Origin of the sequence: Allobosea robiniae, from assembly GCF_900102525.1 — a bacterium.
In the GTDB taxonomy this organism is placed as follows: Bacteria; Pseudomonadota; Alphaproteobacteria; order Rhizobiales; family Beijerinckiaceae; genus Allobosea; species Allobosea robiniae.
Genome location: NZ_FNBZ01000003.1, coordinates 112,405 through 168,204 on the forward strand (window position 1 = coordinate 112,405; position 55,800 = coordinate 168,204).

Genomic DNA, 55,800 nt, shown 5'->3' on the forward strand with positions numbered 1-55,800 from the left:
CAGGAAGCGCCGGAACGGCAGGCCGCTGGCGAAGAGCAGGGCCATGCCGAGGCCGACGGCGAGCTCCAAATGCACGGCCACGACGACGAGGACGACGGTGTTCCAGAGTGCACTATGGAAAGCGGGATCGGTCAGGACGCGCCAGTAGTTCTGCAGGCCGACGAAGCTCGGCGCCTGGCCGAAGCTCGACGTGTTCAGGCTCAGCCAGACGACATAGAGCGACGGCAGCACGATCACGCTCAGGATGAGCAGATGCACCGGCGCAAGCAGCGGCAATAGTCGTGCCGTTCGTTGAAGCTGCACTTTTTCCTCCAGGACTTCTTCTGCTCCGGGCTCTGTCGGCCCGGTGGCCCGGACGCTCGGCGTCCGTAGGCTGTCTTCGTCAGTGCACTGCCTTGGGTGAGGCGGCCGCTCCTTCCAGGTTCGGATGCGGATCGGGATCGTGGCTGTTGCCGCGCTCTGGCCCGGCGGCGAGATCGCGCACGGAATCGCGGGCCTGCAGGCCGGCTTGCAGCACGGAATGTGTGGGCGGCGCCTGGTCTCCGGCCATGCGGGCGCGCAGGCGGTTCCAGGCGGCTTCCGCGATCTCGGCGATCGGCTGGCGGATCGCGGTCAGGCCGGTCTTGCGGGCGCTCATCCAGGGGTAGTCGTCGAAGCCGACGACCGAGACGGGGTCGGGAATGTCGATCCGCATCCGGGCCAGTGCCGAGAGCGTGCTCAGCGTCGTGACGTTGGTCAATGCGATGACGGCGCTCGGCTGCGGGTGCCGTTCAAGCCAGTGCAGGAAGGCTGCGGCGCCGCGATCGGCGTTCGAGCCGAGTTCGATCACCGTCGGCTCCCGGCCCAGCATGGTCCGGATGAGATCGCAGGCGCCGCGGACGCGCTCACGGATCGGCGAGATGGCGAGGCTGGAGGCGGCGACCAGGATATCGCGGTGGCCCTTGGCAAGGAGGTGCCGAGCGGCGATCTCGCCGGCCTCGCGATTGTCGATCGCCACGGTGTCGACGACCGAGCCCTCGGGCGGCACGCGGTCGGCGAAGACGATCGGCAGACGGCCGATCTCGTGGCGCAGCGCCTCGGGAAGCGCATCGGAGCAGGGCACGGCGATCAGTCCGGATGGACGCCAGGCGAGCAAGGTGCGCAGCCGCGACTGCTCCAGCCCGAGATCGTCGCGGGAGCTGGCGACGAGGATATCGTAGCCGTCCTTCTGCGCGAGCACCTCGAGCTGCGAGACCAGCGAGGTGAAGAAGACGTCGTCGAGATCGGGCACGAGGACGCCGACGACACGGGCCTGGCCCGAGCGCAGTTGCGAGGCCGCCCGGTCGACCTGATAGGCCAGCTCGTCGGCGGCCTTGAGCACGCGCGCCCGCAAATCGGCATTCACCGGCTTGTTGCCGCTGAACACGTTCGAAACCGTCGCGATCGACACGCCCGCGCGGGCGGCGACATCCCGGATCGTGACGCGCGGATTGTCCATCGAGAAGCCTGTTAAACGTTTTACAGAAAAACGTTTAACAGGCAGGTTGCGTCGAGGCAAGGCGATTCACGAGCCTTGATGTTTGAGGCTTTCAGGTGCCATCCGCTGCCTGGGAGTGGCCGATGGAGCCGGGGGGCATCTTATCCGGTACGCGTCCAGCGCAGGAAGGCGGATAGCCGCAGCAGGCCGTTGACGATCAGAGCATAGACCACGCGCGTGTCTCCATCTCAGGAGCCCACGACATCGCGTGGTGCTTTTAGCGTTGTTGACGCGGCGCAAGCTGCTCCGACAAATCCCGCGATCGGATCGCTCCGATGGCTTCGAGCATCCCGGGGTTTTCGGGTCTGGTCAATCGCAGGGTGTTCCAAGTTTTCGCAGGCTCGGGGAAGGAATTCACTGCGTCCCGCGGCCTCCGCCGCATCCTCCATCTTCAGGGATATCGAGGTCGATCTTGACCGTCGGCATCTCCCCGGCATCGCGAGGCCGGTGCTGCGTTCGCCCTGATCTTGTCGCGCCGGCAGCTGGCCGTTTTCGGAGAGTTCGCGGCGTCGCGCGGTTTCGAGCGCATTGCCATTGCAGGCGCTATGGACCCCCAGCGTCTCGACGAGACTGGTGCGGGCGCGCCTGCGGGGATAGGGAAGACCGATGAACGTCCCGTCCGCCAACCCGCCCCTGATCGCCGCCGCCGACAAGGGCGACATGGCCGCCGTCGAGCGCCTCCTCGGCGAGGGTGCCAGGGTGGACGTCATGGACGCGACCGGCCGGACCGCGCTGATGGCGGCGACCCAGAAGAACGACCTGCCGCTGGCGCGGCGCCTGATCGCGGCCGGCAGCGATGTCAATGCCCGCGACATCACCATGCTCTCGCCCTATCTCTGCGCCGGGGCGAACGGCTTCAACGAGATCCTGAAGCTGACCATCGCCTCGGGCGCCGATCCGCATAGCGTCAATCGCTTCGGCGGCACGCCGCTGCTGCCGTCGAGCGAGAAGGGCTTTCTGCGCACGGTCCGGGTCTGCCTGACCGCCGGCATCCCGGTGGACCGCGCCAATGATCTCGGCTGGTCGGCGCTGCTGGAAACCGTGATCCTCGGTGATGGCGGCCGGCTCTATGGCGACGTGGTCGAAGCGCTGGTCGGGGCGGGCGCCGACCCGCATCTCAGGGATCGCGACGGCAAGTCCTCGCTGGAGCATGCGCAGGCCCTCGGTCAGGAGCGCGTACTGGCGATCTTCAGGGGCGAGGGCGCCGCGGCCGGCCCGGGCGCGGCCATGATCCGGCAGGCGAAACAGGCGGAGAAGGCGGAGCACTACGAGGAGGCGCTGGCCATTATCGCAGCCGCGCTGGCGCAGCATCCTGCCGATGCCGATCTCACCTATTACAAGGGCTATTATCTCTATGAGCTCGGGCGCCACGAAGAGGCGATCCGCACCTTCGAGACGGTGCTGGCCTCGAGCCCTGACGAGGTCGAGTTCCATTTCTACATCGCCTATGCCTATCGGGCGATGAAGCAGCCGGAAGCCGCGCTGGCGGCCTTCGATGCGGGCGTGGCGAAGAAGCCCGAAACCCCGTTCCTGCGCTATCACAAGTCGAATTACCTGCGGGAACTCGGTCGCCACGAGGCCGCCGTCGCCGTGATGGACGAGCTGCTCGCGCGCGATCCCGGCCGCTACGATTTCGCCTTTCACAAGGGCAACAGCCTGCGCTCGCTCGGTCGGCACGAGGAGGCGATCGCGGCGATCGAGATCGCGATCGCCTCCGATCCCGGCAATCCGCTTTATCGCCGGCACAAGGCGCAGTCGCTCAAGCTGCTCGGGCGCGAGGCTTGAGGCCCCGCGCCGTCGCTTGTGACCCGGATCGATTCGTCAGGCGATCGGCTGGGTCAGCTCGCCGTGGCGGGCGACGATCTTGCCGCGCTTGACGACCGTGCGGTCGGCCGGGCGCTCGACGATCGCTTCGCAGATGGTCTCGCCGGGCAGGATCACGAAATCGGCGGTGCAGCCGACCTCAAGACCGTAGTTCTCGATGCCCATCACCTTGGCGCCCTGATAGGTGCAGACGTCGAGCGCCAGCTCCATCTCCTCGTCACGGCGGAAATTGTTGCGCAGGCCGACCAGCGTCGCGCGCTCCAGCATGTCGCCCATGCCATAGGGGTTCCAGCTGTCGCGCACGCCGTCCGAGCCGCCGGCGATGACGATTCCAGCCTTGAGGCAGGCCATGACCGCGGGGGCCGGTGAACTCGCGGGCGCGGTGGTGACCAGCGCGATGCGCTCCTTCGCGAGATCGTCGATCAGCCGGCGGACATGGTCGATATCGGGCATGCCCAGGCAGAAGGCATGGCTGATCGCAACCTTGCCCTGCATGCCCATTGCGCGCACCCGCTCGAGGATCAGGTCCATCGAGAAGGCGCCCATCTCGCCGCGCTCGTGCAGATGGATGTCGAGCGGGCGGCCGTATTTCTCGGCGAGGCCGAAAATCGCATCGAGATGGCCCTTCGGATCGCGGTCGACCGCGCAGGGATCGAGACCGCCGACGATTTCGGCGCCGAGCGCCATCGCCCGGTCGACCAGTTCGAGCGTACCGGGCCGGATCAGCAGGCCGGACTGCGCGAAGGCGACGATCTCGACGTCGATCACATCCTTGAGCCGCTCGCGCATGGCCATGACGCCCTCGATGCCGGCGATGCCGGTCTCGGTGTCGATGTCGACATGGCTGCGGATATGGGTGGTGCCCAGCTTGACCATCTGGGCGACGAGCCGGCCGGACTGGCGGTCGGCGTCGATGCCGAATTCGCGGCGGTTGCGGCGCTCGGTCTCGATCTTGTCGATCAGGGCGGGGCCGGCGGTGTGTTTGTGCCAGCCCATGCCCCAGAAGCTCTTGTCGAGATGGGTATGCGCCTCGACCAGGCCGGGAATCATCAGGCGGTCGCCGGCATCGAAACTCGTGTCGCCTCCGGTCGCGCCGGCGCCGATCGCGGCGATGCGCCCGTCACGGACCAGCACATCCGTCGACGCGCCGCCGGCCGGGCGGACATTCCGGATCAAGAGGGTATCAGTCACGAGGCGTCTCCTTCTTCCAGACCGGCCTGTGCCGGTTTCTCAACGTCGATGACGGCTTTGGCCTGTCGGATCATAGGGCCTGCATGCCGCAGCCGTCGGGATAAATGTGCCGCGCCGGTGTCGCCCAGCGGGAGCGGCCCTGAAGCGGGCGGCGACAGGGCGTTCAGATACGGCGGCGCGGGATCGCCGTCGCATAGGTGTTGAGCGAGAGCAGGTGACGGTCGGCGCGCTGGAGCGCGGCGAGCGCCGCCGTGCGGTCCTTGTTGGCGAGCAGGCCGCAGAGCACCTCGGAGATCGCGAGCGCCGGCGCCAGCGTATGGAAGAAGCTCTGGCTCTCGGTCGAGCAGAGAATCGCCAGATCGGCGATACCGACCAGCGGCGAAACCTCGCTATCGGTGATCGCGATGACGCCGAGGCCCTTCTCCCGCGCGAGCTGCGCCAGTTCGAGGCTGTGCAGAGCATAAGGGTTGATCGAGATGGCGAGCAGGACGTCTTCCGCCCCGGCCCGGATCAGCCCGTCGCCGACCGTATCGGCCGGGCCGTCGAGATGGACAGTCTTCTCGCCGAGCAGCGTCATCACGTAATGGAAGTGCCAGGCCACCGAATGGCATGAACGCAGGCCGAGCACGTAGATCCGGCGGGCCTGTGCGAGGCGATCGGCGGCAGAGGCGAGGCGCTCCAGCGAGGCCGGCTCCGTCAGGCGCGCGATCTGGGCGGCGAGGCCCTGCAGCATGCGGCGCGACAATTGCGCGGCCGCCATGTCCTGCTCGCTGTCGTCGTTCTGCATCGCGCGCGCCGCGAAGCCGTCGACGCGGAAGCGGATCGCCTCGGCATGATGGGCGCGGATATCGTCATAGCCGGCCAGCCCGAGGAACTTGGCGAGCCGCGTCATCGTCGAGGGCTGCACGCCGGCATTGCGCGCGAGTTCGCGCATCGAGACCAGCGCCACCTCCTGCGGGTGTTCGATAATGTAGCGCGCCGCCTGCCGCAATTGCGGGGACATGCCCTCGAAGAGGCTGACGATGCGCTCGCGCAAGGGATCGGCCTGCAACATTTGAATCGCGCCCTTCTCTGTCCGATCGCGACCATTCCCGCGCAGCGGATGGATTTCAAACGGTTTCTCGGCTTTCCCTCAGGCTTGAGGGCGTTGCAACAGAGCGTTTCGCTGAAACAGTTTAAGACTCAATCGTATCTTATTTGTATCATATAAAACAAATGTTGCATTCTTTCATTGGGCATGTCATGAGGCTGCGCGCCGCGGCGCTCTGTCCGCGCCAGTCCGGGAATGCCGAGATGACCAGGATTCTCCATCGTTCGATCGGCGGCCGCCTGCCGCAAGCCGCCGCGGGGCAGGGCATCTTCATCACCGACAACGATGGTCGCAGCTATATCGACGGCTCGGGTGGCGCAGCCGTTTCCTGCCTCGGCCACGGCCATCCCGAGGTCATGGCCGCGATGCGCGCGCAGATGGACCGGATCGCCTACGCGCACACCTCCTTCTTCACCACCGATGTCGCCGAGGAGCTGGCCGAGCGGCTGGTCGCGCTGGCGCCGGAGGGGCTCGACTACGTCTATCTCGTCTCCGGCGGCTCGGAGGCCGTCGAGGCCGCGATGAAGATGGCGCGGCAGTATTTCGTCGAGATCGGCCAGCCGCAGCGCCGCCATTTCATCGCGCGCCGGCAGAGCTATCACGGCAACACGCTGGGAGCGCTGGCGGCCGGTGGCAATGCCTGGCGGCGGGCGCAGTTCCAGCCGATCCTGCCCGAGACCCACCATGTCTCGCCCTGCTACGCCTATCGCGACCAGAGGGACGGCGAGACGCCGGAAGCCTATGCCGCCCGGTTGGCAGACGAGCTGGAGGCCAAGATCCTGGAGCTCGGCGCGGACGAGGTCATCGCCTTCATCGCCGAGCCAGTGGTCGGCGCGACGCTTGGCGCCGTCGGCCCGGTCGCGGATTACTTCACCCGCATCCGCAGCATCTGCGACAAATACGGCGTGCTGCTGATCCTCGACGAGGTGATGTGCGGCATGGGCCGCACCGGCACGATGTTCGCCTGTGAGCAGGAGGGCATCTCGCCCGACCTCGTCACCATCGCCAAGGGGCTCGGCGGCGGCTACCAGCCGATCGGTGCGGTGCTGCTCTCCGACAAGGTCTATCGTTCTTTCGCCGAAGGCTCCGGCCTGTTCCAGCATGGCCACACCTATATCTGCCATCCGATGGCGGCGGCGGCGGCCAACAAGGTCGTCGAGCTGATCTCGCAGCCGGAGATGCTGGCGAATGTCCGCATGATGGGCGAGCGCCTGCAGGCCGGGCTCGACGCGCGGCTCGGCCAGCATGCCCATGTCGGCGATATCCGTGGGCGCGGCCTGTTCCGCGGCATCGAGATCGTTGCCGACAAGGAGACGAAGACGCCCTTCGACCCGGCGCTGAAGATGCATGCCCGGATCAAGAAGGAGGCGATGGCGCGCGGCCTGCTCTGCTACCCGATGGGCGGCACGATCGACGGCCGGATCGGCGACCATGTCCTGCTGGCGCCGCCCTACATCATCCGTCCGGAAGAGATCGACCAGATCGTCGAGCGCATCGGTGGCGCGATCGACGCGGCGGTCAGGAGCTGACGGTCGCCATGGCAGCACGCATCGCCTTCGCCGGCTTCAATCTCGAATCGGTCACGGCCGTTCCGCAGATCGTGGGGCTGGCGGAGTTCGAGCGCGTCTGCGTGCGCGGCCGAGAGCTGACGGAGCGGTTCCGCGGCACCAATACGGTGCCCGGCGGCTGCCTGAAAATCTGCGAGGCGGAGGGCGCGGAGTTCGTGCCGCTGTTCCACACGCTGCTCGGTGCGCTCGGGCCGACGGCGGACGCGGCGGTCGCGCATTACACCAGTGAGATCATCTCCGGGCTCGCCCGCAGCGCGCCGGTCGACGGCGTCATCCTGTTCCTGCACGGCGCCTGCTGGGCGGCGGGTTACGCCGATGTCGAGCGCCATGTCATCGACGCTGTGCGCGCAGCTTTCCCGGCGCTGCCGATCGCGGTCGCGCTCGACTATCACGGCAATATCGATCGCGAGACCTTGCGCGGCGCCGAGATCGCCGTCGCCTATCGCCACTCCCCGCATATCGACATGGGCGAGACCGGCGAGCGCGCGGCGCGTGCGTTGCTCAGGCTATTGCGCGAGGGGCGCCGGCCCGGCCTCGCGGTGGCGCGGCCCGATGTCGTCATTCCCTCGATCATGTCGGCGACGGCGCTGGAACCGCTGGCCTCGATCATCGCCGAGGCGCGCGCTGCCGAGCAGGCCGGCGATTGCGACATCTCGGTCATGGCCGGTTTCTCCTATGCCGACAGCGCCAACACGGGCATGTCGGTGATCTGCCTCGATTGGGACGGGCAGGACGCGGCAGAAGCCAAGGCACAGGCCTTTTCGGATCGGTTGCGCGCGGCGCGGAAAGCCATCGCCAATGCGATTCCGATCCTGAGCGTCGAAGACGCTCTGGCCAATATCGAGTGCCAGCCGGCGAAGGGCCGGCCGATCGTGTTGCTCGAACATGCCGACCGGATGAACGACTCGACCCATCTGCTGCGAGCGCTGCTGACGCGCGATGTCGAGCGGGTCAACGTGCCCTTCCTGCTCGATCCCGAGACTGCGGTGCAGGCGCATGCCGCAGGCGAGGGGGCCGAGATTACGGTCAAACTCGCCGGCAAGACCGCGCCGGAGACCGGCGGGCCGGTCGAGGCGGTGGCGCGGGTGCTCTGGTCGGGGCCGAAATCCTTCAACGTCTCCGGGCGCTACCAGCGCGGCAGCTTCGTCGATCTCGGACTGACGGCGCTCATCCAGATTGGTGCGATCCGGGTCTCCGTGGTCTCGCATTTCGCCTTCGCGGTCGATGGCGATCCGTTCTTCATCTTCGGCGAGAAGCCGGAGGATTACGACGTCATCCTGCTGCGCTCGAAGACGCATTTTCGCGACTATTACGAGCCGATGGCCGACCGGATTCTCGTGGTCGACACGCCCGATCTCGGCCCCGCCGATGTGCGGCTTATCCCATACCGCCAGCTCGATACGGCCAGGGCCTATCCGTGGAGCGAGGCTCCCGCCTGACGACGCCCACCAACCCAAGCAACCAAAAACAAGGGGATGACAATGAGTTTTCGGTTCAAGACTTTCGGGGCTGCCGCGCTGCTCGCGGGCTCCCTCTCTGCCATGCCGGCCCTGGCCGAGACGACGCTCAATGTCGTCATGCAGGCGCCGCTCAGGACGCTCGACCCGATCCTGAGCACCGCCCAGATCGTGCGCACCCATGGCTTCATGGTGTTCGACACGCTGCTCGGCATGGACGCCAAATACAATCCGCAGCCGCAGATGGCCGACTACGCCGTCTCGGCCGACAAGCTGACCTATACGCTGACGCTGCGCGACGGGCTGAAATGGCATGACGGCACGCCGGTCACGGCCGCCGATTGCGTGGCCTCGCTGAAGCGCTGGGGCGAGAATGACGGCGCCGCCCGCACCATGATGGCGCATGTCGCCTCGATCGAGGCGACCTCCGACAAGGTGCTGGTGATCAAGCTGGCGAAGCCCTTCGGGCAGGTGCTGGATCTGCTGGCCAAGCCTTCGCCGGTGCCGCCCTTCATGATGCCGAAGCGCCTCGCCGAGACGCCGGCGGGCAAGCAGGTCACCGAGATGATCGGCTCCGGCCCGTTCCGCTTCGTCGCGGAGCAGTACCGGCCGGGCGACCAGGCCGTCTACGTCAAGAACAAGGACTACAAGCCGCGCTCCGAGCCGATGAGCTGGACCGCCGGCGGCAAGGTGATCAATGTCGACAAGGTCGTGTGGAAGGCGATGCCGGACATGCAGACCTCGATCAATGCGCTGCAATCCGGCGATGTCGACCTGATCGAGCAGGTGACGATCGACCTGCTGCCGCTGCTCAAGGCCAATGACGAGATCAAGACCGGCGCGATCAACGCGCTGGGCAGCCAGGTCACCGGTCGCTTCAACCATCGCCTGCCGCCCTTCGACAATCCGAAGGTCCGCCAGGCCGCGATGTACGCGCTGGATCAGGACCAATTGATGCAGACTGCGGTCGGCGACAGCCAGTATTACAAGCTCTGCGCCTCGGTCTATGGCTGCGACGTGCCGCTCGCCTCCGATGCCGGCGCGGAATATCTCAAGGGCAGCGCCAAGGAGCGCATGGCCAAGGCCAAGGAACTGCTCAAGGCCTCCGGCTATGACGGCACCCCGGTGCTGATGATGCAGCCGACCGACCTGACGATCCTCTCGACCCAGCCGATCGTCGCGGCCGAGCGGCTGCGCGAGGCCGGCTTCAAGGTCGATGTCGCTTCGATGGACTGGGCCACGCTGCAGTCGCGCAAGAACGGCTGGCAGCCGGTGGCGCAGGGCGGCTGGAACTTCTTCTTCACCTATTGGGGTGTGTCCGGCATCTGGAACCCGACCGTGCATGCGCTGCTCGACGGCTCGGGCTCGGATACCGCCTGGGCGGGCTGGCCGAAAAGCGCCCGTGTCGAGGAATTGCGCACCGCCTATAACGCCGCAACGTCCCTTGATGAGCAGAAGAAGATCGCCCGGGAGATCCAGCAGATCGCCTTCGACGAGGGCTTCTACTTCAATGCCGGCGAGTTCCAGTCCGTCGCGGCCTGGAATGCCAAGCTGAAGAATCTCCAGCCCGGCCCGATCACCCTGTTCTGGGGCGTCACCAAGTAACGCCGAAGCGCCGGGCGGCGGCGATCCGCCGCCCGGCCTGACCGGCCCGGTTTCCGGCATCGTCCATCGGGCGGATGCCCAGGCGCGTGGAGAGCTTCATGGCTTCCTATTTCCTGCGCAGGCTCATGATGGCGATCCCCGTCATGTTCTTCGTGGCGCTGTTCGTCTTCCTGCTGCTGCGCTTGACGCCGGGCGATCCGGCCCAGGCCATCGCCGGCGACCAGGCGACGCCCGCCCAGCTTGCGGCCATCCGCGAGAATCTCGGTCTCGACAAGCCGATCGCCGGCCAGTTCGTCGCGTGGATCGCCAATATGACGCAAGGCGATTTCGGCTCCTCGCTGATCTCGCAGCGCCCGGTGCTGGAGATGATCGGCCAGCGCATCGGCCCGACGCTGGCGCTCGCGATCATGGCGATGATCTTCACGGTGGTGATCTCGCTGCCGCTCGGCGTGCTCGCCGCCTGGCGTCATGGCGGCATGGTCGACCGCTTCGTGATGGCGCTCTCGGTCGTCGGCTTTTCCGTGCCGATCTTCGTGATCGGCTACGTGCTGATCGCGGTCTTCGCGGTCAACCTGAAATGGTTCCCGGTGCAGGGCTACAAGGCGCTGGCCGATGGCTTCGGCCCGTTCTTCCACCGCATCCTGATGCCAGGGCTGGCGCTTTCCTTCTTCTATATCGCGCTGGTCTCGCGGATGACGCGCGCCTCGATGCTGGAGGTGCTGCGCGAGGACTATGTCCGCACCGCCCGCGCCAAGGGGCTGGGCGAGCGGATCGTGCTGTTCCGCCACGCGCTGCGCAACGCCGCGATCCCGATCCTGACCGTGGTCGGCACCGGCTTCGCCATGATGGTCTCCGGCGTCGTCGTCACCGAGACCGTGTTCAACATCCCCGGTCTCGGGCGGCTCGTGGTCGATGGCGTGCTCGCCCGCGACTATCCGCTGATCCAGGCGATCATCCTGCTGACGGCCGGCACCTATGTGCTGATCAACCTGCTGATTGACCTCTCCTATGCCCTGACCGACCCGAGGATCCGCTACCAATGAGCGCTTCGTCGAATCCCGCGCAGGGCGCGCTGCCGCGCCGCCGCCTGCTCGACAATCCGCCGCACTGGACCACGGCGCTCGCCGTCATCGTCCTCGTCGCCGTGATCGTGATGGCGGTGTTCGCGCCGCTGCTCGCAAATTTCGAGCCTACCAGGCTCAACGCCGCGATGCGGCTGAAGCCGGCCTCGGACATCTATTGGCTGGGCACGGACTCGTTCGGCCGCGACCTCTATTCGCGCGTGGTCTATGGCGCGCGGGTCTCGCTGCTGGTCGGCGCCGGCGTCGCGATCGGCGCCATCGTGATCGGGCTGCCGCTCGGCCTGATCGCCGGCTGGTATCGCAGCATCGACGGCGTGCTGATGCGGATGATGGACGGGCTGATGGCCATTCCCGGCATCCTGCTCGCGATCGCCATCGTCGCGCTGGTCCGCGGCGGGCTTCTCACCGTGATCATCGCGATCATGATCCCGGCAATCCCGCAGGTGGTGCGCCTCGTCCGGGCGCGGGTCATCGCGGCGCGCGAGGAGACCTATGTCGACGCCGCCGTGCTGCTTGGCACCCGCCCGGGCAAGCTGATCCGCAAGCATCTGCTGCCCACCACGATCGCGCCGCTGATCGTGCAGGGCACCTATATGTACGCCTCCGCCATCCTGACCGAGGCGGCGCTCTCCTTCCTCGGTGTCGGCATCGGCACGGAGGTTCCGAGCTGGGGCAACATCATGGCCGAGGGGCGGCTCTATTTCGCGATCAATCCCTGGCTGGTGTTCTGGCCGGCGATCGTGCTGTCGCTCTGCATTCTTTCGATCAACCTGCTCGGCGACGCGCTGCGCGACCGGCTCGATCCGAAGATGCAGGGGAGGGCTCCGTGATGGCGACCGCCGCGACCCAGCCCGTCCTCTCAGTCCGCGACCTCAAGGTCGCGACGCGGGGGCGCCAGCCCAGCGATATCCTGAAGGGCATCAGCTTCGACATCCATCCCGGCGAGACGCTTTGCCTCGTCGGTGAATCCGGCTCCGGCAAGTCCGTGACCTCGCTGGTCGCGATGGACCTGCTGCCGCGCGACGAATTGCGCGCGACCGCCGGGACTGTCCGGCTCAACGGCGAAGATATTATCACCGCGACGCCGGCCCGGACCAAGGCGCTGCGCGGCGCCGAGATGGCGATGATCTTCCAGGAGCCGATGACGGCGCTGAACCCGGTTCTGACGATTGGGCTGCAGATGGACGAGGTCTACTGGGCGCACACGAAGATGCGTCCAAAGGAGCGTCGCGAGGCCGCAATCGCTGCCTTCGAGGCGGTGCATCTGCCCGATCCCCAGCGGATCTATGACAGCTATCCTCATCAACTCTCCGGCGGGCAGCGCCAGCGCGTGATGATCGCGATGGCGCTCGCCTTGAAGCCGAAACTGCTGATCGCCGACGAGCCGACGACGGCGCTCGACGTCACCACACAGAAGCAGATCCTCAGCCTGATCCGCGAATTGCAGGAGGAGCAGAACACCGCCGTCCTGTTCATCACCCATGACATGGGCGTGGTCGTCGACATCGCCGACCGGGTCTGCGTGATGCGCCGCGGCGAGATCGTCGAGACCGGCCCGGTCGAGCAGGTGCTGAGCCAGCCGCGCGAGGACTACACGCGTGATCTGCTGCAATCCGTGCCGTCATTGACGCCGCGCGCGCCGCGCGCTTCGTCTGGCGGTGAAACGGTGCTGGAGATCAACAATCTCGAGAAGACCTTCAGCTTCGGCTCGCTGCTGGGGAAGCTGATGGGGCGCGAGAGCCGCAGCGTGCGGGCGGTGAAGGATGTCAGCTTCGGCCTCGCACGCGGGCGCACGCTCGGCATCGTCGGGGAGAGCGGCTCCGGCAAGTCCACCGTGGCGCGCTGCCTGATGCGGCTGGAGCATCCGACCGGCGGCGAGATCCGCGTCAACGGGCAGGACATCGCCAACCTGCAAGGCCAGCAGGCGCTGGCCCCGGCGCGCCGGCGCGTGCAGATGGTGTTCCAGGACCCGAACCGCTCGCTCAACCCGCGCCTGCGCATCGGCGAGAGCCTGATCGAGGGACCGCTCAATCTCGGCGAGAACCGCGAGACCGCCCTGAAGCGTGCGGGCGAATTGATGGAGGTGGTCGGCCTGCCCAGCACCAGCCTCGAACGCTTCCCGCACCAGTTCTCCGGCGGCCAGCGCCAGCGCATCGCCATCGCGCGCGCCCTGATGATGGAGCCCGAGGTCATTGTCGCGGACGAGGCCGTCTCGGCGCTCGACGTCTCCGTGCAGGCGCAGGTGCTGGCGCTGCTGGCCGAGATCCAGGAGCGGCGCAATCTTGCCGTGCTGTTCATCACCCATGATTTGCGTGTGGCCGCGCAGATCTGCGACGAGGTGATGGTGATGCAGCGTGGCAGCGTCGTCGAGATGGGGCCGGCCGCCGAGGTTCTGGGCCAGCCGCGTCACGAGTATACCCGTGCCCTGATCAGCGCCGCACCGGGGCGGGACTGGGATTTCGCGGCCGGGCGCCGCATCGCCGGAGCCACAACATGATTTCCGCCAGCCTCGTCCAGATGGATGTCCAGTCCCTGGCGCCGGCCGAGAATTTCCGGCGCATTCACGACTTCGTTGCAGCGGAGGCGGCAAAGGGCGTCCAGCTCATCCTGTTCCCGGAGCTGGCGAACACGGGCTATGTCGAGCCGCTGGTGCCGGGCGGCGCTGTCGTCAGCGATGTCCCGCATTTCGGGGCTGCGCTCTACGAGGCCTGCGCCGCGCCGGATGGCGACGAGGTCAAGGCGCTCGTTGCGCTCGCCGCGAGGCATCGCGTGCATCTCGTCATCGGGCTCGGCCTGCGCGATGCCTTACGTGCCGGGGTGATGCGCAATGCCTCGCTGCTGATCGGGCCGGAGGGTGTGGTCGGCGACTACACCAAGATCCACCAGTGGCAGAACGAGAAGCTGTTTTTCAGCGGCGGCGACAGCATCGACACCTATCCCGTCTTCGGGACACGGCTCGGCATGCAGGTCTGCTACGATATCCGCTTCCCCGAGATCACCCGCATCCTTGCGCTTCAGGGCGCGAGCATCGTGACCTCGGTCTGGGCCTCCTTCGGGGCGGAGACTGCGCCGGTGACGGACGAGGGCCTCTTTATCCACCGCGCTTACACGCGGGCGACCGAGAACGGGGTCTTCTTCCTGAGCTGCAACCGCAGCGGCAGCCGCGGCGGGCAGCGCTTCTTCGGCCGCTCCTGCGCGGTGGCACCGGATGGCCGCGTGCTCGGCGCGCTCGACCATGATCGCGAGGACGTGCTGCGGGTCGAGATCGACCTCGCCGAGGTCGCGCGCTATCGCAGCTTCACGGGCATCTGGGCCGACCGGGCGCCTGCTCTCTACGCCAAGTATCTCACGCCCTGATCCTCACGAGACCTCCGATGACGATTTCTCCCTGCCCGCCGATCAGCGATGCCGACTGGCCCGAAGCGATCGCCGAGATGAAGACCGGCTTTGCTGGCGCGCTCAATGTCTACCGGACGATGGCGCATCACCCGGCCCTGCTGAAGGCCTGGGGCCCCTTGCGGCAGCACATTGTCAAGGACAGCGCGCTCGGGCCGGTGCGCTCGGAAGTGGTGATCCTGCGCGCGGCGCACCGAATGGGCTCGCCCTATGAATGGGCGCATCATGTCAGCCGGGCGCGGGTGCTGGGAATGAGCGATGCCCGCATCGCCGCTTTGCGCGGGAGCCCTGAAGGCGAGGACGGGCTGATCGTCCGGGCGGTCGATGCGCTCTTCGACGAAAAGCGCCTGTCGCTCTCCCTCGAAGCCGAGCTTGCCGCGGCGGTCGGGCGCGAGGCGGTGTTCGACCTGATCGCGACGGTCGGCTTCTATTCGGTGCTCGGCTACATGCTGATGACCTATGAGACGCCGATCGATGAGGCGATTGCGGCCGAGATGACCGAGAAGCCGCTGGGCACTGTCTAGCCGCCGATTTGGAGAAGTCGCCGGGCATCGTGTAACCCCGCCTGACCGGGCCGATGGCGAGTGCCCGGACGCAAGACGGGAAAGACATGTCCGACGACGATTACATCTATGACGAGGCGACCGGGGAATGGCGCCCGGCCTCGGAAGTGAAGCAGGCGGCCGCTGCTGCCGCCGCTCCGGTGGTGCGCGATGCCGCCGGCAATGTGCTGGCCGACGGCGATTCCGTCGTTCTGGTCAAGGATCTCAAGGTGAAGGGCGCCAACCAGACCCTGAAGCAGGGCACGGTGATCCGTTCGATCCGCCTGACGGAGAATGTCGAGGAAATCGACTGCCGCCACGACACGATCAAAGGCCTCGTGCTGCGGACGGAGTTCGTCCGCAAGCGTTGAGTTTTCGGGCCCGCGCCTACCAGAGGCGCGGCCCCTCCATCGTCGAGACATGGGCGGCGACCACTTTCCAGCCCAGGTCGGGAAAGCGTACCCAGCTCTGGCTCTGCCGGCCGATGACGTCGCGCCCGCGCACCTTGAACTCCAGGTTCACCGTGGCAATGTCGCGGCCCAGCGTCAGGATCTCCAACCGAATCCGTTTCTCCTTGATGCCCGGCCCCGGCGGACGGGCGACGCGATGGCCGTGGATCTCCTGGAAGCCATAGCCGTTCTCGTGCAGCGCGTAGCGGATCGTGTAGGGGCTGTTCCAGAAGGCGGCGTCCAGCACGTCGACATTCTTGTCGATCAGCGCCTGCTCGTAGGCCTCGAACCGGGCGCTGATCTCGGCCACGACTTCAGGGATGTTCGGGGTCAGGTCGGTCATGATGATGCGGCCTCCATGGCCTGTGCGACGGCGATGAGGCTGGCATCCGTGCCGCGCCCGCCGATGATGGACAAGCCGACCGGCGCGCCGTCGACAAGGGCGCCGGGCAGGTTGACTTGCGGATGACCGGTCAGCCCGCCCTGTGCGCAAAGGCTGGTAATGCGGTCGCGCATCGGCCTGAGTGCCGGCATCGGCAGGCCGCGCAAGGGCGCAGGGAAGGGCGTCGTCGGCAGGCACAGGATCGTGCCCGGCGGCAGCAGGTAGCGCAGCCTTGCGCGAGCCTCTTCGCGCATCAGGGCGGCCCAGTTCTGCTCTGATACCGGAACCTGCGAACCGGCGATCAGGCCGGCCGCGACGCTGAAGGCCATGCGCGGATTGTCCCGCTCGATCCAGGGGCGGAAGGTCTGCCAGGCCTCGACCGGCTGCAGGCTGCGCTGTGCCCGCGCCCAGACGGACAGGCCCTGCGGCGCCATGATCTCGTCGCGTGGCGTCGTGTCGAGCACGCCGGCGAGCCGCTGGACCATCGGTTGCAGCGCGGCTGCGACTTCGGGGTCGGCGAAGCCGAAGGCGTCGACGGCGACCAGCAATTTGGTCGGTAGCGGGCCGGGCGCCTCGCCGAGCAGCACCGTGCCGATGCGGGCGAAGGTCGCGGCGTCGCGCGTGAACCAGCCGGCTGTATCCGAGCTCGGCGCCTGCGGCATCAGCCCGGTCAGGTCGAGCCGGCCATGGGTCGGTCGGATACTGTAGAGCCCGCAGAAGCTGCCGGGCACGCGCATCGAACCGCCGGTATCGGTGCCCAAGGCGGTGTCGCAGAGTCCGGCGGCGACGGCCGCGGCCGAGCCGGAAGAGGAGCCGCCCGGCACGCGGTCAGGCGCGGCGGTGTTCAGCGGCGTGCCGTCGAAGGCGTTCTCGCCGAGGATGCCGAGCGAGACCTCGTCGGTGATGGTCTTGCCGACGAGCTCGGCGCCGGCATCGAGCAGGCTCTGCACTGCCCAGGCATGGCGCTCCGGGACGGGATTGGCTTTGGCCCAGTCATGGTTGCCGCCGCCGGTCGGTGTACCCGCGACGTCGAACAGGTCCTTGACGGCGAAGGTCAGTCCGGCGAGCGGCCCGCCTTCCCGGCCGGGGATGCGGATGCGCGGGCCGGGCACGAAGGCGTTGACGCGATCCGCCATCACGGCCTCGGCGATCGTGTTTCGCCCAGGGAGATCGGTCGGGTCGGCATCGGCACGGCTTTTTATCCTTCGTGATGGTCGGCCTATCGTTCGGGTGGCAGCCTAAGCAGGTTTGCCGCCGCTGCAAACGTCAGCGTGCCGGCTTGCCACGCTATCGGTCATCGGGAACCTTTTACGGTCTGCGCCATCCGATGCGGCGAGGAGGACAGATCATGCCATCCATTCCGACGGTCGCGCGCGATGCCGGTTCCGCCTCGGCTGATGATCTCGATCTCGCCCGTCGTGCGAGCACGGGCGATCCTCAGGCCTTCCGCACGATCATGACGACGCATAACCAGGCGCTCTATCGCATCGCGCGGGCGGTGATCCGCAATGACAGCGAGGCCGAGGATGTGGTGCAGGAGGCCTATGTCCGGGCCTTCAGCCACCTCGACAGCTTCCGTGGCGAGGCGACGCTTTCGACCTGGTTGTCGCGCATCACCCTCAACGAGGCGCTGGGCCGCCTGCGCCGGAAGAAGCGGGCCGACAAGGCATTGCGCGCCGAGGACCCGGGTATTCCCGCGCAGATCATCCCCTTTCCCGGCAGCAGCAGCGGCGACGATCCGGAGCGAATGATGGCGCAGCGGCAGATCCTTCAACTGGTCGAGCGCGCGACCGACAACCTTCCCGACGTCTATCGCGGCGTGTTCATGGCGCGAGTGATCGAGGGGCGCAGCGTCGAGGAAACCGCGGAACTCCTCGACATCCGGGCGGAGACGGTCAAGACCCGGCTGCACCGGGCGCGGCTTTTGGTGCGCAAGGAGCTGGAACAGCAGATCGGCCCGGTGCTGCTCGATGCCTTCCCCTTCGCGGGCCGGCGCTGCGAACGCCTGACCGCTGCCGTGATGCAAAGACTTGGTATTCCCACCTGAAATTCTGGGAACGTTTTGGCCGCGCCGGCATCCAATAAGGGTCGATGAAACAAACGGTTCGGGCTCGCTCTTGCGGCCCGGAGAAGGAGGATTCATGTCTGTTCGCACGTATAGCTTCGCGCTTGCTCTCGCATTGCTGGGAGTGGCGACCGCAGCACAGGCCGCCGACAAACCGACCGATCCGCAGATCGCCCATATCGCCTATACGGCCGGAGCGATCGACGTCGCAGCGGCCAAGCAGGCCATCGCGAAATCACGGAACAAGGTGGTGGTGTCCTTCGCCAAGGACATGATGCGTGACCACCAGGCCGTCAACAAGCAGGCACTTGCTCTCGTTGCCAAGCTCAAGGTCAAGCCGGAGGACAATGCGACGAGCCGCGCCCTCTCCGATGCCGCTGGCAAGACCAAGGCATCGCTCGCCAAGTTGCGCGGCAAGGCCTTCGACAAGGCCTATGTCGCCAACGAGGTCGCCTTCCACCAACAGGTGAATGGGGCTTTGCAGACCCTGCTGATCCCGTCGGCGAGCAATGCCGAGCTCAAGGGCCTGCTCGAAACCGGCCTGAAGATATTCCAGGGCCATGAGCAGCATGCGGTGCATGTCGCCGCCGAGCTGCAATAGGGCACCGCCATGAGCGTGGCGCGATATCTGCCGGCGGTCGCGGCCGTGATACTGGCCGCGGCTGCAGTGCCCGCCCGGGCGGAGACCATTCAGGTGATCGTCGACAAGCTGGTCTTCACGCCGGCCGAGGTCAGTGCGAAGGTCGGCGACACCATCGAATGGGTCAACCGGGACATCCTCGCCCATACCGCCACGGTGAAGGGCGGGATGGAGGTGATGATCCCCGCCAGGAAGACCGGCCGGGTGACGCTGCAGAAGGCGGAGGCGATCGACTATTTCTGCCGCTTCCACCCCAACATGAAGGGTCGCATCACCGTCTCGGCCCCGTGACGGGAATGCGGGGTCGGGGCGCGTCTCGGGCGATGGGAGGCCGGGGCGCGCCCTGTTCCTGCGCGATCAGGAACTTTTCCTGAGCCTCGGTCTCGACGGAGGCCGCATCATGCCCGCGGCGGATCTGCGCGATCGCGTCGGCTGCGTCGGCCCCGTTCTCGACCAGCAGCAGCGCGGCGATGGTGCCGGTGCGGCCGAGGCCGGCGCGGCAATGGATTGCCCAACTCTCGCCTTCGCGCAGGCGGCGCGGCAGGTCGAGCTCGCGCCAGCCCGCCATGAAGGCCGCATCCGGCACGCCGTAATCGGGGATGGCGAGATGAGCCCATTCGAGCCCGGCTGCCCGGACAGCGGCGGCGAAGCCGACGATGCCAGCCGGAAATTCCTGTGCTTCGACGAGGCTGAGCAGGCCGGTTGCGCCCAATCCCGCCAGACGCGACAGATCCTCCGCCAGGGCGGTCTGCGATGCGGCGTCATCCGGCGCCCCCTGCCGCCGGCCGGGGCAGGGGCCGAGCAGGAGCGCGCCGGCGAAGCCGGGCAGGTCGAGACGGGAAATAGAAGGCGCCGGGCTGTGCAAGCAAGCCTCCAAATGGCGGAAGGGCCGGGTACTCTACCTGTCGCATCGTCTTTGCACGAGCCGATGGACAGCGTGCGGCTTGTCGCGATGGGATCGGAAACGCCGGGAAGAATCGGGGCGACGTTCAGCGGAGTGGAACAGGGGTCGGTCTATTCCGCGACATCATAAACAATGCGCTTCGAATGCATTGGCCAGCGGCTGTTCGCGCGTGCCATCCTCGCCGGATCAGGGGAGCGTTGCGGCGCTCCGGTTCGACGGAGCCCGACGTGCCAGACGATTACAGCACCCTCTACGAGGCGGTCGAGCCCTATCGGTCCTTGCGCCTGCCGGTCGGTGACGGACATGAACTCCATGTCGATCTCAGCGGCAATCCCGACGGCATCCCCGTGGTGTTCCTGCATGGCGGACCCGGCGGTGGCACCAAGCCGGCGCAGCGCAAGACCTTCGACCCGTCCGCCTTCCGGATCGTGACCTTCGACCAGCGCGGGGCGGGGCGCTCCAGCCCTCTGGCGGAGCTCGCGGGCAATACCACGCAGGCGCTGATCGCCGATCTCGAACGCATCCGGGAGCATCTCGGCATCGAGCGCTGGCTCGTCACCGGCGGTTCCTGGGGCAGCTGCCTCGGCCTCGCCTATGGGCAGGCCCATCCCGAGCGCTGTCTCGGCTTCCGCCTGCATGGCATCTTCATGGCCGAGCGCGCCGAGATCGACTGGTGGTTCCACGGCTCGCGCACGATCTTCCCTGATCATTGGGAGACCTTCGCCAATTTCGTGCCGGAGGCGGAGCGCGGCGACCTGCTCGGCGCCTATTACCGCCGCCTCACCGGGCCTGACCGCGAGCAACAACTCGCTGCTGCGGTCGCCTTGCGCACCTTCTCGGGGAAGACCCAGACCTTCCTGCCCGATGCCGAGCATGTCGCGGCCCTGACCGAGCCGGATGCCGCGCTCGCGCTCGCCCGCATCTTCACGCATTACTGCGTCAACGGCGCCTTCTTCGAACCCGGCCAGTTGCTGCGCGACGTCTCGCGCATCCGGCATCTGCCGGCCGAGATCGTGCAGGGGCGCTACGACATCGTCACGCCGATGTGCACGGCCTGGCGCCTGAAGACAGCCTGGCCCGAGGCCCGCTTCACCATCGTGACCGAAGCCAATCACGCGGCGACGCCGAGCGCGCCGGCCCTGTCTCTGGCGCTGCGCGACGCGACCGACCGCCTGCGCGATTCGATGCTGGCCCTCGCGGCCTGAAGGAACGACCATGTACGAAGCCGCCGGCCAGATCCGCCTGGGCATCGAGCCCTATCTCGAAATCCGCAGTGCCAAGAGCCCGGCCGTCGCGCCGGATGGCGAGCTGCTCGCCTATCTCAGCGACGAGAGCGGCACGCATCAGATCTGGCTTCGGCCGCTCGCCGGCGGGGCGCCCTGGCGCCTGACCGATATGCCGGAGCCCGTCGGCGCGATCGCCTTCAACCCGAAGAGCCGCGACCTGCTCTTCACGATGGATTGCGGCGGCGACGAGCGCCATCAGCTCTGGCTCGTGCCGGGTGCCTCGGGCGTGCCGCAGCCGCTGACCGACGATCCGACCGTGGTGCATGTCTGGGGCTGCTGGGCGCCGGACGGACAGCGCATCGCCTTCGCCTCGAACGCGCGCGACCGCGAGCATATGGATATCTACGTGATGGACATGGCGACGCGGGCGGCGCGGCGCGTGTTCGAGGGTAGCGGCTATCGCGAGGCCGTGGCCTTCTTCCCGGACGGGCGCTCGCTCCTGGTCGCCGATGCGACCCATGCGATGAACGACCAGGATCTGTTCCGGCTCGATCTCGAAAGCGGGGCGCGCGAGGCGCTGCTGCCGCATGAGGGCCGCGCCCGCTATGCCGCGAGCCGGATGAAGAAGGATGGCAGCGGCTTCTTCACCATTACCGACCAGGGGCGCGAGTTTCTCAGCGTCGCCTTCCGCTCGGCGACTGACGGCACGCTGGACTGGATCGTCGATCGCGACGGGCAGGATATCGAGGCGGTGGCGCTGGCGCCGGACCAGAACCGCCTCGCCTATGTCGCGAATGATCGTGGCTGGAACCGCATCTTCGTGCGCGAGATCGCCGGTGGGGTCGAGTTCGAGGTCGAAGGTTTTCCGGCTGGCTCGGTCGGCTCCGTCGCCTGGCTGCCGGATGGTTCGGGGCTCGTCTTCCCGCTTGATGGCTCGACCTCCTCCCCGGATATCTGGCGCTTCGATATCGCCTCGAAGCAGGTGAAGCGCCTGACCGATGCCTCGAAGGCCGGGCTCGATCCCGCGGGCTTCGTCGAGCCGACGCTGGCGAGCACCAAGAGCTTCGACGGGCTCGAAGTGCCGTTCTTCGTCTACCGGCCGCGCGGCAAGGCGCCGGAAGGCGGCTATCCGGCCGTCGTCGTGGTCCATGGCGGGCCGGAGGCGCAATGGACCCCGATCTTCCGGGCCGACCTGCAGTTCTTCCTGAGCCAGGGCATCATGGTGATCGCGCCGAACGTGCGCGGCTCGACCGGCTATGGCCGCAGCTATCATCATCTCGACGACAAACATCTACGCATGGACAGCGTCGCCGACCTCAAGGCGGTCCGGCTCTGGCTGCGCGAGCAATCTGACGTGAACGATGACCGCGTCGCCGTCTATGGCCGCTCCTATGGCGGCTTCATGGTGCTGGCGGCGCTCACCGAGCAGCCCGAACTCTGGAAGGTCGGGATCGAGTTCTACGGCATCGCCAATTTCCTGACGCTGCTGGAGACCACAGGGCCGTGGCGGCGCTATCTGCGCGCGGTCGAATATGGCGATCCGGTCGCGGACCGCGAGAACCTGATCCGCTTCTCGCCGATCCACAAAATCGACCAGATCCGGGTGCCCCTCTTCATGGCGCAAGGGTTCGATGACCCCCGCGTGCCGCCGGGCGAGAGCGAGATGGTCTATTCGGTGCTGCGCGGCCTCGGCCGCCCGGTCGAGTATCTGCGCATCCCGCATGAGGGCCATGGCTTCGCCCGGATCGAAAACCGGCGCACCGTCTTCGGCGGCGTGGCCCGTTTCCTGCGAGAGCATCTTTGAGCGCCCCGGCATCTGAAAGGACGCAAACCATGCAGAACTCCGAGATCATCTGGCAGCTCGTCGATGCGAAGCGGCAGTCCTTCGAGGCGCTGAGCGACCGCGTCTGGGGCATGCCCGAGATCGCCTATACCGAATATGGCTCGGTCGCCGAGCATATCGCCATGCTGAAGGAGCAGGGTTTCCGCATCACCGAGAACGTCGCGGGCATCCCGACCGCCGTGATGGGCGAGGCGGGCGAGGGCGGCCCGGTCATCGCCATCCTCGGCGAATACGACGCGCTGCCCGGCCTGAGCCAGGAGGCCAATATCGCCGAGCCGAAGCCGGTCGAGGCCGGCGGCCACGGCCATGGCTGCGGTCACAATATGCTGGGCTCGGCCGCGCTGCTGGCTGCGACCGCGGTGAAGGACTGGCTGGCCAAAACCGGCCGACCGGGGCGGGTGCGTTATTTCGGCTGCCCGGCGGAAGAGGGCGGCGCGGCCAAGGCCTTCATGGTGCGGGCCGGCGCGTTCGACGATGTCGATGTCGCCATCAGCTGGCACCCGGCCTCGATGACCAAGGTCGACGATGCGCTGTCGCTCGCCAACACGCGGATGGATTTCCAGTTCACCGGTCGCGCCTCGCACGCCGCCGCGGCGCCGCATCTCGGCCGCTCGGCGCTCGATGCGGTGGAACTCATGAATGTCGGCGTCAACTACATGCGCGAGCATGCGCCGTCCGATGCGCGCATCCACTATGCCTATCTCGATGCGGGCGGCATCGCGCCGAACGTCGTCCAGGCTTCGGCCAAGGTGCGCTACGCCATCCGGGCGCGCGACCTCGCCGGGATGCTGGAGCTCAATGAGCGCGTGAAGATGATCGCCGAGGGCGCGGCGCTGATGACCGAGACCACGGTCTCGATCTCGATCATGAGCGCGGTCTCCAACATGCTCGGCAACACGCCGCTGGAAGATGCGATGTTCAAGAACATCGACCGCCTCGGCCCCGTGCCCTTCGATGCCGCCGACAAGGCCTATGCGGCCAAGATCCAGGCGACGCTCGGCCCGGCGGATATCCTCAACGACTATCGCAAGACCGGCATCGCGCCGCGCGAGAACACGCCACTTTGCGATTTCGTCGTGCCGCAGGGCACGCGCGGCGTGCCGATGATCGGCTCGACCGATGTCGCCGATGTCAGCTGGAAGGTGCCGACCATCCAGGCTAGGGTCGCGACCCATGCGATCGGCACACCCGGTCATTCCTGGCAGATCACGGCACAGGGTAAGGCGCCGGCCGCCCACAAGGGCATGGTCCATGCCGCCAAGATCATGGCGGCGACGGCGATCGACGTGATCAGCGACGAGACGCTGTTGGCGCGCGCCAAGAAGGACCATCAGGAACGGGTGACGCAGACGCCTTATGTCTGCCCGATCCCGGCGGAGGTGAAGCCGCCGATCAAGCCGCGGCCGGTGGCCGCCTGAGCCAGAATCGCGTGGGCGGCACCAATGCTGCTTCCGCCGCCGACGCGTCCAATCGAACAACAACCAAAGAGCGGGATCGAGATCATGGCCGACCGAAACGACGAGACCGGAACGAGGCGCTGCCTTGTCGGGCGCAAGCTCCTCTCGGCTGCTGCGGCCGCCGCCCTCTGCGCCGGCGCGGGAGCGGCAGTCGCCGCGACGCCGAAGAACGCGCTCGTGATGGCCTGGAACGTCGACGCGATCAGCACCTTCGATCCCGCCCAGGTCGGCGAGGTCGTCACCAACGAGATCCTGCAGAACACCTGCGATACGCTGGTCGATTTCGACCCGGCCGACGAGCGCAAGGTCGTGCCGGGTTTCGCCGAGCGCTGGGATGTCTCGCCGGACCGCAAGGAGATCACCTTCCACCTGCGCAAGGGCGCGAAGTTCCCCTCCGGCAATCCGGTCACGGCCGAGGATGTCGCCTGGTCGATGCACCGCGTCGTCAAGCTCAATTTCGGCAATGCCGCGACGCTGACCGAGTACGGCTTCACCAAGGACAATGTCGAGCAGACCATCGTCGCGGGTAACGACACGCTCACGCTCAAGCTGGACAAGCCCTATCCGACGACGCTGGTGCTGCAGGCGATCGCCGCCAACCGGGTCTCCATGGTGATGGACAAGAAGACCCTGATGGCGAACCAGCAGGGCACCGATCTCGGCAACAAGTACCTGGCGACGCGCACGGCCTGCGTCGGTCCCTACAAGCTGACACGCTGGAATGCCGGCGAATCGATCGTGCTGGAGGCGAACGAGGGGTATTGGGGCACGGCGCCCGGTCTCAAGCGCATCCTGATCCGCCATGTCGCCGAGCCCGGCACCCAGCGCCTGCTGCTCAGCCAGGGCGATGTCGACGTGGCGCGCGACCTGACGCCGGAAGACTTGAAGGACCTCGAAGGCTCAAAGGACGTCTCGATCATCAAGGTCCTCAGGCCGCAATTGTTCTACTGGGGCTTCAACGTCGCGGACGGTCCGTTCTCCAAGGAGAAGGTGCGCCTCGCGATGCGCTACCTGATCGACTACGAGGGCCTCGGCAAGACGGTGATGACCTATCTCGGCGTGCCGCGCGCCAGCTTCGCCCAGCTCGGCGCGGTCGGTGCCCTCGACGAGAAGGAAGGGCAGCCCTTCAAGCTCGATCTGGACAAGGCCAAGCAGCTCCTGACAGAAGCCGGTTATCCCAACGGCTTCGAGGCGAGCGTGCTCTTCGGCACGCTGCCGCATGCGAACCCGATCGCCCAGAGCGTCCAGCAGAACGCAGCCAAGGTCGGCGTCAAGCTCTCGCTCGAGCGCATGGCCAATGCCCAGCTCTTCAGCAAGGTGCGCGGCCGCGAGTACCAGTCGGCGATGCTGGCCTGGCAGACCGGCGTGCCGGACGCGCATGGCAATGCCTCGCGCCTTGTCTTCAACCCGGACAACCGGCTCGAAGCGAAGCAGACCCAGTACCCGAGCTGGCGTTCCGCCTATCAGGACCTTGAACTCAACAAGCAGATCGACGCGGCCCTGCTCGAGCCCGATCCGGCCAAGCGCGATGCGCTCTATGCGACGATCCAGAAAGAGGTGATGGCCAAGGGGCCGATGGCCTTCATGTTCCAGATGAACAGTGTCGCCGGCGTGCGCAAGGACCTGAAGTCGTGGACCTGGAACGGCTTCCGGACCTATTACGAGCGTACGGCCAAGTAAGGCTGTCGCGATGTCCCGGACCGCCGCTGCGGCACCCGGCCTGAGCTCCGATCCGGGACGGACCATTCTTCCGTCCTGGCTCAAGGCCTCCGGTCGAACGCTCGTCTCCTTCGCCGTCACCCTGCTCGGGCTGGCGGCGTTGACCTTCTTCATCGGCCGCCTGTTGCCGCTCGATCCCGTCGTCGCCGTGCTCGGCGACAACGTGACCCAGGAAGCCTATCAGGCGATGTACAAGCAGCTTGGCCTCGACCAGCCGCTCTACATCCAGTTCGGCCGCTATCTCTGGGGCGTGCTGCATCTCGATTTCGGGATGGCTCTGACCACGGGCAAGCCGGTGATGGCGGATATCGCCCGCGTCTTCCCGGCGACGATCGAGCTCGCCAGCGTGGCGATCGTGATCGGCACCAGCCTGGGCATCCCGCTTGGCGTGCTCTCGGCGATGTATCGCGGCTCCCTTGTCGACCAGATCGTCCGGGTCGTCGGCCTGATCGGTTATTCCGCGCCGAATTTCTGGCTCGGCCTGATGGGGCTCGTGCTGTTCTACGCGACGCTGGGTTGGGTCGGTGGTCCCGGCCGCATCGATTTCACTTACGAATTCGACCTCGAACCCGTCACCGGCTTCCTGCTGATCGACAGCCTGCTCGCCGGCAACTGGGAGATGTTCGGCAACGCCGTCTCGCACATCATCCTGCCGGCCTCGATCCTGGCCTTCAGCTCGCTCGCCTATATCAGCCGGATGACCCGCAGCTTCATGATGGAGCAGCTCGGGCAGGAATATGTCGTGACGGCGCGGGTGAAAGGCCTGTCCTGGGCGCGCACGGTCTGGGGTCACGCCTTCCGCAACATCGCCGTGCAGGTGGTGACGGTGGTGGCACTGTCCTACGCCTTTCTGCTCGAAGGCGCGGTCTTGACCGAGACGGTCTTCGCCTGGCCGGGCTTCGGCCGCTACCTGACCAACGCGCTTCTCGCCGGCGACATGAACGCGGTCGTCGGCTGCACGCTGCTCGTCGGCGTCATCTTCGTGACGCTCAACCTGTTATGCGACCTGCTTTACCGGGTCTTCGACCCGCGAACCCGCTGAGGCATGGCCATGGCACCACAACCCATCGACCAGGCCAACGGGCGAGGCCTCCGGGCTTGGCTCGCGGCGCCCGTCCCGGCCTCGCCCTTCCAGGCGCGGATGCAGCAATTGTCGCTGAAATGGTGGCGGCTGCGGGCCAACCCTGCCGCCCTGTTCGGCCTCGCCATCATCGTCCTGATCGCGCTCACGGCGCTGTTCGCCCCGCTGGTCGCGACGCATGACATCTATGCGCAGGACCTGACGCAGCGCCTGCAGCGGCCTTCGGCCGCGCATTGGTTCGGCACCGACGAGCTTGGCCGTGACATCTTCAGCCGGCTGGTCTTCGGCGCGCGGATCACGCTCTACATCGCCATGCTGACGGCGGTGATCGCGGCGCCGCTCGGGCTGATCGTCGGCACCACCTCGGGCTATCTCGGAGGTTGGGTCGACACCGTGTTGATGCGGATCGTCGACATCTTCCTGGCCTTCCCGAGCCTGGTGCTGGCGCTCGCCTTCGTCGCGGCGCTGGGCCCCAGCATCGACCATGCGATCATCGCGATCGCGCTCGCCGCCTGGCCGCCGATCGCGCGGCTGGCGCGGGCCGAGACGCTGTCGATCCGCAAGTCCGACTATATCGCGGCGGTCCGGCTGCAGGGTGCGTCGCCGCTCAGGATCATCCTCGGCCATGTCGTGCCGATGTGCATCCCTTCGGTCGTGGTGCGCATTACCCTCAGCATGGCGTCGATCATCCTGACGGCGGCAGGTCTCGGCTTCCTGGGCCTGGGCGCCCAGCCGCCGAGCCCGGAATGGGGCGCGATGCTGGCGTCCGGTCGCGAGTTCATCCTGACCAATGGCTGGATCGCCGGCATTCCCGGCCTTGCCATCCTGATCACCAGCCTGGCCTTCAACCTGTTCGGCGACGGCCTGCGCGACATCCTGGATCCGCGCCATGGATAAGCCGCTGCTCGAGGTCGAGGACCTCTCCGTCACCTTCAAGGGCGCGCATCGCTCGGTGCAGGCGGTGCGCGGCATCTCTTTCAGCGTCGGCCGCGAGAAGGTCGGCATCGTCGGCGAATCCGGCTCGGGCAAGTCTCTGACCGGCCGCACGATCCTGAAGCTGACGCCGAAGGCTGCGATGATTGCCGCCAAGAAGCTGTCCTTCGACGGGATCGACCTGCTCGCAGCCAGCGAGCGCCAGATGCGGAGCATCCGCGGCAACCGCATCTCGATGATCCTGCAGGACCCGAAATTTTCGCTGAACCCGCTGATGCGGGTCGGCGAGCAGATCACCGAGGCCTACCGCCTGCACCACAAGGTCGGCGGCAAGGAGGCCGAGGCCCGGGCGCTCGCCATGCTGGAGGCCGTGAAGATCCGCGACCCCGCGCGTGTCTTCAGGCTCTATCCGCACGAGGTCTCGGGCGGCATGGGCCAGCGCATCATGATCGCGATGATGCTGATCCCGGAGCCCGACCTGATCATCGCGGACGAGCCGACCTCGGCGCTCGACGTCACCATCCGGCGGCAGGTGCTGAGCATTCTCGACGAGTTGGTGACGCGGCGCGGCGCCGGGCTGATCTTCATCAGCCACGACCTCAATCTCGTAGCGGACTTCTGCGACCGCGTGCTGGTAATGTATGCCGGCCGGATCATGGAGGACATCCCGGCGCGCGAACTGCACAATGCACGGCACCCCTATACACGCGCCTTGCTCGACAGCCTGCCGCGGCTCGACCGGCAGGCCGACATGCTGCAGGTGCCGAGCCGCGACCCGGCCTGGCTCGATGGACCGACGCTGCAGAGCGGGAGCCAGCCATGAGCGCGACGGATCCGACCCTGGCGGCGAACCGCCCGGCTGCGCTCGCGGTCAGCCATCTCTCGGTTGTCTTCGGCCGTGGCGCCTCGGCGCTGAAGGCGGTGGACGACGTCTCCTTCACGCTCGGACATGGCGAGGCCTTCGGCCTGATCGGTGAATCCGGCTGCGGCAAGTCGACCGTGCTGCGCGCTCTCGCCGGACTGAACAGCGAGTATGGCGGCTCGATCAGCTTCCAGGATCGGGAGGTGCCGCATAAGCGCGACAAGGCCTTCTTCCGCCGCGTGCAGATGGTGTTCCAGGACCCATATTCCTCGCTGCATCCGCGCAAGATGGTGCAGAACGTGCTGGCCGAGCCGCTGAAGATCCATGGCTTCGACCGGCCACAGGAGCGGATCGACGATATTCTCACCGCCGTCGGCCTCGGGCCGTCCTTCCGCTACCGCTTCCCGCATGAACTCTCGGGCGGGCAGCGCCAGCGCGTCGCGATCGCGCGTGCGCTGATCATCGAGCCCGAACTGCTGCTGCTGGACGAGCCGACCTCGGCGCTCGACGTCTCCGTGCAGGCCGAAATCCTCAATCTGCTGAAGCAGCTCCGCCGCGACCGCGACCTGACCTATCTGATGGTCAGCCATGATCTCGCGGTGGTGACGCATCTCTGCGAGCGCGTCGCGATGATGAGCGAGGGCCGCATCCTCGAAGAGATGAGCGCCGGGGACGTCCGGGCCGGCCGGGCGCATCAGCCCTATACGCGTGAATTCCTCGAAGCGAGCGTCGGTTATCGCCCGATCGCGTGAGCGACCGGGCTACGGAGGATCAGATGATGGATGAAGCAGTGATGACGGGCGAAGCCTTGCGTGCAGAGCGTTGGCCGGTGAATGGCTGGGAGAGCGTCGCACCGGAGACGGCGGGCTGGTCGCGCGAAGGGCTCGACCGCGCCTGGCGCTTCGCCGACACCATTTCGACGGCGACAGTGATGATCGTGCAGGGCGGGCGCGTGGTGGCGAGCCGCGGCGATCTCGCCCATCGCTACCAGTGCCATTCCGTCCGCAAGAGCTTCCTCAGCGCGCTGATCGGCATCCATGAGGAAGCCGGCCGCATCGACATGTCGCGCACGCTCGCCGATCTCGGCATCGACGACAAGGAAGGCCTCAGCGACCGCGAGAAGTCGGCAACGATCTATGATCTGCTGACGGCGCGTTCCGGCATCTTCCACCCGGCCGGCTACGAATCCCCCTGGATGAAGTCGATCAAGCCGCCGCGCCATTCGCAGCCGCCGGGCACCTTCTGGCTCTACAACAACTGGGATTTCAACGCGCTGGGCACGATCTTCACGGCGCTGACCGGTGCCGGCATCCATGACGATTTCCTGGCGCAGATCGGCCGCCCGCTCGGCATGGAGGATTTCCGCCTCGATGGCGAGCGGCGCGACGGCTGGCTGGAGCCGGACGATTGCTCCGTCCATCCCGCCTATCCGTTCCGGATGTCGACGCGCGACCTCGCCCGCTTCGGCCTGATGTTCCTGCGGCAGGGCCGTTGGCAGGACGCGCAGATCATTCCGGCCAACTGGGTCGCGACCAGCGTGCTGCCGCTCTCCGATGCCGGGCCGCGCGGCGGCTATGGCTATATGTGGTGGACCGAGCGCTCCGGCGCGGGCTTTCCGGGCGTCGTGCTGCCCGCGGGCAGCTACAGCGCGCAGGGCGTCGGCGGGCAGAACTGCCTTGTCATTCCGTCGCTGGACCTCGTCATCGTCCACCGCGTCAACACCGACATCAAAGGCACGGAGGTGAGCCGCTTCGCCTTCGGCCGCCTGCTGCGCCTGATCCTCGAAGCGCGCCGAGCCGGCTGAGGGCACGTCGCGCTGTCGCAGGAACTCGAGGCGGTGGCAGGTTATCGCGCGGCCTCGACCTCGCGCAGGCAGATCCTGAGCCTGTCGAGGATCATCTCGACATCGTCGGCGCCGACCGTCAGCGGCGGGCGGATCTTGAGAATGTTGTCGGCGGGTCCCTCGCGCCCGACCAGGATGCGCATCTCGCGCAGGCGGTTCATGACATGGGCGGCCGCATCGGTCGCGGGCTCCAGCGTTTCGCGATCCGTGACCAGCTCCAGCCCGAGGAAGAGTCCGATGCCGCGGACGTCGCCGACGCAAGGATAGTCATCCATCAGCGTGCGCATGCCAGCGAGAAGCTTGTCGCCCATCGCCTTGGCATTGGCCGAAAGCCCTTCCTCCTCGACGATGTCGAGGACCTCTGCAGCGATGCGGCAGGACAGGTTCGAGCCGCCGAAGGTCGAGAAATACTCCGGGCCTTCCGCGAAGCGCTCGGCGATGGCGCGGGTGGTGATGAGCGCGCCGATCGGGTGGCCGTTGCCGAGTGGCTTGCCGAGGACGACGATATCCGGCCGCACGCCCTGCTGCTCGAAGCCGAAATAGTAATCGCCGAGACGGCCGAGCCCGGTCTGCACCTCGTCGGCGATGCAGATGCCGCCAGCAGCGCGGATGCGCTCGTAGACCGCGGCGAGATAGCCGGGCGGCGGGATGATCTGGCCGCCGACGCTCGGGAAGGTCTCGGCGATGAAGCCGGCGACCTTGCCGCCGCGTTCCGCGATCGCTGCGAGCGCGCCGTCGACCTGCTCAGCGTAGTGCAGCGCGCGGTTGGCATCGTCGCGGCGGAAGCGGCCGCGATAATCATCGGCAACGTCGACGAGCTGCACCCAGGGCTTGCGGCCACCCATGTTCGGCTTGTTGAACTTGTAGGCGGAGATGTCGATCGCGCCGGTGGTGTTGCCGTGATAGCCGTGATCGGGCGTGACGATGTCGTAGCCGCCGCTGGCCGCGCGGGCGAGGCGCAAAGCCAGCTCATTTGCTTCCGAGCCGGAATTGACGAAGAAGCAGACCTCCAACTCCTTGGGCAGCTTGGCAGTCAGGCGCTGGGCCAGCGCCATCGGCGCCGGGTGCAGGTAGCGCGTGTTGGAGTTCATCCGCGCGAGCTGGTCCATCGCCACCTTGCGGATGCGCGGATGGGCGTGGCCCACATGCGGCACGTTGTTATAGGCGTCGAGATAGGGCCGCCCCATCGCGTCGAAGAGATGGTGGCGCCAGCCGCGCAGGAAGGTGACGGGCTTCTTGTAGCTGAGCTTGAGATTGGCGCCGAAGCGGGCCTTGCGCTCGGCCAGTAGCGCGACTTCGTCGATCGCCTGATAGGCGACGGTCTCGTCGGGCAGGTTGAGCAGGGCGGCGGGGTTCGGGCAGATCGCCTGCCAGAGCGCCCAGTCGTCGGGATCGGCGACGCCCGGCCAGTCATGGCCCATGCCGTCCAGCGTCAGCGCGAGCTGGAAATGCAGATGCGGCTCCCAGCCGCCATTCTCCTCCGCCGGTCCAAGTTTTGCGAAGGCCTCGCCGGCTGCGATCTCCTGGCCCTGCTTCAGTTTCGCTGCGCCATCGGCGGCGAGATGGCCGTAGAGGGTGTGGAAGATGTCACCCGCGGGCGTGCGGTGTTCGAGGATGACGACGCCGCCATAGTCGAGATGGCCCTCGCGGTTCTCCGCCAGCGCGACGCGCCCGGCGAGAGGCGCCCGGACCGGCTCGCCGGCGGGGCCGAAGACATCGACCGCCATATGGATGGTGCGGCGGTTGGAGGCGAGCCAGCGACCCTTGCGGAAGGCCTTGTCGGTATAGACTAGGCGCGGCTCGCCATACTGGCCGAGCCACCATTCCTGGGTGATGCCGAGCCCGGTGCCGAGATTGCGGGCCTCATCGGCGCGCAGTTCGAACGGGTTCTGCGGGATTGTCGCCTCGGCGATGCCGAGCGAACCCACCGGCAGGCCGTCGAGTGCACGGCCGAGCACCGGGGCGAAGCTGCCGCGCTGTGCGGCGATCCAGCTCGCAATGCGGCCGGCGGCATCGGTGACGGGCAGGCCGCAGGCATTGCGCAGGCGCGCGCCCATCAAGTCGCCGTCGATGGCGAGGTTTTCCAGAAGCCGCCATGCGGGGGCCTGCGAGATCGTGACATAGGGGTCGTTCGGGCGGCCTTTTGCCTCAATCGTCGAGTTCACGACGCTGACGGCGAGGCGCATCCGGACGAGCGGCCAGATCAGGCCGATCTCCTCGGCACTCAGCGGTGAGACGCCGTGATAGCCCGCGACCAAGGCTGCAAGCGCGGCTTCGGGCGTCTCGTGGTCGAGGATGGCATAGGCCGCGGCGATGGCGATCTCGCAGACGCGCGGGCCATCGGTCATGTCGCCGAAATCGATCAGGCCGCTGATCCGGGCGGGCTCTCCAAGGCGCGGCGAGACGAGGATGTTGAAGTCGTTGAGGTCGTTATGGATGGTCTGGCGCGGCAGCCTGTCGAGCGCGGGCTTCAGCGCCTCGAAACCGGTGACGATCTCTGCCACGAGCTTGCGGCGCGAGCCTTCCAGCACGTCGAGATGCGGCTTGATCCAGCCGGCCTCGGTCAGGTCCCATTTCGCGGCGTCCGGCGCGGCCGTGACCTTGAAATCGCGGAGTGCCAGGTCGAGCCGGGCGGTCAGTGCGCCGAGTTCGGCGAGGACGGCAGGCGGCTGCGGCCCGGCTTCGCCCATCGGAATGCCCTTGAAGGCGCGCTGGACCCAGACCATGCGCTGATGGCCCTGAGCGTCCGCGACCTCCTGCCAGAAGCGCTTGCCTTCGGCGGGGAGCAGGCGCGGCAGCGGCAGCGTCGGATCGGCGGCAAGCGCGTGACTGATCGCGGCGCATTGCTGGTCGACAAGGGCGGGCTCGCCCTGCGGGCGCATCGCCTTGACGATGACGTCGCCTTCGCTGGTCCGGCCGCGGAAGTTGAGGTCGTATTCGCCGCCGAGCTGGCGCAGCCCGCCATCGATGCCGAACTGCTCGGCCACCCCACGCAACCAGACGTGTTCCATCATCTCTCCCCCGCCGCGGAGCTGCCATGGCTCCGCGCTCGTTTCCTCACGCCCGGTCGAATCGACCGGTGCCGTCTTCCATAGCCAGAAAGGCGGCCGGTTTGATCCCGCAAAGTTTGCGGGACGGCGGCTGCCGGGTTGCGTGGGGCGAGGGTGACGATCAGCCTTGGATCGGCTTGTTGGACAGCCAGCGCTGCTTCGCCCGCTCGATCGCCTCGCGGACGGTATCGGGAGCCGTGCCGCCATAGCTGCGGCGGCTGCGGACCGAATGCTCGGGCGCCAGCACTGCGAAAACCGCTTCGCCGATGCGGGGATCGACCGAGCGCATGGCGTCGAGATCGAGCGCCTGCAAGGTGCAGCCCTTCGCCTCGGCCAGCGCGACGATGCGGGCGGTGATGTGATGGGCGTCGCGGAACGGGATGCCGGCCTCGCGCACCAGCCAGTCGGCGAGATCGGTCGCAGTCGGGAAGCCGCGGTCGAGGAAGGCGCGCATGCCCTCGGGGCGCACCGTGAGGTCGCGGACCATGCCGGTGGTGGCGGCGACGCAGAGCTCGACCGTTTCCAGCGCGTCGAACATCGGCTCCTTATCCTCCTGCATGTCCTTCATGAAGGTCATCGGCAGGCCCTTCACCATCACCAGCATGGCGGTGAGCGAGCCGACGACGCGGCCGGTCTTGCCGCGTACCAGCTCGGCCGCGTCGGGGTTGCGCTTCTGCGGCATGATCGAGGAGCCGGTGGTGAAGGCATCCGACAGCGCGATGAAGCGGAAGCCGTCGCTGCACCAGAGCGTGATCTCCTCGTTGAGGCGCGAGAGATGCACGGCCAGCATCGAGCAGCAGAACAGGAGTTCGCAGATATGGTCGCGGGCACCGACCGAATCCATCGAGTTCTCGGTCGGCCGGGCGAAGCCGAGCTCCGCCGCCGTGAACTGCCGGTCGATCGGGAAGGCGGTGCCGGCGAGCGCGGCGGCGCCGAGCGGCGAGACATTGGTGCGCTGGCGGGCGCCGGCCAGGCGCTCGCGGTCGCGCCCGAACATCTCGACATAGGCCATCAGGTGATGGCCGAAGGTCACGGGTTGGGCGACCTGCATATGGGTGAAGCCCGGCATGATCGTCTCGGCGTGCTCGCTCGCGCGCTCGATCAGCGCCTGCTGCAAGTCACGGATGGTGCCGTCGAGAGCATCGATCGCGTCACGCATCCAGAGGCGGACATCGGTGACGGCCTGGTCGTTGCGGCTGCGGGCGGTGTGCAGGCGCCCGGCGGGCTCGCCGATGATCTCCTTGAGGCGCGATTCCACGTTCATGTGGATGTCCTCGAGGTCGATGCTGAATTGCAGCTCGCCGCGGTCGATCTCGCCGCGGATCTGGTCGAGCCCGGCCTGGATGCGCTCGTTGTCGGCGCCAGCGATGATGCCCTGGCGGGCGAGCATCGCGGCATGGGTCTTGGACGCTGCGATATCCTGCCGGTAAAGACGGTAGTCGAAGCCGATCGAGGGATTGATCTTGCGCATCACATCGGCCGGCGCGGTGGTGAAGCGCCCGCCCCACATCTTGTTGGCACCGGGGTTCTGGTCGGACATGATGGGCTCTCCGGGAGCGGCTGCGACGTAATCGCCAAGGGATAGCAATCGTAATTTGGACTGTAAATTCCAAAATCGACCTTGACGTCCAAATCATGCCCATCATACTCGCGGGAGATGCGGTGGGTCGGCCGTCGCGGGATGGGCAGCATGAAGATCGAAGAATTCAGCCTGGAGCGCATCCAGTCGCTCTACGAGAACACCGTAGAGTTCAATCTCTCGGATAGCGGCGTCCATCCCTATTCGCTGAATGAGCTGCTCAGCGCGGAGCAGCGCGCCAAGCTGATGGAGGTCGAACTCGGCTATGGCTGGACCAATGGCGCTGTCGAGTTGCGCGAGGACATTGCAAAACTCTATCGCAACCGGACCTCGGACGAGGTGATCGTCACCAACGGCTCGGCCGAAGCCAATTTCCTGATGGTGATGTCGCTGATCGAGCCGGGCGACGAGATCGTCGTCTTCGTGCCGAACTACCTGCAGATCTGGGGCTGGGCGCGGGCGATCGGCGCGACCGTCAAGGAAGTGAAGCTGCGCGAGGAATTGGGCTGGACGCCTGATCTCGACGAGGTTCGCCGGGCGATCACGCCGCGCACCAAGCTGATGACGATTTGCAACCCGAACAACCCGACCGGCAGCCTGCTCTCGCGCGAGACGATGGACGCGCTGGTCGAGATCGCCCGGGCGCAGGGCTGCTATCTCCATGCCGATGAGGTCTACAAGGGCGCCGAACTCGAAACCGACGAGCCGCCCAGCTTCGCCGATCTCTACGAGAAGGCGATCATCACCAGCGGCCTCTCCAAGGCGATGGCGCTGCCCGGCCTGCGCATCGGCTGGCTGGTCGGCCCGGCCAAGGACATCTACACCGCCTGGCAGAACAAGGATTACACCTCGATCACGACGAGCGCGCTGAGCGAGCATATCGCCCGCATCGTCATCCAGCCGGCCAAGCGCGCCGAGATCCTGCAGCGGAGCAAGACCATCCTGCGGGAGAACCTCGCGCTGCTGACGAACTGGGTGAAGGCGAATGAGGAGTTCTTCTCCTTCGTGCCGCCCAAGGCCGGCGGCATGGCCTTCATCAGATACAGCCACTCGATGAACTCGACCGAGCTCGTCCACCGCTTGCGCGAGGATCGCGGCATCATGCTGCTGCCAGGCGATGTCTATGGGATGGACGGCTATATCCGCATCGGCATCGGCGCTCCGGGCGATCACCTCTCGGCGGGGCTGGAGCGCCTGAGCGACTATCTCAAGTCGCAGCCGCGCTAGAGGCTCTCGCATGACGCCGGAACTCGCTCCCTACCTGCCGGTCTGCGATGCGGTGGCGCTGCTGTTCCGGCCGCATGCCGAGGTCGTGTTGCACGATCTCGGCTCGCAGAGCGTCGTGCATATCGCCGGCAATTTCTCCCAGCGCGTGCTCGGCGAGCCGTCCCTGCTCGACGAGATCGGCTTCGACCCCAACGAGACGATCATCGGCCCCTATGAGAAGGTGAACTGGGACGGTCGGCGGCTGAAATCGATCAGCATCGTGCTCTCAGTCGGGGCCAAGGCCATCGGCGTGCTCTGCATCAATGTCGATGTCTCGCAGTTCCATGCGCTGATGCAGACGCTGTCCGCTCTGGCGACCGTGCCGGCCGGGAGCGAGAAGCCGCAGGCGCTGTTCAAGGAAGACTGGCACGAACGGATCAACGAGTTCGTGCAGCAATGGACGCAAAGCCGTGGCCTCGCGGTGACCAGCCTCAGCCGGGCAGAGAAGCGCGAGCTGGTGGCGGACCTTGCCGCCAACGGCGCCTTCGGCGGGCGCAATGCGGCCTCCTATATCTCGCGCATCCTCGGGCTCGCCCGCGCGACCGTCTACAACTACCTCAACCAGGCCAACGAGACCCCGGATGCTTGACCTGTCGCGTGCGGAGATCGAAGCCGCCGTCGATCTCGACCGGGCCTTCATCGCGCTGGAGGAGGGGTTCAAGGCGGCGGCAGCGGGACAGGTGCAGATGCCGCCGGTCGGCTATCTCGGCTTTCCCGCGCATAATGGCGATTGCCATATCAAGTTCGGCCATATCGCAGGTGATCCGATCTTCGTCGTGAAGATCGCGACCGGGTTTTACGACAATCCGGCCAAGGGACTGCCGACGACAAGCGGGATGATGATCGCGCTCTCGTCCGAGACCGGCGCGGTCGTCGCGATGCTGCGCGACGAGGGCTGGCTCACCGATCTCAGGACCGCTCTGGCCGGCGCCATCGCCACGCGGGCCGGGATGCGAGCCGATGCGCGCCGGATCGGGATCGTCGGCGCCGGTACCCAGGCGCGTTTCCAGATTCGCGCCGCCGCGCATCTTCTGCGCGAGCGTGAGCCGGTTTTTGCGGTCTGGGCGCGCTCGCCGGAGAAGCTGGAGGCACTGCGGCGAGACCTCGAAGGCGAGGGCATCACCGTCGAGCCGATGACGGAGCTGGAAGCGCTCTGCGCGCAGTCCGATGCGCTGATCACGGTGACGCCGGCTGCGACGCCGATCATCCGCGACGACTGGATCAGGCCGGGCACGCATATCACCGCGCTCGGTGCCGATGCGCCGGGCAAGCAGGAGCTGGATACGGCGCTGGTCGCGCTCGCCGATGTCAGGATCGCGGATTCGCTGGAGCAGAGCCTCGACCATGGCGAATTCGTCGCCGCTGCCAAGGTCGGGCTGATCGATGCGGGTGACTGCGTCGAGCTCGGGGCCGTGCTGGCCGGGGACGTGCCGGCGCGGCGCTCCGTCGACGACATCACCATCGCCGACCTGACAGGGATCGCGGTGCAGGATATCGCGATCGCGCGGGTGGTGCTGGACGGGATCGGGCGACAGGGCGACGCGTAGCGTCGCCCTTCGGGGCGTGCTTCAGCCCTTGTGCCGCGCCAGGAAGCGATCCATCCGCGCCAGGCCGTCGCGCAGCACTTCGGTCGGGACGCCGATGCCGATGCGGATGTGGTTCTCGATGCCGAACCAGCTTCCGGCGACGACGAAGACGCTCTCCTCCTCGCGCAGCTTCTGCGAGAAGACCTCGGAGGGCATGTCGAGCGGATAGCGCAGGAAGGCCATGCCGCCGGCCTGCGGGCGCCGCCATGACCAGTCGTTATGCTGCGCCATCCATTGCGCGACGAGATCGGCATTGCTGCGCAGCAAATCGCGGCCGCGTGCGAGCAGGCGGCCGCGCGTCTCAGGGCGCATCACCTCTTCCGCGAGAATCTGGCTCAGGATGCCGCTGCCGATCGTGGTGTAGTCCTGCCGTTCGGCGGCAGCGGCCACGACCTCGGCGGGAGCGACGATCCAGCCGAGGCGCAGGCCGGGGCAGGCGAAGGATTTCGACAGGCTGGAGGTGACGGCGACCTTGGGATAGCTGCCCCAGAGCGTCTGCGTCTCGGCGCCGTCGATCTCGCCGCCGCGATAGATCTCGTCGACCATCAGCCATGCATCGTTGCGCCGGGCAGCCTCAATGAGGGCGGCCCGGCTTGCGGCCGAGAGCACGCTGCCGGTGGGATTGGCCGGGTTGGTCACGGCGATCGCCTTGGCGCCCGCGGCGACTTTGGCGAGATGGGCGGGATCGATCTGCCAGTCGGTATCGCCCGACAATTCGAGCCGGCGGATGTCGAAGCCGAGCGCGCGGCCGAGCCCGTCGATCTGCATGAAGTTCGGCAGGGCGAAGACCAGCGCGTCGCCGGGCTCGAACAGCGCCATCAGCGCGATCATCGTCGCCTCCGAGGACCCGTTGGTGACAAGGATGTTGCCGGCGGTGGCGCCGGGATACCAGGAGGCAATGTTGTTACGCAGGTCCGGCCGGCCATCGGTCCAGCCATAGCCGAGCGGCTGCTTCAGCAGATCGCGCGCGGCCTGTTCGCCCAGGATGTCCTCGATCGACCAGGGATGGACGCCGCTCTCGGTCAGGTTGATCTCGACGTCGTTCTCGAAGAGCGTCTGGTTCCGCTCCATCTGGAAAATGTCGAACTTCACGCGAGCCTCCCGCCTTGCGGCCTGTCGCCTGCCGCCGGGGCGGCTGGGCTTTCACGGCATCTGTGAAGGCGGGCGAGAGGCAGGTCAAGGTAAATTTAGACAATCTGTCCAATTTGGACTGATTGTTTACGCGACCGAAGGAGCCGGCTCCGTAGCGCACTCGCCACGAGGACATTCCAAAGCGAAGAGGGCGGCCAACCCGACTCCGGATCTTAGCCCTGCCTTGCCGGGAACCGCTGCCGTCCTATATCCGTTGCCCAGCCATGTTTGAATCGCCCATGCCTAGCTCGAATTTCCGCTTTCCCGGTGTCCTGAACTCCCAGGAATTGCTCGTCGCAGAAGCCGTCCAGGCCAGGGCCTGGGCCGCGATCGGGCATGACAGCAGGCTCGATGCCGAGCTGGAAAGCGAGGCCCGCGACCGGCTCGGTCGGATCATCCTGCGATTGATGTCGAACGCATCCGACTCGGTTTCGGATCTCACCTCGGCCGCCGTCACCGAATTCAAGGCGACGCGCCCGACGATACGCGTTGAGCTATCCGGGCCGCAGGGCGGCTAGCGCGCGTAGATTTTCACGGAAACAAGCCGTCATCCCGGGTTTGACCCGGGATCCATCGAAGGGCGCCGCGCTCTACGATGGATCCCGGATCTCAGCTTCGCTGCATCCGGGATGACGCGCGTGTTACCTCTACTCCACCCGCTTAATGCGCGGCCATGTCGAGCGGGGGCTCGACATCATCCGTGATCGGGTTGGCGAAAGGGTTCTTCGCGCGGAAGGCTGCGAACTCGTCCTTCGCTGCCTGGAGCAGCGCAGGGTCGTTCAGCACGTCCGAGGCGACGCCGGCCATCGCCTTGGCGGCGAGCGCCAGGCCTTTATGCGCAGCCGGTGCCAGGCCCTGCGCGACGAGTTGCCAGGAATGGCCGGGCGTGCCGATTGCGTAGCAGGCGGTGCGGCACTGCACCGTCGGGACGACCCAGCTCACCGTGCCGACGTCGGTCGAGCCGACGGAGGTGTCGTTGCCGGCGCCGAGCGGATAGATCTCGTCGCTCAGCGCCTCGCCGTCCTTCGGCTTCAGGTCGAAGCGGCCATAGGCGGCGGCGATGTCCTGCGGGCTCAGCGTCTTCTGGAATTTGGCAGCGAAGGCATGGTCGGCGGCGTCGAAGCCGGGGCCGCCCAGCGCCAGCAGATTGGCCTGCATCGTCTCTTCCAGCGGGCGGTTGCCGACGAGATTGGCATCGCCCGAGAGCTGCTTGATCGCGACGGTGGTCTCGCTCATCAGGGCGGCGCCCTCGGCGATCTTCTTCACGCGGGCGACGAGTTCCCACATCTCGGAGAGCGTCGCGGCGCGGATGAGTTGGCGGGTCGTCGCCGTGGCCTGCACGACGTTGGGGGCGATGCCGCCGGCATTGATGATCGCGTAATGCACGCGCGCCGTCGAAGGCATGTGCTCGCGCATGTAGTTGACGCCGATATGCATCAATTCGACCGCATCGAGCGCCGAGCGGCCGAGATGCGGTGCGGCGGCGGCATGTGAGGCACGGCCCGAGAAGGTGAACTCGATCTCGACGCAGGCGAGCGAGAAGGCGCGGTTGACGCCGTTGAACGAGGCCGGGTGCCAGCACAGCGCGATATCGACATCGTCGAAGGCGCCGGCGCGGACCATGAAGCCTTTGGCCGAGCCGCCTTCTTCCGCCGGGCAGCCGTAATAGCGCACGCGGCCCTTGAGGCCGTTGGCGGCGAGATAATCCTTCACCGCGGCGGCGGCGAGCAGCGAGGCTGAGCCCAGCATGTTGTGACCGCAGCCATGACCGTTGCCGCCTTTCTCGACCGGAGTCTCGGTCGCGTTGCCGGCCTCCTGGCTCAGGCCCGGCAAGGCATCGAACTCGCCCATGATCGCGATGACCGGGCCGCCTTCGCCGGCTTCGCCGACGACCGCGGTCGGCAGGCCTGCGACGCCGGTCGTCACGCGGAAGCCCTCGCTCTCCAGCATGGCCCCGTGCTCGGCGGCCGAGCGGACCTCCTGATAGTTCAGCTCCGGCATGTGCCAGATCCGGTCGGAGAGCCCGAAATAAGCCGGGGCCTTGTCGTCGATCCGACGCCAGACATCCTTGCTGTTGCTCATGGGAAGGCTCCTTCTGCGCGGGCCGTCCGGCCCGATTCCGTGCCAGTTTCTGGCATGGTGAGCAGACGGCTCACAAGCGGCCTGGCGGCGGGGTTCACCTGCGTTGGGGGCAGGGTCGTGCGGATGCCGGGGGCCCGAGGAGCCGGCGCGGGTGGACGAAGTCGGTTGTCCCGAAAAGATTGTGCAGGGGCGAATACTTGCAGATTGAAATCATTCAATTGTGATCCTTCTTTCAAATTTGAAGCTCTGGTCCGCTTATTCGCCGGTTAGTTCGTTTTCGTGCTTTCTCTCGGAAGAGGTTTCTGCGATAGGGCGAGCGACATCTTCATATGACAGTGCTGACATGAAACATCATTCACTCAGGATCGCCTCGGTCGCTGCGGTTCTCGCGGTCGGTTCCTTCGCCTCGTCTGCCCTGTGGGCGCAGGAAGAACCGGCGGAGCGGCCAGCCGCTGCTGCCCCGCAAAGGCCTGCGCCGCGTCCGGCCTCCAAGCCGGCCCCCAAGCCCGCCGCGAAGCCGGCCCAACCTGTCGCGCAAGCTCCGGCCGCCCCGAGCGTCAGCCAGCCGGCCGCTGGCGCAGCGACGCTGCCGAACGGCGCCAGCGCGATCAACGAGACCTATGGCGACTGGACCGTCGACTGCCGGATCGCCAACGGGCAGCGGCTCTGCGTGCTCCTGCAATCGCAGGGCAACAGTCAGACCGGCCAGCGCGTCTTCGCCATCGAATTGCGCGCACCGAAGGACGGTCGCGCCGAGGGCACGATCCTGTTCCCGTTCGGGATGAAGCTGGAGAACGGCGCGGTGCTGCGGCTCGACGACAAGGACCTCGGCCAGGGCCTGCGCTTCTCGACCTGCCTGGCGCAGGGCTGCCTGCTGCCGATCTCGTTCCCGACTGTCGCGACCGACGCGATGAAGGCCGGCAAGGCGCTGACGGTCGCGGCGCTGAACCTCTCGAACAACGAGCCGGTCTCGTTCAATGTCTCGCTGGGCGGCTTCGGCGCGGCACTGGATCGCATCGCGCAGATCGACAAGTAGCCGGCAATCGGACCGGGCGCATGATTGGTGATTTCCGGCGCCTTGCTACGGCGCCGTAGCGGAAATCACCAAATCTGCCCGTGGCGACACAGAAATTTGGCTCGTTCTGCCAGTGCTTCCGTGCATGATCGGTTGCACTGGGGAGTTCGAGCCGAAATCCATGACAATCACCGATCCGCGCCTGCCTTTTCTCGCCGAGCTGGAAAAGAAGATCCTCTGGCTGGCCTCGTGGACGATCCATAACGCCAATCACATCCGCCAGAACGAAGACGGGATGAAGGTCGGCGGGCACCAGGCCTCGTCGGCTTCGCTCGCCACGATCATGACGGCGCTCTACATGGCCGCGCTGAAGCCGCAGGACCGGGTGGCGGTGAAACCGCATGCCTCGCCGATCTTCCACGCCATCAATTATCTGATGGGCCTGCAGACACGCGAGAAGCTTGAAAACTTCCGCGGCTACAAGGGCGCGCAGAGCTATCCTTCGCGGACCAAGGATATCGACGACGTCGATTTCTCGACCGGCTCGGTGGGCTTGGGCGTCGCGCAGACGCTGTTCTCCTCGCTGACGCAGGATTACGTGAAGGCGCATGGCTGGGCGAAGGACCGGCCGGAAGGCCGCATGGTCTCGCTGATCGGCGATGCCGAGCTCGACGAGGGCAACATCTTCGAGGCCCTGATGGAGGGCTGGAAGCACGGCCTGCGCAATACCTGGTGGATCATCGACTATAACCGCCAGTCGCTCGATGCGGTGATCCGCGAGGGGCTCTACGACCGTTTCGAGACGATGTTCCGCAATTTCGGCTGGGACGTGGTCACGCTGAAATACGGCTCGCTCCAGCAGGCAGCGTTCAAGGAAAAGGGCGGCGAGCGGCTGAAGGCCTGGATCGATTCCTGCCCGAACCAGCTCTACTCGGCGCTGACCTTCCAGGGCGGGGCGGCCTGGCGGAAGCGCCTGATGGACGATCTCGGCGACCAGGGGCCGGTGACCCGGCTGATCGAGACGCGCTCCGATGCCGAGCTCTCGAAGCTGATGTGCAATCTCGGCGGCCACGACCTGCCGTCGATCCTCGAAGCCTTCGAGGCGATCGATCACGACCGGCCGGTCTGCTTCCTCGCCTATACCGTGAAGGGTTTCGGGTTGCCGATCGCCGGGCACAAGGACAACCATGCCGGGTTGATGACCAAGGAGCAGCTCGACGGTTTCCGCAAGGCGAACGATGTCCGCCCCGGCCATGAATGGGACCTGTTCGAGGGCCTTGGCCTGCCCGAGAGCGAGATGCGAGCCTTCCTCGACACCGTGCCGTTCTTCTCGCAGGGACGGCGGCGCCTGTCCGCCGCCAAGCTGCCCGTCCCGGCGACGCTGCCCGCCGGCATCCAGCCGGTGATGTCCACCCAGATGGGCTTCGGCAAGGTGCTCGACGAAATCGCCAAGGCCGGCGGGCCGCTGGCCGACCGGATCGTGACCACTGCGCCGGACGTCACCGTCTCGACCAATCTCGGGCCCTGGGTCAATCGGCGCGGGCTTTTCGCCAAGGCGTCGATGGCCGACACCTTCAAGGACGAGCGCATCCCCTCGATGCAGAAATGGGAATTCTCGCCGAAGGGCCAGCATGTCGAGCTCGGCATTGCCGAGATGAACCTCTTCATCAACCTCTCGGCGCTCGGGCTGTCGCATTCGATCTTCGGCGAACGTCTGATCCCGATCGGCACGCTCTACGATCCCTTCATCTCGCGCGGGCTCGATGCGCTGAACTATGCCTGCTACCAGGATGCGCGCTTCATGGTGGTGGCGACGCCGTCGGGCGTGACGCTGGCGCCGGAGGGCGGCGCGCATCAGTCGATCGCGACGCCGCTGATCGGCATGAGCCAGGACGGCTTATGCGCCTTCGAGCCGGCCTTCGTCGACGAGCTTGCCGTGATGATGCGCTGGTCCTTCGACTACATGCAGCGCGACGGCGAGGGGGACCCCGACGAGCGCACCTGGCTGCGCGACGAGACCGGCGGTTCGGTCTATCTCCGGCTCTCGACCCGGCAGGTCGAGCAGCCGAGCCGCGCGATGACGCCGGAGCTGGAGCGCGCCATCATCGACGGCGCCTATTGGCTGAGGAAGCCGGGGCCGAACGCTTCCGTCGTGATCGCCTATACCGGCGCCGTCGCGCCCGAGGCGATCGAGGCGGTCGGACTGCTCTCCGAGGACCGGCGCGATGTCGGTTTGCTCGCTATCACCTCGGCGGACCGGCTCAATGCCGGTTGGCAGGCGGCGGAGCGGGCGCGCCAGCGCGGCAACCATGCGGCGACGAGCCATGTCGAGCGGCTGCTCGGCGATCTCCAGCGCGATTGCGGCATCGTCTCGGTGCTGGATGGGCATCCGGCGACGCTGGCCTGGCTCGGCAGCGTCCATGGCCACAAGCAGAAGGCGCTCGGCGTCGAGCATTTCGGCCAGACCGGCACGGTGGCCGATCTCTACCGCCATTTCGGCATCGACGCGAACGCGATCGTTCATGCGGCCAATGCGGCGGCGCCCGGCCGGCCGGTGCGCTATCTCAAGGTGTTGCCGGAGTAGGGCGCGGCTGAATGAATGTGTCATCCCGCGCGTGCACGGGATGACTGATGCCGTTCAAAAAAAACGCGTATCAGAAACGCGGCGTCGCGAATGTATTCGCGAACGGGTTGGAGCCCGCGCCGACGCGGCCAGGCAGGGTGCCCTCGCCGTAGAGGTCGCCGGTGTTCACATAGATCGGCGAGGCCGACATGTGCTGGCTGGCATAGCGGTTCATCGAGCCGACCGGCACGACGTTGCCCGTGTCGAGATAGCTGCGCTTCTGCACGGTGACGCGCAGCGGGCCGCGGCGGTTCTGCGCTTCGGCGATGCTCGCCATCACGGTGGAGGCCGTGACAGCGACGGCGAGGAGGGCGGCAACGCGCTTGAACGACATCATGACGGCAATCTCCGGGAGTGGGCTGATCCACTCGATGTAAGCATCGCAAATCCGGCGCAAAGACTAGCACCGCGTCGTTAACAACTTTGTTAGCGGGAACGGCGGGGCTTTTTGGCGCGACGCGGGCGAGGTTCAGCCGCGGGCTTTGCCGTTTCCCCGGTCGTGGTCTTCATCCGCAAGGCCGGCAGCGTGCCGTTCGGATCGAGCCAGGAAAGCTTTCGCCCGGTCGCCGACAGCCGCTGGGGCGCGCAACCCGCCTGGCGCTGAAGCTCGCTGCGGGCGAAGGCCGCGCGCAGTTCGGGCTCGGCGCCGGCATTGGCGAGGTCGAGGCGGTCGATCAGGCAGGCCAGCTGGCGGCGGTCGCTGGGCCTGGAACCGGCGCACCACCAGCCGCTCATCGTGAAGGGAGCCTCGGATCCGACCGTTCGGAAGGCGAGGCAGGTGCGGCTCTCGGTGCCGTCGCCGAGAACGACATCTGCGGTTTCGAGCGCGCCAAAGCGGGTCTCGATCGTGGCAGGCGCACTGCTGCGCTCGACGGCGAGGCTGCGGAGCGCCGCGGCGTGAACGAGCGCGATCGTGAAGGAGCCGGAGCTGGCGGCGATGCCGTCTCCCGTCTTCAGGCGCAGCGAGAGATGCGATCCGGCCCCGGCGAAGCTGCCGAAGCTCAGCAGGTCCTCGCGCTGGCCACCGTCGCGGCTGCGGCGCGCTTCGATCGCGGGCGCCTCTCGCCCGAGTTCAGGGGCTTCGAGATTGAAGATCGCGATCGGGCGGGAGATCGCGAGCCAGTCGGCTTCCGTTGCTGCGTGCAGCGGTTTGCTACCGAGAGCTGCATTCCGGGTCGTGGCGGCTGCCACCGGCGAGGTCAGGCTGGCGAGCTGGGGAGGGCCCTCGCCGTTTGCCGAGAGGCCTGTGACGAGCGCGGCCGTCAGGCTGATGCCGCCGAGTGCCGCCGCGATGCGCCAGGCGAGAGCGCCCGGCAGGCCGAAGCCGCGGCGCGGCGCGAGGCGGCTGCCCATGCGGCAGACGGCACGGAAACCGGCTTCGATGCGATCGGCAGACGTAATGAGAAGCGGGACGAGGTCGACCTTCGCAGCCCATGCCCATGCAGCGCGAAACAGCGCGCCGGCGCGGGACAACCCCGGCCGGAGCTGCCGCAGCAGGGGCTGAAGCCGTGACATCAATTCGTCCGAACGCAAATGCAACCGGTTACTCCCGCAGGGCGCTATGGCCACGCAATCCTCAGTCTGGCGGGGCAGGCTGGACGCCGAGAGTCGCCGTCGGGTTACCGAGAACGGGCGATCGGCCGGCAGCGTGAACAAGAGGTCAACGGGCAGGGTTAACGGGCGGAGCGGAGCTCCCCGCACGGGGGAGATTGACTTTTCGTCGCCGCGGGTGTTCTGACAGGGCGCGGTGCAAGGTTGCGCCGCCTTGCGAAGTTTTCAGCCCTTCGGGATTGGCTCTGTGACTGTCCGTCCGACGACGACGAAACTCACGACCAAAACGACGACCGGGAAAGCCGGTCCGTCGCGCTGACGCTTCGCCTCGGTTCCGGGTCCATCTCCCCCCGGCGGGGAGAGATCGCCGAACCCGCCCGAAACCGGCGCGGGGCGGCCCCCAAAGGGAGACCCGAACCGTCTTATCCGCAAAGGATCACATCATGAGCTTCAAGGTCGCAGTGGTCGGCGCAACCGGCAATGTAGGCCGCGAGATGCTGGACATTCTCGCCGAGCGTGCCTTCCCCGTCGGCGAGGTCGTGGCGCTTGCCTCCTCGCGCTCGGTCGGCACCGAGGTTTCGTTCGGCGACAGGACGCTGAAGTGTCGGGCGCTGGAGCATTACGACTTCTCCGACACCGATATCTGCCTGATGTCGGCGGGCGGCGATGTCTCGAAGGCCTGGTCGCCGAAGATCGGCGCGCAGGGCGCCGTCGTCATCGACAATTCCTCGGCCTTCCGCATGCACCCGGATGTGCCGCTGATCGTGCCGGAGGTGAACGCCGCCGCCGCCGCCGGCTTCACCAAGATGAACATCATCGCCAACCCGAACTGCTCGACCGCGCAGCTCGTCGTCGCGCTGAAGCCGCTGCACGACAAGTTCGGCATCAAGCGCGTCGTCGTCTCGACCTATCAGTCGGTTTCCGGCGCCGGCAAGGAGGGCATGGACGAGCTTTTCAACCAGACCCGCGCCGTGTTCTCGGCCGGCGAGGTCACCACCAAGAAGTTCCCGAAGCGCATCTCCTTCAACCTCATCCCGCATATCGACGTCTTCATGGAGGACGGCTTCACCAAGGAAGAGTGGAAGATGGTGGTCGAGACCAAGAAGATCCTCGACAAGAAGATCAAGCTGACCGCGACCTGCGTGCGCGTGCCGGTCTTCATCGGCCATTCCGAGAGCGTCAACATCGAGTGCGAGAAGCCGATCACCGCCGACGAGGCGCGTGAGGTGCTGCGTACCGCTCCGGGCATCCTGGTGATCGATAAGCACGAGCCGGGCGGCTACATCACTCCGCATGAGGCGGCCGGCGAGGACGCGACCTATATCTCGCGCATCCGCGAGGACGCGACCGTCGAGAACGGCCTCGCCTTCTGGTGCGTCTCCGACAACCTGCGCAAGGGCGCCGCGCTGAACGCGGTGCAGATCGCCGAGGTTCTGGTCAACCGCAAGCTGATCCAGCCGCGCAAGCAGGCTGCCTGAAAACTGAAGCGCTGCCCGACCCTGTCCGAAACCCGGGCAGGGTCACCGGCAATGTCCACGCGCATGGGCGGGCGACCGTCTTTGCGTGGTGGCTATGCAAGGCAAACAGGGTAAGGCTTGGGCAACCCTGCGTGCGAACCCAGCCCTTGCCCAACGCCCCCCTTCCAGAACCGCCGGTCATGCCTCCGCAGGAAGGCAAGCCGCTGCGCATCGACAATTCCGCGCGCGGCATCGCACTTGTGCTGCTCTCGTCGATTTTCATGTGCAGCGGCGACATCGCCTCCAAATATCTCGCGATCAGCTTGCCCGCGCTCCAGATCACCTGGATGCGCTACGGCACCTTCGCCGCGATCATGCTCGTCACCGTCTGCTTCACTGGCGGCTTCCGCCGGATGAGCACACGCCGGCCCGGCCTGCAGGTGCTGCGGGCTCTGGGCGTGACGATCTCCTCGATCCTGTTCGTGGCCGGGCTGCACGACCTGCCGATGGCGGACGCGACCGCCACCTCCTTTGTCTCGCCGCTCTTCGTGACGGCGCTGTCGATTCCCATCCTGGGCGAAATCGTCGGCTGGCGACGCTGGCTCGCCACGATTGTCGGGCTGGTCGGCGTGATCGTCGTGGTGCGTCCCGGCGGTGACGGCTTTCACGGCGCCTCGTTCTTCGTTCTCGGCTCGTCGTTCTTCTGGGCGTTTTCGCTGATCGTGACCCGGATGATGAGCCGCACCGAGACGCCGGTGGTGACGCTGGCCTATTCCGCCACGATTGGCTTCATCCTGCTGTCGTTGGCTGTGCCGTTCAGCTGGCAGGCGCTCGATCTCAACGCGATCCTGATCGGCGTCTTCGTCGGCGGCATCTCGACGATCGGGCATATCTTCCTGATCCAGGCCTTCCGCTATGCGGATGCTTCGCTGCTGGCACCTTTCGCCTATTCGCAACTGCTCTGGGCTTCGATCTTCGGCTATCTGGTTTTCGCAGCGATCCCGGATCTCTGGACCTATGTCGGCGCTGCGATCATCGCGGCGTCGGGGCTCTATACCGCCCATCGCGAGCGCATCCGCGCCAGGCAGGTCGCGGGCTGAGGGCGTCGGCGTCAGCCTCGCTGCTTTGCGCCATAGCGCGCCATGAACATCGCGATCGCCTCGCCGACGACGCGGCGGATCTCGTCCTCGCTCGGGGGCGTGCGGACGGCATTGAACAGGCGCGGGCGGGTCAGGGTCGACTGGCAGAGATCGATGAACTGCACGGCGGCGAGATTGGTGTCCTCGATCGCGAGCCTGCCCTCGGCCACCATCCGGTCGAGATAGGTCGCGATCAGCTTGGCGCCTTGCATCGGACCGTTCTCGTAGAAGCCGCGGCCGAGATCGGGCATCCGCTCGGCGACGCCGATGACGACGCGATGAGCGCTGACCGCGAATTCACAATTGATCATGCGCACGAGACACTGGCCGAAATTACCGAGCGCCCGGACCGGATCGGAATCCTCGGCGAGAGCTTCGAAGGCGCCGCGCTTCTGCGCTTCGCGCTCGCGCTCGATCAACGCGACGAAGAGATGCTCCTTGTCCTCGAAATAGACATAGAGCGTGCTTTTCGAGACGTTCGCGGTGGCGGCGATGTCGCTCATGCTGGCCGCGTCGAAGCCGCGGGCGATGAAGACCTGGTGAGCCCCGTCGAGAATCTGCCGCCGCTTGTCAGGGTCGGCGCCGGCGACGCGGTGATTGCGCGCGACGGTCTTAACGATGGCTTCGGAGGTCTTGGTCATCATTCCCTGGCGGAAGGGGCGCTCCGCGCATGCTGCAAAAAAGAATCGAACCGATCGGTTCGATTTGACTTGATATGCATCATAGCCCGCGCTATTTCAAGCGCAATCGAACCGATTGGTTCGAATTGACATGCAGGACGCCCAATGTCTGCTGAAACCGCTACCGAACACCGCCGCGACCGGCTGAAGCTGGTCGACCCCACAGCTGAGACCGCCCAGCCGGCCGAGCCCGCCACCGCCCGCGACGCACAGGCGAAGAGCACGCCGGCCGAACCCGCCGACGGCAAGGCAAAATCCGGAAAGAACCCGTTGAAGCGCGGCGCATTGCTCGTCGTGGCTGCGGCCATCGTGGGAGCCGGGCTCTGGTACGGCATCGACTGGTGGCGCAATGGCCGCTTCATCGTCTCGACCGATGACGCCTATGTCGGTGCGGAGATGGCGACGGTCTCGGCCAAGCTTTCCGCGAATATCGCCTTCGTCTCTGTGCAGCAGAATCAGGAGGTCAAGGCCGGGCAGCCGCTCGTCGCGCTCGATGAGGGCGACTGGCGGATCGCGCTCGACAGTGCGCGCGCCAAGACCGCAACGGCGCAGGCGACGCTGGCGCGCATCGACAGCCAGGTCGAAGCGGCGCGCGCCGCCCAGACGCAGGCGCAGGCGCAGCAGAATTCGGCCGAGGCGGCGGTGACGCGCACGGCCGCCGATTTCGAACGCGCCAGCAGTCTCGCCGCCAAGTCCTACGGCTCGCAGGCGACGCTCGATGCCGCGACGGCGGGTCGTGATCAAGCCGTCGCCGCGCTTGCGAGCGCCAAGGCCGGTGTCCTGCAGGCGCAGGCGAACATCAAGGTTCTGGAAGCACAGCGCATCGAGGCCGCCCGCCAGATCGACGAGTTGAAGGTCGCCGAGCAGAAGGCCGAGCGCGATCTTTCCTTCATGAAGATCGCCGCGCCGATCGACGGCGTCGTCGCCAATACCAATGTCCAGATCGGCGATCTCGTCGGGGCCGGCAAGCGCCTGATGTCGATCGTTCCGCTCGACCAGGTCTATGTCGACGCCAATTTCAAGGAGACGCAGGTCGGGCCGCTGAAGACCGGCGACAAGGCGAGCATCACCGTCGATGCGCTGCCGGGGCAGGTCTTCCACGGCACGGTCAGCGGCATCGCCGGTGGCACGGGCTCGGTCTTCACGCTGCTGCCGCCCGACAACGCGACCGGCAACTTCACCAAGATCGTGCAGCGCGTGCCGGTGCGCATCGCGCTCGACAAGGACTCGACCGCGAAGCATGTGCTGCGGCCCGGCATGTCGGTCGTGGTCTCGATCGATCCGCGGCCGGCTGCCCAGCGCTGATGCGGGGGCATTGATAAAGCGGGTCATCCCGCACGCGCTGCGGCACGAAGTGCTGCTGCGCAGATGCGGGACCGCAGGACGAGATGTAACCGGCTCCCGCCGCTGCGAGGGCGCCCTTTTCTGATGACGGTCCCGTGTCTGCGCAGCGGCATTCCATGCCGCAGTGCGCACGGGATGACACCCCCATGAAAGGCAGGCCGTCATGGCCACTGCGACCCTGAATCCGGGCGCCGGCGCCAAACCCGCCGAAGACGCCATTCCGCTCCGCCGGATCTTCGCCTTCATGGCGATGGTCTTCGGCATGTTCATGGCGATCCTCGACATCCAGATCGTCTCGGCCTCGCTGGCGGAGATCCAGGCCGGCCTGTCCGCCTCGTCCGACGAGGTCGCCTGGGTCCAGACCGCCTATCTGATCGCCGAGGTGATCATGATCCCGCTCTCCGGCTATCTCAGCCGGGCGCTGTCGACGCGGGTGTTCTTCTCGATCGCGGCGGCGGGTTTCACCATCGCCAGCGTGCTCTGCGCCCAGGCCACCTCGATCAACGAGATGATCTTGTGGCGGGCGGTGCAGGGCTTCATCGGCGGCGGCATGATTCCCGGCGTCTTCGCAGCCGCCTTCACCATCTTCCCGCCGTCGAAGCGGCCGATCATCTCGCCGCTGATCGGGCTCGTCGCGACCTTGGCGCCGACGATCGGCCCGACGGTCGGCGGCTATCTCAGCCATGCCTTCTCCTGGCATTGGCTCTTCCTGGTCAATGTCGTGCCCGGCATCGGCGTGACGATCGCAGCCTGGACGCTGATCGATTTCGACAAGCCCGATCACAGCCTGATCAAGCGCTTCGACTGGCTGGGGCTCGCCGCCATGGCCGCCTTTCTCGGCAGCCTCGAATATGTGCTGGAGGAGGGGACGCGGCTCGACTGGTTCCAGAGCCACGAGATCGTGTTCTTCTCGATCGTCATGGTCACAGGCGCGGTGCTGTTCTTCTGGCGGGCGCTGACGCGGGACGACCCACTGGTCGATCTCTACGCCTTCCGAAACCGCAACTTCGCGTTCGGCTCGCTGTTCTCCTTCACCATGGGCATCGGCCTCTACGGGCTGACCTATCTCTACCCGGTCTATCTCGGGCGCATCCGCGGCTATGATGCGCTGATGATCGGCGAGACGATGTTCGTCACCGGCCTCGCCATGTTCTTCACGGCGCCGATCGCCGGGCGGCTTTCCGCCAAGCTCGACCCGCGCATCATGATGATGATCGGCTTCGGCGGCTTCGCGGTCGGCACCTGGTGGGCGTCCTTCATCACATCGGACTGGGATTTCTACGAGCTCCTGGTGCCGCAGATCCTGCGCGGCTGCTCGTTGATGCTGTGCATGGTGCCGATCAACAACGTCGCGCTGGGCTCGCTGCCCCCGCAGCAGCTCAAGAATGCATCCGGCCTCTACAATCTCACCCGGAACCTCGGCGGCGCGGTCGGGCTCGCGGTCATCAACACCATGCTGAATACCCGCACCGACCTGCACATCACCCGGTTGCACGAAATGGTGGTCGCCGGGCGTGGGGTGGCGGAGGAAGCGATCGCCAATACCGCGCAGCGCTTCATTGACTACGGCGACGCCGCGCAGACCATGGCGCTGGCCCTGATCAACCAGCGCGTCCACAAGCAGGCGCTGGTCATGGCCTTCGGTGACGTCTTTCTTGGGCTGACCGCGATCTTCGGGAGCCTCGTCTTGATGTCGCTGTTCCTGAGCAAGCCGCCGAAGCCTGTTGCGGGCGCCGGAGGCGGCGGGCACTAGGCCGGCTCTGCGATCCGCTGCGGCTTCGCCGGAGCTGCCTTTGCCCTCATGCGCTCACCGCGCATCAGGCCCAGGGCGATCACGCCGATGTGCTGTGGGCGCTGCCCGATGTCGCAGGCGTGCTGATTGACATTCGGCCGATGCTTTGCCAAATATGATAGTAATATCAGTAGTTTAGATGATTTCTAAACTGCATGGCCGGCGACCGGCGTAGTGGAAGGCGTTACGATGAGCGTTCTGGCGAGCAAGGATCACGATCACAGGCCTGTGGTGGCCGATCATATCCCGTGGCCGCAGAAAAACCCGACGAGCTGTCCGATCAGCGCCGTGAAGGCGCGGCTGCGGACGGCGGGCCTGAGGCCGACGCGCCAGCGCATGGCGCTGGGCTGGCTGCTCTTCGCCAAGGGCGACCGGCATGTCAGCGCCGAGATGCTCTATGAGGAAGCGCTGCGGGCGCGCGAGCCGCTTTCGCTCGCGACAGTCTACAACACGCTGCGCCAGTTCTCGGAAGCCGGCCTGCTGCGCCAGGTCTCGGTCTCCGGTCCGAAGACCTTCTTCGACACCAACGTGTCCGAGCACCATCATTTCTACAACGAGGACGACGAGACCGTCACCGATATCCCGGGCTCGATGATCCAGGTCGCCGGCCTGCCGGACGCGCCGGAAGGCATGGTGATCTCCTCGGTCGAGGTCATCGTCCGCCTGCGCAGTGCCGATGGCGAGGAGATCGAGACCAAGCGGGTGGTGGGCCACCACGCGTGATCGTCTGCTCCTGCAACGTTCTGTCCTGCGGCCAGATCAAGGGGACCGTCGCTGCTGACGGCAGCGGCCCCCGGACGGCCGGCGAGGTCTATGATTGCCTGGGCTGCAGCCCGGATTGCGGCCGTTGCGCGCGCGAGGTTCGGGCTATCCTGGCCGAGGCCCGTGCCGTTTGCGCGACGCAATGCGGGAGCTGCGCCGGCCGCGAGATCGAATGTGCGGTCCATGTCTCGGTCGGACATATGTTCGACGGGCTCGAACTCGCCCAGGAGAGCGTCGCGGCCTGAGGCCGCCGTCGCGCACGGGCTTTGATCAAAAGCGCCGAGATCGCTTTTTGCCTCTTCCCTTCTGCATGGGCCGTGTCTACATTAGGATCATTCTAATGTGGATCGCGGAGTGCACGCCATGAAGGGCGACAAGAAGGTCATCGAGTATCTCAACAAGGGGCTGCGCTCGGAGCTCACCGCCATCAACCAGTACTGGCTGCATTACCGCATGCTGGATAACTGGGGCCTGAAGGAGATGGCCAAGACCTGGAAGAAGGAATCGATCGAAGAGATGGTCCATGCCGATCGCTTCGTCGACCGCATCCTCTTCCTCGAAGGCTTCCCGAATCTGCAGACGCTCGACCAGCTGCGCATCGGCGAGACCGTCACGGAAGTGATCGAGTGCGACCTCAAGGCCGAGCTCGAGGCGCGCACGCTCTATCAGGAAGCGGCGAAATACTGCCGCGAGGTCGGCGATTTCCCGTCCGAGGACCTCTTCAAGGCCCTGATGAAGGACGAGGAAGGCCATATCGACTTCCTGGAGACCCAGCTCGACCTGATCTCGCGCGTCGGCATCGAGCTCTACACCCAGAAGCATATCGGCGGCCTGGAAGGCGACGACCACGACCATTGAGTCGTGCCGGGGCGCGCCACCGAGGTGGCGCGCCTTTCAGCGAACGGACGACGCCAAAAAGAAAAGGCCCGCCATAGGCGGGCCTTTGATGTTTCAGCGAAGCTGCGCTTTCGTCAGATGAAGCTGACGTCGGCGGCTTCCGGACCCTTGCGGCCGGTGCGGATCGAGAAGCGCACGCGCTGCCCGTCCATCGGCGGCTGCAAGCCGCTGCGGCCGAGCGAGGACACGTGCAGGAACACGTCCGGGCCGCCCTTGTCCGGCGCGATGAAGCCGAAGCCGCGATCCGAGTTGAAGAACTTCACGGCGCCATCATAGGGGCCTTCGACCGGGCCGCTGTCGCGATCCTGGAAGCCGCCGCCACGCGGGCCGCGATCGCCGCCGCCGAAGCCGCCGCGATCGTTATAGCCGCCGCGGTCGCCACCGTAGCCGCCGCGATCCCGGTCGCCATAGCCGCCACCGCCGAAATCATCGCGCGGAGGACGGGGCGAGAAGGCGCGGGGAGCCGGCGCGGTCTGCGTCGCCGTGGAGGCGTCGATCTCATGGATCGCGACGACCTGAAGGCCGCGGCGACCTTCACCGAGATCGGCGACGATGGTGGCGCCGGGCAGCAGGTCTTGCTGGTCCAGCGGGCCGATGGCCGAGACATGTAGGAAGACATCGCCCGAACCATCGGAGGGCGATGCGAAACCGAACCCCTTCTCGGGGTCGAACCACTTGACCTTGGCTTCGATGTTTTCGTGCGTGACGAAGGGCTGGGCAGCGGGAGGCTTGCGACGATCGAACATGGATCTTCAAATATGAGTGACCGGGAGCACGCAACTTAGCTCATGCCGGGCGCGCCGTCATCGGGGTCACTGCGAAATTATTGCACGTCGTATGACGCGGTTACAGCGGTTTTCCACCCCCGTCCCCAAGGTCGGTAATTGGCTCTCGTTATGCTTCTGTTGCATGTGTCGGCCCAGTTCTGGACGGATTCTTCGGGCAAGCCGGCGAAAATGCCGCAGGTAGCGCTCTTGCCATCGGGGGCTGCCGGTACGATGTGACATGCGAGTTAGGGAAGACACGCCTCCTGGTCGGTAAGCGCGACACATGCGCTGCTCAGGAGATGACAATTGGTTCGTTCGCGACAATCCGGCAGGAAGGCCGGCGATGGCGTGATCCGGCGGCTATGGCCGACGGAGCGCGATCTTTTCAGAGAGCATCTGCTCAG

Annotated in this window: 51 protein-coding genes and 1 pseudogene (2 of these 52 cut by a window edge); 37 read left to right on the top strand and 15 right to left on the bottom strand. The window is 66.6% G+C overall.

Annotated features, from left to right (window positions below; genetic code table 11):
- Both BLQ70_RS09450 and BLQ70_RS09455 read right to left on the bottom strand, forming a co-directional pair.
- A protein-coding gene (locus tag BLQ70_RS09450; RefSeq protein WP_091856772.1) for a carbohydrate ABC transporter permease crosses the window boundary here: on the bottom strand, positions 1-303 show its beginning. Its footprint begins 573 nt before the window's first position; only the first 303 of its 876 coding nucleotides appear in the window; the start codon lies at positions 301-303; its stop codon lies off the left edge, out of view.
- Between the two features lie 79 nt (positions 304-382).
- Positions 383-1,477, bottom strand: coding sequence for a LacI family DNA-binding transcriptional regulator (locus BLQ70_RS09455; RefSeq protein ID WP_091856773.1), 1,095 nt, complete (start codon positions 1,475-1,477; stop codon positions 383-385).
- 645 nt (positions 1,478-2,122) lie between these two features.
- On the opposite strand from BLQ70_RS09455, the gene BLQ70_RS09460 reads away from it, so the two are divergent.
- A complete protein-coding gene (locus BLQ70_RS09460; protein WP_091856774.1) occupies positions 2,123-3,301 on the top strand; it encodes a tetratricopeptide repeat protein in 1,179 nt (392 codons plus the stop codon).
- Between the two features lie 36 nt (positions 3,302-3,337).
- On the opposite strand, the gene BLQ70_RS09465 is transcribed toward BLQ70_RS09460, so the two are convergent.
- Positions 3,338-4,531 carry an amidohydrolase family protein gene (locus tag BLQ70_RS09465; protein WP_091856775.1) on the bottom strand — a complete coding sequence of 398 codons (1,194 nt, stop codon included), beginning with the start codon at positions 4,529-4,531 and terminating at the stop codon, positions 3,338-3,340.
- A 163-nt stretch (positions 4,532-4,694) separates the two neighbouring features.
- Positions 4,695-5,585 (bottom strand): MurR/RpiR family transcriptional regulator, encoded by an 891-nt coding sequence (locus BLQ70_RS09470; protein ID WP_091856776.1) that lies wholly within the window; start codon positions 5,583-5,585, stop codon positions 4,695-4,697.
- Positions 5,586-5,824: 239 nt separating this feature from the next.
- On the opposite strand from BLQ70_RS09470, the gene BLQ70_RS09475 reads away from it, so the two are divergent.
- From BLQ70_RS09475 to BLQ70_RS09515, 9 genes are all read left to right on the top strand, one after another.
- Complete coding sequence (locus tag BLQ70_RS09475) at positions 5,825-7,150, top strand: aspartate aminotransferase family protein (RefSeq protein ID WP_091857114.1); 1,326 nt, start codon at positions 5,825-5,827, stop codon at positions 7,148-7,150.
- 8 nt (positions 7,151-7,158) lie between these two features.
- A complete protein-coding gene (locus tag BLQ70_RS09480) occupies positions 7,159-8,628 on the top strand; it encodes a M81 family metallopeptidase (protein WP_091856777.1) in 1,470 nt (489 codons plus the stop codon).
- A 42-nt stretch (positions 8,629-8,670) separates the two neighbouring features.
- On the top strand, positions 8,671-10,251 hold the full coding sequence (locus BLQ70_RS09485; RefSeq protein WP_091856778.1) for an ABC transporter substrate-binding protein: 1,581 nt from the start codon (positions 8,671-8,673) through the stop codon (positions 10,249-10,251).
- Between the two features lie 98 nt (positions 10,252-10,349).
- Positions 10,350-11,294: an ABC transporter permease gene (locus tag BLQ70_RS09490; RefSeq protein ID WP_061970501.1), complete on the top strand. Its 945-nt coding sequence runs from the start codon at positions 10,350-10,352 to the stop codon at positions 11,292-11,294.
- Positions 11,291-12,163 (top strand): ABC transporter permease, encoded by an 873-nt coding sequence (locus tag BLQ70_RS09495; RefSeq protein WP_061970502.1) that lies wholly within the window; start codon positions 11,291-11,293, stop codon positions 12,161-12,163. The genes BLQ70_RS09490 and BLQ70_RS09495 overlap by 4 nt, the downstream gene beginning before the upstream one ends.
- A complete protein-coding gene (locus BLQ70_RS09500) occupies positions 12,163-13,830 on the top strand; it encodes an ABC transporter ATP-binding protein (protein WP_091856779.1) in 1,668 nt (555 codons plus the stop codon). The genes BLQ70_RS09495 and BLQ70_RS09500 overlap by 1 nt, the downstream gene beginning before the upstream one ends.
- Positions 13,827-14,690 (top strand): carbon-nitrogen hydrolase family protein, encoded by an 864-nt coding sequence (locus tag BLQ70_RS09505; protein ID WP_091856780.1) that lies wholly within the window; start codon positions 13,827-13,829, stop codon positions 14,688-14,690. The genes BLQ70_RS09500 and BLQ70_RS09505 overlap by 4 nt, the downstream gene beginning before the upstream one ends.
- A gap of 17 nt (positions 14,691-14,707) precedes the next feature.
- On the top strand, positions 14,708-15,253 hold the full coding sequence (locus BLQ70_RS09510; protein ID WP_091856781.1) for a carboxymuconolactone decarboxylase family protein: 546 nt from the start codon (positions 14,708-14,710) through the stop codon (positions 15,251-15,253).
- Between the two features lie 86 nt (positions 15,254-15,339).
- Positions 15,340-15,642, top strand: a complete 303-nt coding sequence (locus tag BLQ70_RS09515) for an alkylphosphonate utilization protein (protein ID WP_061970508.1) — start codon at positions 15,340-15,342, stop codon at positions 15,640-15,642.
- 16 nt (positions 15,643-15,658) lie between these two features.
- On the opposite strand, the gene BLQ70_RS09520 is transcribed toward BLQ70_RS09515, so the two are convergent.
- Together BLQ70_RS09520 and BLQ70_RS09525 are read right to left on the bottom strand one after the other, a co-directional pair.
- Complete coding sequence (locus BLQ70_RS09520) at positions 15,659-16,063, bottom strand: AtzH-like domain-containing protein (protein ID WP_091856782.1); 405 nt, start codon at positions 16,061-16,063, stop codon at positions 15,659-15,661.
- On the bottom strand, positions 16,060-17,238 hold the full coding sequence (locus BLQ70_RS09525) for an amidase (protein WP_091856783.1): 1,179 nt from the start codon (positions 17,236-17,238) through the stop codon (positions 16,060-16,062). Before BLQ70_RS09525 ends, BLQ70_RS09520 begins: the two co-directional genes overlap by 4 nt.
- A 212-nt stretch (positions 17,239-17,450) precedes the next feature.
- On the opposite strand from BLQ70_RS09525, the gene BLQ70_RS09530 reads away from it, so the two are divergent.
- The 3 genes from BLQ70_RS09530 (at position 17,451) to BLQ70_RS09540 (ending at position 19,098) form a co-directional block, all read left to right on the top strand.
- On the top strand, positions 17,451-18,149 hold the full coding sequence (locus BLQ70_RS09530; protein WP_091856784.1) for an RNA polymerase sigma factor: 699 nt from the start codon (positions 17,451-17,453) through the stop codon (positions 18,147-18,149).
- 94 nt (positions 18,150-18,243) lie between these two features.
- The gene (locus BLQ70_RS09535) at positions 18,244-18,768 is read left to right on the top strand and encodes a DUF4142 domain-containing protein (RefSeq protein WP_091856785.1); all 525 of its coding nucleotides are present in this window, start codon (positions 18,244-18,246) and stop codon (positions 18,766-18,768) included.
- 9 nt (positions 18,769-18,777) lie between these two features.
- A complete protein-coding gene (locus tag BLQ70_RS09540) occupies positions 18,778-19,098 on the top strand; it encodes a cupredoxin domain-containing protein (RefSeq protein ID WP_091856786.1) in 321 nt (106 codons plus the stop codon).
- Here BLQ70_RS09540 and BLQ70_RS09545 read toward each other — a convergent pair.
- Entirely contained in the window at positions 19,079-19,672 is a 594-nt protein-coding gene (locus tag BLQ70_RS09545) for a phosphatase domain-containing protein (RefSeq protein ID WP_091856787.1), read from the bottom strand. The two genes, BLQ70_RS09540 and BLQ70_RS09545, sit on opposite strands and share 20 nt — an antisense overlap.
- A 266-nt stretch (positions 19,673-19,938) precedes the next feature.
- Here BLQ70_RS09545 and pip point away from each other — a divergent pair, with 266 nt between their 5' ends.
- The 10 genes and pseudogenes from pip (at position 19,939) to BLQ70_RS09590 (ending at position 30,636) form a co-directional block, all read left to right on the top strand.
- Positions 19,939-20,916 (top strand): prolyl aminopeptidase, encoded by a 978-nt coding sequence (gene pip / locus BLQ70_RS09550; RefSeq protein ID WP_244511968.1) that lies wholly within the window; start codon positions 19,939-19,941, stop codon positions 20,914-20,916.
- A 10-nt stretch (positions 20,917-20,926) separates the two neighbouring features.
- Positions 20,927-22,741, top strand: coding sequence for a S9 family peptidase (locus tag BLQ70_RS09555; protein ID WP_091856789.1), 1,815 nt, complete (start codon positions 20,927-20,929; stop codon positions 22,739-22,741).
- A gap of 29 nt (positions 22,742-22,770) precedes the next feature.
- Positions 22,771-24,198: a M20 family metallopeptidase gene (locus tag BLQ70_RS09560; protein ID WP_091856790.1), complete on the top strand. Its 1,428-nt coding sequence runs from the start codon at positions 22,771-22,773 to the stop codon at positions 24,196-24,198.
- Between the two features lie 84 nt (positions 24,199-24,282).
- Entirely contained in the window at positions 24,283-25,917 is a 1,635-nt protein-coding gene (locus tag BLQ70_RS09565; RefSeq protein ID WP_091857115.1) for an ABC transporter substrate-binding protein, read from the top strand.
- A 10-nt stretch (positions 25,918-25,927) separates the two neighbouring features.
- Complete coding sequence (locus BLQ70_RS09570; RefSeq protein ID WP_091856791.1) at positions 25,928-26,998, top strand: ABC transporter permease; 1,071 nt, start codon at positions 25,928-25,930, stop codon at positions 26,996-26,998.
- A 9-nt stretch (positions 26,999-27,007) separates the two neighbouring features.
- Positions 27,008-27,934, top strand: coding sequence for an ABC transporter permease (locus BLQ70_RS09575; protein ID WP_061970522.1), 927 nt, complete (start codon positions 27,008-27,010; stop codon positions 27,932-27,934).
- 70 nt (positions 27,935-28,004) lie between these two features.
- Positions 28,005-28,463, top strand: a pseudogene (locus BLQ70_RS26235) (ATP-binding cassette domain-containing protein); the annotation flags it as partial.
- 162 nt (positions 28,464-28,625) lie between these two features.
- Positions 28,626-28,793, top strand: a complete 168-nt coding sequence (locus tag BLQ70_RS26240; RefSeq protein ID WP_425284573.1) for an ABC transporter ATP-binding protein — start codon at positions 28,626-28,628, stop codon at positions 28,791-28,793.
- Positions 28,790-29,584: an ABC transporter ATP-binding protein gene (locus tag BLQ70_RS09585; RefSeq protein ID WP_091856793.1), complete on the top strand. Its 795-nt coding sequence runs from the start codon at positions 28,790-28,792 to the stop codon at positions 29,582-29,584. Before BLQ70_RS26240 ends, BLQ70_RS09585 begins: the two co-directional genes overlap by 4 nt.
- A gap of 23 nt (positions 29,585-29,607) precedes the next feature.
- Complete coding sequence (locus tag BLQ70_RS09590) at positions 29,608-30,636, top strand: serine hydrolase domain-containing protein (protein WP_244511969.1); 1,029 nt, start codon at positions 29,608-29,610, stop codon at positions 30,634-30,636.
- Positions 30,637-30,677: 41 nt separating this feature from the next.
- Here BLQ70_RS09590 and BLQ70_RS09595 read toward each other — a convergent pair whose 3' ends face one another.
- Both BLQ70_RS09595 and argH read right to left on the bottom strand, forming a co-directional pair.
- Positions 30,678-33,686: an aminotransferase class III-fold pyridoxal phosphate-dependent enzyme gene (locus tag BLQ70_RS09595; protein WP_091856794.1), complete on the bottom strand. Its 3,009-nt coding sequence runs from the start codon at positions 33,684-33,686 to the stop codon at positions 30,678-30,680.
- A 160-nt stretch (positions 33,687-33,846) separates the two neighbouring features.
- Complete coding sequence (argH, locus tag BLQ70_RS09600; RefSeq protein WP_244511970.1) at positions 33,847-35,265, bottom strand: argininosuccinate lyase; 1,419 nt, start codon at positions 35,263-35,265, stop codon at positions 33,847-33,849.
- Positions 35,266-35,415: 150 nt separating this feature from the next.
- Between argH and BLQ70_RS09605 the strand changes: the two genes are divergently transcribed.
- Genes BLQ70_RS09605 through BLQ70_RS09615 form a run of 3 tightly spaced genes read left to right on the top strand, consistent with a single transcriptional unit; the run spans position 35,416 to position 38,117 of the window.
- The gene (locus BLQ70_RS09605; protein WP_091857118.1) at positions 35,416-36,531 is read left to right on the top strand and encodes an aminotransferase class I/II-fold pyridoxal phosphate-dependent enzyme; all 1,116 of its coding nucleotides are present in this window, start codon (positions 35,416-35,418) and stop codon (positions 36,529-36,531) included.
- Positions 36,532-36,541: 10 nt separating this feature from the next.
- Positions 36,542-37,159 (top strand): helix-turn-helix transcriptional regulator, encoded by a 618-nt coding sequence (locus BLQ70_RS09610; RefSeq protein WP_091856795.1) that lies wholly within the window; start codon positions 36,542-36,544, stop codon positions 37,157-37,159.
- The gene (locus BLQ70_RS09615; RefSeq protein ID WP_170843362.1) at positions 37,152-38,117 is read left to right on the top strand and encodes an ornithine cyclodeaminase family protein; all 966 of its coding nucleotides are present in this window, start codon (positions 37,152-37,154) and stop codon (positions 38,115-38,117) included. The genes BLQ70_RS09610 and BLQ70_RS09615 overlap by 8 nt, the downstream gene beginning before the upstream one ends.
- Before the next feature lie 21 nt (positions 38,118-38,138).
- Here BLQ70_RS09615 and BLQ70_RS09620 read toward each other — a convergent pair whose 3' ends face one another.
- Positions 38,139-39,248, bottom strand: a complete 1,110-nt coding sequence (locus BLQ70_RS09620; protein WP_091856797.1) for an aminotransferase class I/II-fold pyridoxal phosphate-dependent enzyme — start codon at positions 39,246-39,248, stop codon at positions 38,139-38,141.
- 278 nt (positions 39,249-39,526) lie between these two features.
- Between BLQ70_RS09620 and BLQ70_RS09625 the strand changes: the two genes are divergently transcribed.
- A complete protein-coding gene (locus BLQ70_RS09625) occupies positions 39,527-39,805 on the top strand; it encodes a hypothetical protein (RefSeq protein WP_139163509.1) in 279 nt (92 codons plus the stop codon).
- A 142-nt stretch (positions 39,806-39,947) separates the two neighbouring features.
- Here the strand turns inward: BLQ70_RS09625 and BLQ70_RS09630 are convergent, their stop codons facing one another.
- Complete coding sequence (locus BLQ70_RS09630; RefSeq protein ID WP_091856799.1) at positions 39,948-41,369, bottom strand: amidohydrolase; 1,422 nt, start codon at positions 41,367-41,369, stop codon at positions 39,948-39,950.
- A gap of 343 nt (positions 41,370-41,712) precedes the next feature.
- Between BLQ70_RS09630 and BLQ70_RS09635 the strand changes: the two genes are divergently transcribed.
- Both BLQ70_RS09635 and BLQ70_RS09640 read left to right on the top strand, forming a co-directional pair.
- Positions 41,713-42,405: an invasion associated locus B family protein gene (locus BLQ70_RS09635; RefSeq protein WP_091856800.1), complete on the top strand. Its 693-nt coding sequence runs from the start codon at positions 41,713-41,715 to the stop codon at positions 42,403-42,405.
- A gap of 160 nt (positions 42,406-42,565) precedes the next feature.
- Positions 42,566-44,968, top strand: a complete 2,403-nt coding sequence (locus BLQ70_RS09640; RefSeq protein WP_091856801.1) for a transketolase-like TK C-terminal-containing protein — start codon at positions 42,566-42,568, stop codon at positions 44,966-44,968.
- A gap of 70 nt (positions 44,969-45,038) precedes the next feature.
- On the opposite strand, the gene BLQ70_RS09645 is transcribed toward BLQ70_RS09640, so the two are convergent.
- Positions 45,039-45,344: a hypothetical protein gene (locus BLQ70_RS09645; RefSeq protein ID WP_091856802.1), complete on the bottom strand. Its 306-nt coding sequence runs from the start codon at positions 45,342-45,344 to the stop codon at positions 45,039-45,041.
- An 89-nt stretch (positions 45,345-45,433) separates the two neighbouring features.
- Positions 45,434-46,522 carry a hypothetical protein gene (locus tag BLQ70_RS09650; RefSeq protein WP_139163510.1) on the bottom strand — a complete coding sequence of 363 codons (1,089 nt, stop codon included), beginning with the start codon at positions 46,520-46,522 and terminating at the stop codon, positions 45,434-45,436.
- Positions 46,523-47,001: 479 nt separating this feature from the next.
- On the opposite strand from BLQ70_RS09650, the gene BLQ70_RS09655 reads away from it, so the two are divergent.
- Entirely contained in the window at positions 47,002-48,036 is a 1,035-nt protein-coding gene (locus BLQ70_RS09655; RefSeq protein ID WP_061970545.1) for an aspartate-semialdehyde dehydrogenase, read from the top strand.
- Positions 48,037-48,215: 179 nt separating this feature from the next.
- Positions 48,216-49,115 (top strand): DMT family transporter, encoded by a 900-nt coding sequence (locus BLQ70_RS09660; protein WP_061970546.1) that lies wholly within the window; start codon positions 48,216-48,218, stop codon positions 49,113-49,115.
- 11 nt (positions 49,116-49,126) lie between these two features.
- Here BLQ70_RS09660 and BLQ70_RS09665 read toward each other — a convergent pair whose 3' ends face one another.
- Positions 49,127-49,795: a TetR/AcrR family transcriptional regulator gene (locus BLQ70_RS09665; RefSeq protein ID WP_244511971.1), complete on the bottom strand. Its 669-nt coding sequence runs from the start codon at positions 49,793-49,795 to the stop codon at positions 49,127-49,129.
- Between the two features lie 144 nt (positions 49,796-49,939).
- Between BLQ70_RS09665 and BLQ70_RS09670 the strand changes: the two genes are divergently transcribed.
- The 5 genes from BLQ70_RS09670 to bfr all read left to right on the top strand — a co-directional run bounded on the left by BLQ70_RS09670 (position 49,940) and on the right by bfr (position 54,590).
- A complete protein-coding gene (locus tag BLQ70_RS09670) occupies positions 49,940-51,139 on the top strand; it encodes an HlyD family secretion protein (RefSeq protein WP_091856805.1) in 1,200 nt (399 codons plus the stop codon).
- Positions 51,140-51,341: 202 nt separating this feature from the next.
- Complete coding sequence (locus BLQ70_RS09675) at positions 51,342-52,931, top strand: DHA2 family efflux MFS transporter permease subunit (protein WP_091856806.1); 1,590 nt, start codon at positions 51,342-51,344, stop codon at positions 52,929-52,931.
- Between the two features lie 228 nt (positions 52,932-53,159).
- Positions 53,160-53,693, top strand: a complete 534-nt coding sequence (gene irrA, locus BLQ70_RS09680) for an iron response transcriptional regulator IrrA (protein WP_091856807.1) — start codon at positions 53,160-53,162, stop codon at positions 53,691-53,693.
- Positions 53,690-53,977 carry a (2Fe-2S)-binding protein gene (locus BLQ70_RS09685; protein ID WP_139163511.1) on the top strand — a complete coding sequence of 96 codons (288 nt, stop codon included), beginning with the start codon at positions 53,690-53,692 and terminating at the stop codon, positions 53,975-53,977. The genes irrA and BLQ70_RS09685 overlap by 4 nt, the downstream gene beginning before the upstream one ends.
- Before the next feature lie 118 nt (positions 53,978-54,095).
- Positions 54,096-54,590, top strand: coding sequence for a bacterioferritin (bfr, locus tag BLQ70_RS09690; protein WP_061970557.1), 495 nt, complete (start codon positions 54,096-54,098; stop codon positions 54,588-54,590).
- A 113-nt stretch (positions 54,591-54,703) separates the two neighbouring features.
- Here bfr and BLQ70_RS26130 read toward each other — a convergent pair whose 3' ends face one another.
- Entirely contained in the window at positions 54,704-55,375 is a 672-nt protein-coding gene (locus BLQ70_RS26130; RefSeq protein WP_061970559.1) for a cold-shock protein, read from the bottom strand.
- 327 nt (positions 55,376-55,702) lie between these two features.
- Here BLQ70_RS26130 and BLQ70_RS09700 point away from each other — a divergent pair, with 327 nt between their 5' ends.
- Positions 55,703-55,800, top strand: partial view of a GNAT family N-acetyltransferase gene (locus tag BLQ70_RS09700; RefSeq protein ID WP_091856808.1) — the 5' portion only. Its footprint extends 517 nt past the window's final position; only the first 98 of its 615 coding nucleotides appear in the window; it begins with the start codon at positions 55,703-55,705; its stop codon lies off the right edge, out of view.

Excerpts from the sequence above, each read along its gene's own strand:
- BLQ70_RS09455 (WP_091856773.1), bottom strand. The coding sequence starts at position 1,477 with ATGGACAATCCGCGCGTCACGATCCGGGATGTCGCCGCCCGCGCGGGC.
- BLQ70_RS09460 (WP_091856774.1), top strand. The coding sequence starts at position 2,123 with ATGAACGTCCCGTCCGCCAACCCGCCCCTGATCGCCGCCGCCGACAAG.
- BLQ70_RS09470 (WP_091856776.1), bottom strand. The coding sequence starts at position 5,585 with ATGTTGCAGGCCGATCCCTTGCGCGAGCGCATCGTCAGCCTCTTCGAG.
- BLQ70_RS09475 (WP_091857114.1), top strand. The coding sequence starts at position 5,825 with ATGACCAGGATTCTCCATCGTTCGATCGGCGGCCGCCTGCCGCAAGCC.
- BLQ70_RS09480 (WP_091856777.1), top strand. The coding sequence starts at position 7,159 with ATGGCAGCACGCATCGCCTTCGCCGGCTTCAATCTCGAATCGGTCACG.
- BLQ70_RS09485 (WP_091856778.1), top strand. The coding sequence starts at position 8,671 with ATGAGTTTTCGGTTCAAGACTTTCGGGGCTGCCGCGCTGCTCGCGGGC.
- BLQ70_RS09490 (WP_061970501.1), top strand. The coding sequence starts at position 10,350 with ATGGCTTCCTATTTCCTGCGCAGGCTCATGATGGCGATCCCCGTCATG.
- BLQ70_RS09495 (WP_061970502.1), top strand. The coding sequence starts at position 11,291 with ATGAGCGCTTCGTCGAATCCCGCGCAGGGCGCGCTGCCGCGCCGCCGC.
- BLQ70_RS09500 (WP_091856779.1), top strand. The coding sequence starts at position 12,163 with ATGGCGACCGCCGCGACCCAGCCCGTCCTCTCAGTCCGCGACCTCAAG.
- BLQ70_RS09505 (WP_091856780.1), top strand. The coding sequence starts at position 13,827 with ATGATTTCCGCCAGCCTCGTCCAGATGGATGTCCAGTCCCTGGCGCCG.
- BLQ70_RS09510 (WP_091856781.1), top strand. The coding sequence starts at position 14,708 with ATGACGATTTCTCCCTGCCCGCCGATCAGCGATGCCGACTGGCCCGAA.
- BLQ70_RS09515 (WP_061970508.1), top strand. The coding sequence starts at position 15,340 with ATGTCCGACGACGATTACATCTATGACGAGGCGACCGGGGAATGGCGC.
- BLQ70_RS09520 (WP_091856782.1), bottom strand. The coding sequence starts at position 16,063 with ATGACCGACCTGACCCCGAACATCCCTGAAGTCGTGGCCGAGATCAGC.
- BLQ70_RS09525 (WP_091856783.1), bottom strand. The coding sequence starts at position 17,238 with ATGGCGGATCGCGTCAACGCCTTCGTGCCCGGCCCGCGCATCCGCATC.
- BLQ70_RS09530 (WP_091856784.1), top strand. The coding sequence starts at position 17,451 with ATGCCATCCATTCCGACGGTCGCGCGCGATGCCGGTTCCGCCTCGGCT.
- BLQ70_RS09535 (WP_091856785.1), top strand. The coding sequence starts at position 18,244 with ATGTCTGTTCGCACGTATAGCTTCGCGCTTGCTCTCGCATTGCTGGGA.
- BLQ70_RS09540 (WP_091856786.1), top strand. The coding sequence starts at position 18,778 with ATGAGCGTGGCGCGATATCTGCCGGCGGTCGCGGCCGTGATACTGGCC.
- BLQ70_RS09555 (WP_091856789.1), top strand. The coding sequence starts at position 20,927 with ATGTACGAAGCCGCCGGCCAGATCCGCCTGGGCATCGAGCCCTATCTC.
- BLQ70_RS09560 (WP_091856790.1), top strand. The coding sequence starts at position 22,771 with ATGCAGAACTCCGAGATCATCTGGCAGCTCGTCGATGCGAAGCGGCAG.
- BLQ70_RS09565 (WP_091857115.1), top strand. The coding sequence starts at position 24,283 with ATGGCCGACCGAAACGACGAGACCGGAACGAGGCGCTGCCTTGTCGGG.
- BLQ70_RS09570 (WP_091856791.1), top strand. The coding sequence starts at position 25,928 with ATGTCCCGGACCGCCGCTGCGGCACCCGGCCTGAGCTCCGATCCGGGA.
- BLQ70_RS09575 (WP_061970522.1), top strand. The coding sequence starts at position 27,008 with ATGGCACCACAACCCATCGACCAGGCCAACGGGCGAGGCCTCCGGGCT.
- BLQ70_RS26240 (WP_425284573.1), top strand. The coding sequence starts at position 28,626 with ATGGAGGACATCCCGGCGCGCGAACTGCACAATGCACGGCACCCCTAT.
- BLQ70_RS09585 (WP_091856793.1), top strand. The coding sequence starts at position 28,790 with ATGAGCGCGACGGATCCGACCCTGGCGGCGAACCGCCCGGCTGCGCTC.
- BLQ70_RS09590 (WP_244511969.1), top strand. The coding sequence starts at position 29,608 with ATGATGGATGAAGCAGTGATGACGGGCGAAGCCTTGCGTGCAGAGCGT.
- BLQ70_RS09595 (WP_091856794.1), bottom strand. The coding sequence starts at position 33,686 with ATGGAACACGTCTGGTTGCGTGGGGTGGCCGAGCAGTTCGGCATCGAT.
- argH (WP_244511970.1), bottom strand. The coding sequence starts at position 35,265 with ATGTCCGACCAGAACCCCGGTGCCAACAAGATGTGGGGCGGGCGCTTC.
- BLQ70_RS09605 (WP_091857118.1), top strand. The coding sequence starts at position 35,416 with ATGAAGATCGAAGAATTCAGCCTGGAGCGCATCCAGTCGCTCTACGAG.
- BLQ70_RS09610 (WP_091856795.1), top strand. The coding sequence starts at position 36,542 with ATGACGCCGGAACTCGCTCCCTACCTGCCGGTCTGCGATGCGGTGGCG.
- BLQ70_RS09615 (WP_170843362.1), top strand. The coding sequence starts at position 37,152 with ATGCTTGACCTGTCGCGTGCGGAGATCGAAGCCGCCGTCGATCTCGAC.
- BLQ70_RS09625 (WP_139163509.1), top strand. The coding sequence starts at position 39,527 with ATGCCTAGCTCGAATTTCCGCTTTCCCGGTGTCCTGAACTCCCAGGAA.
- BLQ70_RS09630 (WP_091856799.1), bottom strand. The coding sequence starts at position 41,369 with ATGAGCAACAGCAAGGATGTCTGGCGTCGGATCGACGACAAGGCCCCG.
- BLQ70_RS09635 (WP_091856800.1), top strand. The coding sequence starts at position 41,713 with ATGAAACATCATTCACTCAGGATCGCCTCGGTCGCTGCGGTTCTCGCG.
- BLQ70_RS09640 (WP_091856801.1), top strand. The coding sequence starts at position 42,566 with ATGACAATCACCGATCCGCGCCTGCCTTTTCTCGCCGAGCTGGAAAAG.
- BLQ70_RS09645 (WP_091856802.1), bottom strand. The coding sequence starts at position 45,344 with ATGATGTCGTTCAAGCGCGTTGCCGCCCTCCTCGCCGTCGCTGTCACG.
- BLQ70_RS09650 (WP_139163510.1), bottom strand. The coding sequence starts at position 46,522 with ATGTCACGGCTTCAGCCCCTGCTGCGGCAGCTCCGGCCGGGGTTGTCC.
- BLQ70_RS09655 (WP_061970545.1), top strand. The coding sequence starts at position 47,002 with ATGAGCTTCAAGGTCGCAGTGGTCGGCGCAACCGGCAATGTAGGCCGC.
- BLQ70_RS09660 (WP_061970546.1), top strand. The coding sequence starts at position 48,216 with ATGCCTCCGCAGGAAGGCAAGCCGCTGCGCATCGACAATTCCGCGCGC.
- BLQ70_RS09665 (WP_244511971.1), bottom strand. The coding sequence starts at position 49,795 with ATGACCAAGACCTCCGAAGCCATCGTTAAGACCGTCGCGCGCAATCAC.
- BLQ70_RS09670 (WP_091856805.1), top strand. The coding sequence starts at position 49,940 with ATGTCTGCTGAAACCGCTACCGAACACCGCCGCGACCGGCTGAAGCTG.
- BLQ70_RS09675 (WP_091856806.1), top strand. The coding sequence starts at position 51,342 with ATGGCCACTGCGACCCTGAATCCGGGCGCCGGCGCCAAACCCGCCGAA.
- irrA (WP_091856807.1), top strand. The coding sequence starts at position 53,160 with ATGAGCGTTCTGGCGAGCAAGGATCACGATCACAGGCCTGTGGTGGCC.
- bfr (WP_061970557.1), top strand. The coding sequence starts at position 54,096 with ATGAAGGGCGACAAGAAGGTCATCGAGTATCTCAACAAGGGGCTGCGC.
- BLQ70_RS26130 (WP_061970559.1), bottom strand. The coding sequence starts at position 55,375 with ATGTTCGATCGTCGCAAGCCTCCCGCTGCCCAGCCCTTCGTCACGCAC.